Origin of the sequence: Marixanthomonas ophiurae (assembly GCF_003413745.1) — a bacterium.
In the GTDB taxonomy this organism is placed as follows: Bacteria; Bacteroidota; Bacteroidia; order Flavobacteriales; family Flavobacteriaceae; genus Marixanthomonas; species Marixanthomonas ophiurae.
Genome location: NZ_QVID01000002.1, coordinates 865,072 through 922,742 on the forward strand (window position 1 = coordinate 865,072; position 57,671 = coordinate 922,742).

The window sequence follows — 57,671 nt, forward strand, 5'->3', positions numbered from 1 at the left end:
TTCAATGTTTTGATTCGCTAACGTTTCAGTCATGTCCGAAATAATAGAAAGCGGCTTCTTCTCTGTGTTCTTTTGCGCAAAACTAAGAGTGCTTATAAGTATGGTAAGCAGTAATAAACATGGTTTCATAACAAATTGATTTACTTGGTTCGTAATATCTAAAGTTATAAAAATAGGCTGAATTAATTTCCGCTTGCCGACTTAAATCCTATTTTTGTTTTTTTGAATGAAATTATAAACAAAACAAACCGAAACACAATATGATTACGAACGATCAAATCCAAGACCTTAAGGATCGCCTAGATGCTTTAAGGCAGTATCTTTGACGTAGCTGGAAAACGAATAGAAATACAAAATGACGAAGAAAAAACCTTCAATCCTCACTTTTGGGACAACCCACAAGAAGCCGAAGTGTTTATGCGACAACTTCGGAATAAAAAAAAGTGGGTAGATGATTATGAAGAAGCCGTAAACTTTACAGAAGATACTGAAGTAATTTTCGAATTCTTTAAAGAAGGTGAAGGCGAAGCTGAAAACGTTGAAAAGCGATTTATTAAAGCCCTCAAAGCTGTTGAAGCACTTGAGTTTAAAAATATGTTGAGTGAAGAAGGTGACGATTTAAGTGCCGTATTACAAATAACAGCAGGTGCCGGTGGTACTGAAAGTTGCGATTGGGCTAGTATGCTCATGCGTATGTATATGATGTGGGCCGAAAAGAATGGTTTTAAAATAAAAGAACTGAATTATCAAGAAGGTGATGTTGCTGGTATAAAAACCGTAACACTCGAAATTGATGGAGACTATGCTTTTGGTTGGCTTAAAAGTGAAAATGGAGTACACAGATTGGTGCGCATCTCCCCTTTTGACAGCAATGCCAAACGCCACACTAGTTTTGCCAGTGTATATGTCTACCCGTTAGCAGATGATTCTATTGAAATTGATGTAAGCCCGGGTGATGTTTCGTGGGATTTTGCACGAAGTAGCGGTGCTGGAGGACAAAATGTAAATAAAGTGGAAACCAAAGCTATTTTAACACACAAACCCTCTGGGATTGTGATTCATAATTCTGAAACGCGCTCCCAATTGGAAAACCGGCAGAAAGCCATGCAAATGTTGAAATCCCAGTTATACGAAATAGAACTTCGGAAACAACAAGCCCAGCGTGCTGAGATAGAAGACAACAAAATGGCAATTGAGTGGGGATCGCAAATACGAAACTATGTGCTACATCCTTATAGGTTAATTAAAGATGTTCGTACTGGACATGAAACTGGGAATACTGATGCTGTTTTAGATGGTGACTTAGATGACTTTTTAAAAGCCTATTTAATGAAAACTGGGCAAAAGGAAAAGAGTGATGAATTATAATTTTGGCTTATAAATCCAGCTGTAAAATTCATGTAAAAATGAAGCTCAAAAAAAGAAGGAAACTTGTAAAGTATGTCAATATACTCGATAGACCTATCTCTTTCAACCCATTTCTCTTTAGCCGAAACTTTTTATTATGGGCTCTGTTAGGGTTGTTTGGCGGGGTTATTGCCGGTGTGTACTGGATTGTTTTAGAGTTTTTAACCCATCAAATTGCTTTTTTTGAAGGTTGGTTGGTAATACCAGCGATGGCAATTTCTGGGTTATTGGCTGGTATTGTTATTCACCTTATTGGTGATCCTGGAGAAATACAATTAATCGTTAACAACATTCGCTTTAATAAAGGAAAACTGGACCCAAAGAATAATCCATCGATGATTCTTTCCTCCTTACTTTGCGTGGCTTCTGGAGGTAGTTTAGGTCCTGAAGCACCACTGGTACAGGTTACAGGATCTACCGGAACGTGGCTAGGAAAAGTATTCCGGTTAAAAGGGGAAGATCGTCGTTCGCTAAGTATTGCTGGTATGGCTTCCGGTTTTACCGCTTTATTTGGCGCTCCATTAGGCGGAAGCTTGTTTTCATTAGAAATACTTCACCATAAACACGCTGTAGAGTATTACAAGGCCATTATCCCTGCTTTTGTAGCGAGTTGCTTTAGCTATGTAGTTTTTGCTCTTATTATTCATCTAGGCCTCGGTCCTACTTGGGAGCTACCCGCTTATGAAATGGAATCAACTTATGACTTCCTATTTGCTGTCTTGTTTGCTTGTTCAGCTGCAGTACTGGCATGGTCATTTATTTTCTGCACTAAGTTTTTAAAAAATATTTTTGGAAAACTACACGTCCCCATCTATATAAAAACATTAATTGGGGGTATTGTATTAGGGATAATTGCTTTTTACCTACCTATAACAAGATATTTTGGACATCACGAAATTAACGAGTTATTATCTAATGAATACTCTATTACATTATTAATTGCTATACTTATATTTAAAATTATAGCTATTTCAGTAACCGTTACTTCGGGGTGGCGTGGTGGTTTTATAATTCCTTTATTTTTTGTCGGGGCAACATTAGGGTTATTAATACATCAAATATTTCCTTCCGTAGATGTATCGTTGGCGGTTATTTGCTGTATGGCGTCGGTTAATGCCTGTGTTACCAGAACACCGATGAGTACCACCATTCTTTTAGCCACGTTAACAGGGTTTACTTATTTTATACCAATTCTTTTTGCTAGTTTAACTGGTTATTTCTTAGCACCAAAAATACCGTTTATCGGTTCGCAGATGGATAAGAAAGTAAAGGAGTAACTTGTTTGTGAGTAGTAAAAAAAAACAAAGAGAACAAAATGTAAATTCACATTTTAATTCTCTTTGCTATCATAATTCTTTAGTGAGTATTACCTCTCTAAGTTCAATGGGTATATTCTCAGCTGTTTTAACTTTAGCACCCCTATTATGATATTATAAATATAGTAATAAAATTTGAAAAACACACCATATTTTTATTTTTTTAACATAATCACTTTACGGTAAATGTTTCTTTTAAGAATATTGGCTGTCCTTTTTCAGTGAAACCTTCTACTATAAATTCATAAATACCTGAAATATCTGAAGTATAGCATGTAATATTTCTGCTAGATTCATTTAATTCTAGCTCTGGCAACCAAAGTAACTGTCTTCTATAATCAGGTACACGTTTGGATGCTTCTGAGTTATCGGTGTTGGAATATACTTGTTTAAAATATTGCTTTTTTTGTTGAATGGGTACTATTTCAACTTGCTTAACATAATCCTTTAAAGGGTTTTCGTAAAAATCACCTTCAATGGTTTCCACAACCATTACTCCTTGAAAAGTTTGCGAACCATAATAATATTTATCTTGCATTATCGCTATGCTTTCTACTTTATTGGCACTATAGTCTATTAGTTTCTGATGATCTTGGACAAAAAAACCATCTACCAATAGCAATAAAGGGGCATTGCTACGTAGGCTATTTTCTTTTTCTCTGATTGCAAACGTACCTTTACCATTTTGCCAGTCTATCCATGCATCATTCACAATTTCTACCATGGTTTCTCCCATCGTTGGAAAACGAGTGTATTCATCTAAATTATAAGTCTTACTCCTCTTTGTATAGATAGAAGTATGTGGAGGTATCGTTTTTACGGTATCTGGTTTTACGCTGTAATATGCATTTTCAACCTGATTGTAAACACTGCGTTCTACAATTAGATTTTTCATTTCTGGTGTAATGTAAAAATGATTAAAATCTAATGCATCAAAACTTATGGAAACTTCGTTATCTACTTTAATTTCAAAAGTATTATCAAAGTTATTAAGTACCTGTAACGCTACGGTGTTATTTGTATAAGGTCTATCGATATTAAAATAGAAGTTCCCTTTAGAATCCACGTTAGATATTTCAAAAATAAAATTATCGCCTGGGATTGATAAGGCTATCTTTTGTTTCCCAATTTTTTGGCTTTTGTTATTAGCACTTATTTTTCCCGTAAGAATTTCTCCTCTTAACTCTGGCACTATAAACTTGTTTTGAGATTTTAAGTTTTCGGAAACTGGGTTTGTATAATCTGTAGCATGTTTTAACGAAGCATGCTTAACAGTATCTACTTTTCTAACCGATAGTGAGTAGTCTCCTTGAGGAAACTTTCCGGTTTCACTTTTAAAATGTAGTGTTACGGGGCTTCTCTTTGAATAGCTTTTTTTATCAGTAGTAATACTAAAGCTTAAAAGACTACTTCTATTATCAATAATATCGTCTGACTCAGTTTTTACGGAAGGGTTTTGAACGTTATTTAAAACACTATCATTCTTTTTTGTTATTGCATCTTGATTGCCTCTATATGGGTTTATAATGGTAATATCCTGTTGAAAATAATTATCTGCACCTTTTGAAAGCATATTCATAGTATAGGAGACAACTTTATAATTTCCTGACGGAATTGTAGTAGGAATAAAAAAGTCGCCCTGTCCAGTTCCTGAAGCCAACGGTATTTTATGTTTAAAGACCGATTCTTTGTTTTCATTAATCAATTCAAGATATGCAACCTTACTGATAGCACTTAAATTTTCGGTTTTTGAATTGATAACATATAGATTGTAGTACAAATACTCACCTACAAAAAATAAAGACGTATTTAGATGCGTAAAAACTTGCTCATTAGGTATTTCTGATGTGTCGAAACGCTGACTTTTAACACGATTACTAATCTGTGCTTGCATAAAAGCAACTGAGCCAATTGCGAAAAACAAAATTAAAATATGTAAAATCTTTTTATTCATATGTAAAAAATAAATTACTCCTCCCAAAATTCTGGAACTACGTTAGAACCAAATACAGTACAATCAACACACGGTTTTTGAGCTATGAAATATGGGCCAAAACCTATATCTGGGTTTCCTGGTCCTGTTGCCTCTAAAACAAATTTTATAAGTCCACTCTCCACTTGATTTACTAAAAGTGGTAACTCTGGTCTTGTAAGGCGACAATCATCTACAAAAGTTCCCGGAGATTCATCTTCGGCAAATAAATCTGAATAATTAAAAAACATTCTTTGTGAAGACACAGAAGCTACATTGAAAATTCCGATCACCTTTTCCGTATCACTTTCTAAAGAAAAAATATTTCCTTCAATAAACCCTGGTTGAACTTGAGAAAAGAGACTTTCTGATTCTGAAAAACTCTTTAATTTTTCATAAAACCGATATGTATCTCTTGAAATAGAATTTTGTTTTACCAAAATACTATAACGCTGTGAAATAATTGGATTTATACGTTTAATGAACCGTACTTCATATCGAGATAAACGGTCTTGAGCTAGTAAGTTAGTCGATGCTAATAAAATTGATTTTGACTGTTGAGTAGCATAACATACTTCTTCTTCTCGTGTTTTAGGCACAAGTTCAACTTCTGGAGGATTAAAACTAATAACCTCTATATCTTTTGAACCTCTAAGAGGTGATACTATTTTATAGGTTTCTTCATACTCAAAACGATAATAAGTTTCTTGTTCATTTGGGTTGTAACTATCAACAAAAATTGAAACACCAACTTCACCACTTTCGTTGGTTTCCCGTTCAACATATAAATCATCTATTTGAGTAGTACTTTCTAAAGCCACAGGGCTTGAACTATAGCTTCTGCCATTGGCTGTTATTATGGACAGCTGATAGTCACGATCGGGCTGAGCAGAAAAGGTAGTGCTTGATTGGTAAACACCTGGTATATCGGTTTCTTCAAAAGAATATTGATTTCCCATAGAATCGGTTACCGATACTGTAGCATTGGCTTCGGCCGAAGGCCCATCTTCTTCAAACTGAAATGTACGGCTCAAAGTAATTGTCTGTAGTTTTGTTTCATTGGTAATGGTAGCTTCTACAACAAGAGCACTTTCAAAAGTTTCGGTTTCAAAATCTATTTCTTCTACACATCCATAGAGAAAAACAGCCGTTAGAAACACTAAAACCATTGTAATACTCTTCAACTTCAAATTTTTATCTCGTAATCCTGTCTTCATCATAAATTAAAAATTAAAACTTAAAGTTATATGTTATTGTGGGTACCGGAATGGAAAAAATAGAGCTTTGATACGCTTTTATTTCTCCATTATCTGTTACAAAAAAGACAGAATATGGATTGTTACGCCCTAATACATTATAAACCGAAATATTCCAAAAACTATGTGCTAGTTTATCTAATTTATGGTTTCCTTCAAAATTAATGCTTAAATCTAACCGATAATAATCTGGTATTCTAAATTCATTTCGGTCACTATACAGTACAAATTCAGAGTTATTTATCACATAACTACCTACGGGATACGTAATAGGACGTCCCGTTTGATATACAAAGTTGGCAGAAAGACTAAAACGCTCCGTTAATTTATAATTGGCAACTACGCTTATATCGTGTGGTTTGTCATAATTTGAAGGGAAAAAATCACCATTATTTATTCGTTCTTCCTTAAACTCGCTATCTAATTTAAGAAAAGAACGGGAGTAACTATAACTTAACCAACCATTTAACTTCCCTGTTTTTTTTTTGACCAAGAATTCGAGTCCGTAGGCTTTTCCATCACCTTGTAATAACTCTGTTTCTACATTTTCGTTTAGTAAAAGCTGGGCACCTGTTTTAAAGTCTAAAATATTTTTAGACGTTTTATAGTATCCTTCTAGGCTTACTTCGTATTTATTGGAGTCAAAATTATGATAAAAACCTAAACCATATTGGTTGGCTCTTTGTGGTTCAATATTTAAATCAGAAAGCTTCCAAGTATCCGTAGGTGATATGGTTGTATTATTTGACAAGGTATGAATATACTGTATGGTATTATTAAAACTCGCTTTTACCGAAAACTCTGGATTAAAAGAATACCGTGCAGAAACACGTCCCTCCAGCCCTCCATAAGTTTCAATGGTTTCATTATTATTGTAACTAAGTGTATCGGTTACCGTGGCATCACTTAACGGAACACCTTCCAAATAACTTCGTTGTGTAGCCTCCCCAAGTGCCGCAAAAGTTGAATACCTAATACCAGCATTAAGCTCTATTTTTTCATTTACTGTAAAGTTATCTGACAAAAAAACAGCGCTCTCCAACCCTCTTTCCTTAGGTATTTTTAAGGGATCTACAATAGAACTATTTTGTGAAGGTTGTATCTCGCCGGGTTGTACATTGTATAGTTTTGTAGAAATACCATAATCTAATGTGTGTTTATTGTTCAATTTTGAATCAAATCTTAATTTTAATTGGGTTTCGTTAATGCTGTAGCCTAGATCAAAATCGGTATCTGTTGGGCCGTCGTATTCAATATCGTATTTATACTCACTATTTAACAATAATAAACTTCCCTTGTTCTCCTCATTAAACCTATGATTCCATTGTAAAGAAACCAAGCGGTTGCTATATCCAAACAGCGAATCTGAAGTAATGCTATATCGATCCTTACTGTAATATCCTGTAGCTTTTATTTCGTTATTTTCATTTATTTGATGGTTGTATTTTATAATGGCATCATAAAAAGAAGCTTCGCTATTCTTTAAAGATTCTTCATCGAGCGATTTTAAAATCCAATCTGAATAGGTTGCCCGAACTCCAGCCATAATTCCAGCTTTATCTTTAACAATAGGAGTTTCTAGTGTTAAGTTAGCTGTAACTGGACCAATGGACCCTTCGCCTGAAAATTTTTCTGTATTGGCATCGCGGGTAGAAATATCAAAAACTGAAGAAAGCCTTCCACCATATTCAGCGGGGATGCTTCCTTTATAGATATCTACATTTCCGGAAGTAAACGGATTTATAGAAGAAAATATTCCGAAAAAATGAGAAGGATTGTAAATAACACCTTCATCTAAAAGAATTAGGTTTTGATCTGCTTTTCCACCTCTAACATTATACCCTGTTGCTCCTTCCCCAGCATTTGATATACCTGGAAGTGTGGTTGCTACTTTTAGAATATCACGTTCGCCTAACACCAATGGAATATTCTTAATTACTTTTACATCGATGGTTTCTGCACCAGTTTCTGCTTTTGTAACATTGTTATCTGCTTCGTTTTCTAAAAAAACTTCCCCAAGCATTTCATAATCTTCATTTAGTGCCATATCGAGTCTACCATCATTATAGATAATCACTCTTTTTTGTACATCTTCAATACCAATTAATTTGGTCTCTAACATATTAACACCCGGACGTAATGAAATAGAATAAAAACCATCATCAGTTGTAGTGGTTCCAGTATTACTTCCTTGCACTAAAATAGCAAGATCTGCAATGGGTTTTCCCGATAATGAATTGGTTACATATCCGCTTAAAGTATACTTATTACGAGAGTCGCCTTGGTTTTCTTTACCAATGCGTACCGTTTCTACTGGTGTACTTTTCTTTGGTTTTTCTTGATTATAAAAAATTGGAGAATAGTCTTCAACTACCTCCTTTTCAACTACAATCGTGTCTTTCTCTTCTTTCGGAAAAAATCCTTCGGGAAGCTTGTCGTAAACCAAACTGTTTTGGGTAAGTATAATTCGCTTGTCGTTTGTGATATAATAGTTTAAAACCGTTTTGTCCAACAGTCCATTCAACAAAGTATCCATTGTTACATTGTCAAAATTTCCACTTACTGTTTTACCATCAAGCCAATTTTCTAGGTAGAAAAAATGATAATCTGTTTGATTCTCGATAGTGCTTAGCGCTTCTTTTAATGAAGTATTATTAAATGAAACTGACACCGTACTAGAATCTTGTGCTACACTAACTTGTACAAAGAAAAGTAGCATTAAAAAGATACTGAATTTAATCTGGACTTTATATATTATTGTTTTGATAGCAATGTATTTATTTGTTTAGCATAAGCAAGAATAACAGCATCTGGGTTATCTCTTTTTACTGAACCATCTATCCCAATGGAGTTGATTTCTTCTTTAAATTCTGGAAACAATTGGATAAAATCCCGTTTATTTTTAACAGAATAATATTTGTCTTGATAATGAAGAAAATAATAGGGCTTTATTGGTTTAAATTGATAACTAAGCTTTTTTCTCTTGATCCGTTTTAGCCTTTTTTTCCTATGTTTTTTTAAAACAGTAAGTTGAGCGGTTTGTAACATCTTTTCATAAAAGCCAGAAAACTCATCACCACTTTCAGTAGTCTTATTTACTATTTTAACAAACGCTCTATTTGTAATACTAAAGGAATTTATCAGTTCTTTAAAGGGCTGTAAAATTGTAGTTCCGTTCTCACCTTTTAATTGTAATAGTACTTCATCATTAAAAACATCATACTTTAAAGTAATGTCGTAGTAAGTTTGCCCATCATATTCAATACTTCCAGACTGAAAACCATTATTATATAAGAATTTTTTAAATGTACCCTTAGCTTTTTCTACATCAATATATGCTACGCCATTGTATAGTCCTGTGTTCTCTAAACCTATGGTTTTATCAAACCAATTATATTGTTTTTCAGTGTCTAAATCTTGTGCAGTGACATATAGGTTGGGTATTAAAATTAATACTAAAAGCCACAGTTTGTAACAATTCATAGGCACTAAATTACCCAAAGTTTTATTAAATAGAAGGTTAATTTTTATAAAATATATGATGAAAATGTTTAAAATGATATAAGGTTCTGAAAAACAATTAGGTTTACATATTATATAGTTACTAATTCAAAAAAGAGTTGAAAAGTAAAACAACCCGTTTTTTCTTTTTTATACATTGTACTTTATTTTAGTTTTTCCATCTATGAAAAAATCTAGATTATTTGATGTAGTAATAGTAGGTGCTGGTCCTTCCGGATGCACTTGTGCCTATCAGTTAGCAGAGAGCGGCTTGAGTGTTGCTGTTATTGAAAAAGACGTTTTTCCACGTGATAAAGTTTGTGGTGATGCTTTAAGTGCCGATGTAATAAACCAGTTTTACCGGATGGATAATACTATAGCTGAAGCATTTTTGAAACGAAACCCAAAGAAAGTGTCAAACGGAGTTCGGTTTTTTGCTCCAAATTATAAAAGTTTAGATATTCCCTTTACAAACCCAAAACATAAAGACGCTGCAGGTTTTGTGATGAAACGGTTAGACTTTGATTCTTTTTTTGCTGAACAGATTAAGGGTTTGTCCAACATCGAATTTATTGAAAATCAAAAGGTCAAAGCCATTGATACTAAAGAAGATTCGGTTTTTATTGAAACCTCCCTATCAACTTTTCAAACAAAACTAATTATTGGTGCAGATGGTGCAAACTCTATTGTTAACAGGAAGCTTAATAACAACAAATTAAATAAAAAGCACCATAGCGGAGGCTTACGTCAATATTTTGAAAATGTAACAGGGCTAGATGATACTGGGTTTATCGAACTTCATTTTTATAAAGAAATTCTTCCTGGCTATTTTTGGGTGTTCCCTTTGCCCGGTAACAAAGCCAACGTTGGCTTGGGAATACTTTCTAGCGAAATAAGCAAGCAAAATATAAACTTAAAAGAAAAATTCACTCACCTAATAAACAATCATCCCAACTTAAAAGACCGTTTTAAAAAAGCTAAACCCTTGGAAACCATTAAGGGTTTTGGCCTCCCATTAGGCTCCAAAAAGAAACCACTTTCCGGCAATCGTTTTTTGTTGTTAGGTGATGCCGCAAATCTGATTGATCCATTTACGGGCGAAGGAATTGGCAACGCCATTCGCAGTGGCCGTTTTGCTGCTACTCATATTAAAGAGGCTTTTAAAACAAATCGTTTTGATGCTGATTTCAACAAAAAATACGACATCAAAATATACCAAGCTATGTGGAACGAACTTCGGGTGAGCAAATCACTCCAAAATCTTTTAAAATATCCTTGGCTTTTCAATTTCTTGGTAAAAAAAGCCAATAAAAATAAATCGGTGCAACTTTTATTAACTTCGATGCTTGACGATGTGGATCTTAAAAAAGAACTGGTAAAACCAAGTTTTTATGTGAAGCTCCTTTTCAATTTTTAATATGTATATTCCCCTTATATGAAACCAGCAACCGTAGCTCAACTTAAAAAAGAACTGAAATTCCGCTCTTCAGATGAATTAGAAGAACTCTGCCTTCGTTTGGCTAAATTCAAAAAAGAAAATAAAGAGCTCCTCACCTATTTACTGTTTCAATCTCACGATGAAGAGGCTTATATTAAAAGTGTAAAACAAGTTATTAACGACGGTTTTTCAACTATAAACACAAATAGCTATTATTACATGAAGAAAACCGTTCGGAAAGTGTTAAGGATGGTCAAAAAATACATTCGGTATTCAAAGAAAAAAGAAACCGAAGTAGAACTGCTTTTGTATTTTTGTGAACAGTTGAAAGATTTGAGGCCTTCAATAAAAAGAAATAAAACATTGACAAATTTATATGAACGGCAATTAACATTGGCCAAAAAACGAATAGCAGAGCTGCACGAAGACCTGCAGCACGATTTTACTTTGGAAATTGAAGAATTAAACTTATAAAAAAATACTATGACAACCATTTACCACAATCCCAGATGCAGCAAATCCCGCCAGACGCTTCAGTTATTAGAGGATAAAAAAGAAGAGCTGGATATTGTAAAGTATTTGGAACAACCACCTACAAAAGCAGAATTAAAAAGGATTCTGGAGTTATTGAACATCAAACCCATTGCATTGGTTCGTAAAAACGAACAAATTTGGAAAGACAATTTTAAAGGAAAGGAAGTGTCTCAAGATGAAATTATCGATGCGATGATAAAAAACCCCAAATTAATAGAACGCCCTATAGTCGTAAAAGGCAACAAAGCCACTATTGGCAGACCTCCAGAGAATGTTTTAACTATATTATAATTGAAGGTTTTTTATTTAACAGAATTTTAGGAAAAAGAGACTAAACCCACACGTATTTTCGCAGTCAAACCCCGTAAAACCGACTATGAAACTATACTCTCTTGTACTTGCGCTACTTTGCAGTACATTTTTATTAGCCCAAAACAAAAAACCTGAATCTGTAACCGTTAGTGGAAAAATTATAGAAGAAGGTTCTAATATCCCTTTAGAATATGCAACCGTTTCTTTTACTGATGCACAGGGAAAAGTTGCCAATGGAGGAATTACAGACACGAAAGGTATGTACTCCCTTAAAGTTCCGCCAGGGGTTTATACAGTTAAATATGAATTTATTTCCTATGAAACTAAAGAAGTCCCAAATAAACAACTAACAAAAGACACTACACTTCCAACTGTTGCCTTAGCATTAGATACTGAAAGCTTAGACGAAGTCGTTATCCGTGCCGAAACGACCGAGGTACAAGTAAGGTTAGATAAAAAAATATATAATATAGGTAAAGACCTTACCACAAGTGGAGCAACCGTAAGTGATGCCTTAAACAATGTTCCATCCGTAAATGTTGATGTGGAAGGTGCCATTAGCTTACGAGGAAATGAAAATGTTCGTATTTTAATAAACGGAAAACCCTCTGCTATTGCAGGTTTTGGCTCAACTGATGCGTTACGTCAACTTCCTGCCGAAGCTATTGAACGTGTAGAGGTTATTACATCACCATCTGCTAGGTATGACGCCGAAGGTACCGCAGGGATTCTAAATATTATTCTGAAGAAAGAAAAAACACTTGGTCTAAACGGTTCTATTACTGCAAATATAGGTGTTCCAACAAGTAGTGGTATCTCTGGAAATATAAATCTTAGAACAGACAATTTTAATATCTTTAATACAACTAGTGTTCGATATCGCGATGCGCCTGGTAATGCCTTTTTTGACAACCAGTACTTTCCCACTACGTTTACAGATCCAGAAACAGGAGAAGAAATAACAACAGATCCAACTTTCGATCGTGTTATTGAAGATAGAGACTATGATCGTTTAAACAGAGGATTTAATACCAACTTAGGTATAGAATATTTTTTAACAGATCGTTCCTCAATAACAGCTAGCGGGTTTCTTCGTTTGGGTGATGATGAAGATCTAACTACTAATAATGCAAGGAAATTTAGTGATGGTACCCTTCAAGAAACCACCATTCGCGAAGAGCTGGAAACTGAAGAAGATGTAAGTTACCAACTTTCATTAAACTATGTTAACGATTTTAATGATGAAGGTCACAAACTTACTGCAGATTTTCAATATGAAAACGATGAAGAAGAAGAGCGTTCTTTTATTACAGAAAGACGCTTGTTACCATCTGCACTTGATTTTCCTTCCGAAGATATTTTAAATAAAGAAACGCAGAACGAATATCTTATCCAGGCAGACTATGTGTTGCCAATTGGCGAAAATGCGCAATTTGAAGCCGGATATCGTGGTAATTTTGAAAATGAAGTAACTGATTACACTTTAAATCAAGAAAATGTGAATGGCGTTTTTGTTCGTAATGATACCCTTTCAAATATTTTTGATTATAGTGAAAATGTCAACGCGGTTTATACACAGTACGGAAACAAGTTTGGGAAGTTTTCTTTCCTGTTGGGGTTACGTCTTGAAAACACACAACTAAAAGGTGAAATACAATCAAGCCTTGATGAAGATGCCTTTTCTGAAGCCTTGGGAGTTGATATTGACACTAACTTCGATAAAAACTATTTAGGCCTCTTCCCTACCGTAAATTTAATTTACGAATTGGCTGAACGCGAAAATATTACTTTAGGATACAATAGAAGGATTAACCGTCCACGAGGATGGTTTATCAATCCATTCCCCTCACGTTCTAGTGTTACCAATGTATTTCAAGGAAATCCAGATCTAGATCCTGCCTACGCAAGCGCGTTCGATTTAGGATATTTAAAACGATGGGATAAATTAACGCTTACTTCTTCCATTTACTATCAACATGAAACGGATTCGTTTGAACGCATTCAAGAACAAACTGGACAGGTTATAAATGGTGTAAACGTAGTGCGGACTATCCCAATTAACCTTTCAACTAATGAGCGCTACGGTTTTGAAGCTGGTATACTTTACAACCCCTTAAAATGGTTACGCCTTAACGGAAGTTTTAACTATTTTACTTTTAAAAGCGATGGTAGCTTTAATGGTGTGGAATATGGAACTGAAAACAACAGCTGGTTTGCCCGAGCAAGCGCAAAAGTAAGTCTTCCTTGGAAAATTGATTGGCAGACTAATGGTTTTTATCGAGGACCAAGAAACAATGCACAAACAGAATCTGAAGGAATTTTATCTATAAATTTAGCCTTCAGTAAAGATATAATGGACGATAACGGAACTATTGGTTTAAATGTTAGTGATTTATTGAACTCTCGTAAACGAAATTCATTGACCGTTACCGATTCTTTTATTAGTGAGAGTGAGTTTCAATGGCGTCAACGCAGTGTAAACCTATCGTTCACCTATCGATTCAATCAGAAAAAACAGCGTCAACGTTCAGATCGTGGTGGTAATGGTGATGATGAAGGCGGTGACTTTGAAGGATAAAATATTTAGTATATATAGAAAAAAAAAGGAAGCCAAATGGCTTCCTTTTTTAATATTGTACGTATAAAACTTAAGCTTCTTCTCTTTCGTTCTTTTTTGCTTCGCGCTTTAGTTTCCAGTTTTCATATAATGAACCCCCAATCCAATACGGAAGGATAGCCATTAAAAAAATCATTAACCAAAACCCGATAGTTAATATAGTTAGAAAAGCTAAAAAGCCTAAATATTGATTGAAGTCGAACATGATAAATCGTGATTTTTATTTAATGCATCAAAGATAGTAGGATTTTTTCAAAAAAAACAATAAAAAGAAGCTATTTATTCACACATAATTAACGACCTATCCTTGAGTAAAGCCCTTGATTTAACTAACTTTGCGTAGTTTCTTAAAAAATTAAATTTCAACCTATTATGGATTACAGAATAGAAAAAGATACGATGGGAGAAGTAAAAGTCCCTGTCGATAAATTGTGGGGTGCCCAAACAGAACGCTCTCGAAACAACTTTAAAATTGGCAAACCAGCCTCTATGCCACTTGAAATTGTATATGGATTTGCATACTTGAAGAAAGCAGCAGCTTATACCAATTCTGAATTAGGTGTTCTTTCTGAAGAAAAAAGAGATTTGATAGCCAAAGTTTGTGATGAAATTTTAGCTGGTAAGCATGATGATCAATTTCCATTAGTAATCTGGCAAACAGGAAGTGGTACCCAAAGCAATATGAATGTAAATGAGGTGATTGCAAATCGCGCGCATCAAATTGCAGGAAATAAAATTGGAGAAGGTGACAAAACCTTACAACCCAATGACGATGTAAATAAATCGCAATCGTCAAACGACACATTCCCAACCGGAATGCACATTGCTGCTTATAAAAAACTAATTGATGTTACCATCCCTGGCATAGAACAGCTATATAAAACACTTCAATATAAATCGAAAGAATTTAAAGATGTTGTAAAAATTGGTCGTACCCATTTAATGGATGCCACTCCCCTAACCTTGGGGCAAGAATTTAGTGGATATGCTTCTCAATTGGAACACGGCTTAAAAGCGTTAAAAAACACATTACCACACCTTTCTGAACTAGCGTTAGGAGGAACCGCTGTAGGTACTGGATTAAACACGCCTGATGGTTATGCAGGAAAAGTGGCAGATTATATTGCAAAATTCACCGAACTTCCATTTATAACTGCTGAAAACAAATTTGAAGCATTAGCAGCACATGATGCCCTTGTAGAATCACACGGAGCATTAAAGCAACTAGCTGTTTCATTAAATAAAATAGCAAATGATATAAGAATGCTTGCAAGTGGTCCTCGAAGTGGTATTGGAGAAATCATTATTCCAGCAAACGAGCCAGGTTCTTCTATAATGCCTGGAAAAGTAAATCCCACTCAATGTGAAGCATTAACCATGGTTTGTGCCCAAGTTATGGGTAACGACGTCGCTGTAACTGTTGGAGGCATGCAAGGTCAATATGAATTGAATGTATTTAAACCTGTAATGGCAGCTAATTTATTACACTCTGCTGAATTGTTAGGTGATGCTTGTGTTTCGTTTGAGGAACATTGCGCTAACGGAATTGAAGCCAATACAGAAGTTATTGAAAGACAATTAAACAATTCCTTAATGTTAGTTACAGCACTTAATACCAAAATAGGTTATTATAAAGCTGCGGAAATAGCTAATACTGCCCACCAAAATGGAACAACTTTAAAAGAAGAAGCCGTTAACTTAGGATATGTTACCGCTGAAGAATTTGATAAGTGGGTACGTCCTGAAGATATGGTTGGAAAAAAATAATAGTGAAAAATCATTTTTTTAAGAGAGCTGTATGTATTTACAGCTCTTTTTTTATTTGTTAAAATATCGATTAAATGCAAAAAATATAGTTTAAATGTAATTTTTACGTATATTTCCCTACCCAAATTATGTAAACCTACTTTAATGAGACAGCAATTTACCCCCCTTATATTGTGTCTTTTTTTATCACTGATTCTAGTTTATCAAGCAAACGGAAACAGTTTTGAAAAAGCTAACTTTAAAGATGAAACCCTTGTAAAAGCAGCGGTTTCACAAAAATATCAGCATCCTGAACACGTAACGGAGTACAACAAAAAAACTATACAAAAACAAACAGATGTCACAACAAAGTCTGATGTAGTTTTTAATGAAGCTCAAGTATCCTTTAAAACAGATAATTCTATAGTTACAGAATTTTCCCACAGTTTTAAAGAGCTTTCTGCAGCTAAATCACATCCCATTTCAGCAAAAATATTGACAAATACTTTTCAGTATTCTGAAAACCCCAAGACCCTATTTTATCAAGGTCTCTTTTATGGTTTTATTTTAGTGCTATTTTTACTCAATGGTACGTGTTACCTTCTTTTTGAAGAGAAGCTTTTTCTTTATTTTACGGGCACTCTTGCATTGATGGCTGCTGTTTTATTCTATAATGATGGGCTATTGAATTTAGCCGGTGTTAATTTGATGGTTGAATCGTGGTTAATCCAATCTACCCTGCTTTTTGGAGCCGTTGGTTTAGCAGCTTTATTTTCATATAAATATTTAGATATCAAAGGTTTTTTTCCAAAGCTAAAAGGATTTACAATTGCACTTTTAGGTGTTTCGTTTGTACTCCTCGTATCGGCTTGGATATCAAAGAACGAATTGCTTTCATCCATTTCAAATACGGTTTTATACACCGTATTAATTGGTTACTTTATTGCCGGAATGTTTCTTTTCAGTAAGAAGAATTATGCAAAATTTTATGTTATTGCTTCTTGTATTCCATTACTGTTTTCAATAGACTTTTTTGTCTTTCAGAGTTTTGATATAACGTTTCTTTACACTGAAACCATCCATATTAAAATAGCAGTTGTTTTGGAAATGCTCCTATTAACCTTTGGTATAACATACAGAATGAAAGCTATAAAAGAAGAAATTGAATTAAGACAAACAGAGATGCGAATTTTTATAAAAAGAAAAGAAATGATGAACAGAGAGAATATTACCAACTTAATGAAGGATGAATATCTTGAAAACTTGATTATGCAATATGATCTTGATGGATTGGAAATTAAGTTGCTTCAATATATTTCAGAAGGAGTAGAAAACCCAAAAATAGCCCGAAAATTAAAAATGACCGAGGCAAATGTGGAAGAACTCACAAATGATCTGTATATGAAGTTAGAAATTAGAGAACAAATTAAAGAAGACCACAGAATGGTAGATGAACAGCCAGATTATATCTACAATTAAACTCCCAAACTATATAATTAAGTTATAAAAAAGGATAGGTTTAAAAACCTATCCTTTTTTTATTTTATAATGTTTTTTATAACTAAAATAAGAAACAACGCTTAGTATTACGAAAAATGCAATTACATAATAAATAAACGTAGGAGTTACAGGAACATCACCACTAGCGTAAGAATGTAACCCTGTAAGGTAAAAGTTCACTCCAAAATACGTCATCATAATTGTGGCATACGAGAAAATAGCTAACACATTAAACAACCAACGCCCCCGTAGCCCAGGTACCAAACGGGCGTGAATTACAAAAGCATAGACCATAATACTAATTAATGCCCATGTTTCTTTAGGGTCCCAACCCCAATAACGACCCCAACTTTCATTGGCCCATTGTCCTCCTAAAAAGTTGCCAATGGTTAACAGCACTAAACCAACAGTTAAAGCCATTTCAGTAATTACTGTAATTTCTTTGATGTTGATATCCATTTTCTTTTTATTCTTTTTGTTGGTCAAGATCATAAGCAGCAAGGCTGTAGCCCCTAAGATCATCCCCAACGTAAAAGGTCCATAACTCGCTACAATAACCGCAACGTGTATCATTAGCCAATAACTGTCTAATACAGGTACTAAGGTAGAAATAGCTGGATCTAACCAGTTTTGGTGTGCCACCCACAAAATAATAGAAGCTACAAAAGCTGTAGAGGCAATGGTAAGGTCACTTTTTCTACCAAAAGCTAATCCAAAGAAAACAGTTGCCCAAGCAATGTATATAATCGACTCGTAGGCATCACTCCAAGGCGCATGACCACTAATATACCAACGGCCTATTAACCCTAAGGTCATAAATATAAAGAACGCCCAAATAATATATTTACAAATTTTAATAAGCGAATTGATAGTCTTTCCTTCCCTGAAAATTTGTACAATGATAAAGACAAACATAAAAGCTCCCATCAACAAGAAGTACTTATACAGTCTGTTGAATATATCAACCTTGTTGTACGCAATTTCAGCAGTAATCTTGGTGTCAGTTGGCATTACTTCGCTTCCGTATTTATGCTGAAATTTATTAATACCGTCTAACACCTGCTCGGCTTGTGAATAGTCTCCAGTTTTTCTAGCTTGTTTTAGCGTTTTAAAATAAACAGGTAATATACTTTTTGTAATTACAGAGTCGGTGCCTGTAAAGTTTGCTTCCTGAAGTTCTGGATAGGAAACCCATTTGTTATTTTCATCATTTGGTAGTGGAAATATCTTTAAAATGGTTCCGCTCAATGCACGGTTCAGTAAAAACGTTTTTTCATATATTTTTATGAAATCTTTTTCAAACTGATTCGGATTAGTTTTACTGGTTGCCTCTTCTATATATGGCGCTATTTTACTGTTTCCGTTTTCGTCAAATAAATCTATTAAAGAAACTTCACTCGTTTCTTCTGAAACACCAATCACTCTTTTAATACTATCGTTTCGCCAGTCTAATTTCAGTAAAGGTGTTTCTAACCATAATCTAGGAAACTCTGTCATGGATAAAAATACCTGATTGGCATCTAAACCATGATAACCATCATCTTTACTTATTTTACGTAATAATTGGCTGGCAAAGGTTTGTACGGGCTTCATCCGGCCATTATCTTGTATAACCAATCTCGCAAATTTAGCTGCGTGCTCTTTACTTACCGCATTCGTTTTAATCACTGAATCTAATTGCTCAACCGAGGATTCTTGGTGTAAGTGAGTAGTTGCATTAGGAGATTGTTGTGCAAGTCCTGATACCGAAACAAGTAACATAGCCAACATGGTCATATTGGCTTTCTTCTTCTTAATTTTATTAAGCGTACGCTCTAAAGCTCCAAAGCGTGTGTTCTTATCAAATAGTATTGCCATTAAACCTAGGTATAATAAAAAGTAACCGATATAAGTAACCCAAGTTCCCCAGAAATCATGATTTACCGATAAAATGGTTCCACCTTCGTCGGGGTCGAAACCAGATTGGAAAAAACGATATCCTTTATGATCAAGCACGTGATTCATATAAATTCTATAATCCATGGTAGTACCATCCTCTTTGTTTACCGTTACTTTACTTTCAAAAGATTTATAGCTTTTTTCGGTACCAGGATACTTATCAGCAATAAAGTCGTTTAAAGTAATACTAAATGGAAGTTCATATGTTTTCGCACCATATGTAAGGTATACTTTTAAGCCTCCTACTTCAACTAGTTTAGGGTTTGGTGCATTTCCTTTTCCTCCTAATAACTCAACTGTTTTGGTTTCTCCATTTGAGGTAACATCAAGAATTAATGCGTCTTTATTTGTTTGTTCTTCATTTCCAGCATTAACCACTCCTTGACGGCCTGTCGTCATAGGGTCTGGAATTACAAATGACATTCCTGCCATTTGGTATAACGAGCGTAGCATAAGTGGTTGTACACTATCTTTTGCAACAGCACCTTGTTTTTGGTCTGCCATACGCATATAGGTACCTTCAAAAGGAGATGAAATATCATAACTTCCATCTTCGTTATAGGTGATATTAATAGCACCTTCAGTAGGTTTATTAACAGCAAAAAGGACATTGTGAATATTCTCCACCTCGCCTACTTCTAACCAATGGTCATGGCGATTACCGTCTCCAGCTTCAACTATTTTTAAAAATTGACTACCATCTTCAGTTTCTATTAGTCCTTCTTTGGCATTTTTAATGAAGTTTTTGTATTCAATTGTTACCGGCTGATTGTTGTAGTCGGTTTCAATAGTAAAATCATTATCTAAGCGTTCTGATAATCGAAGTTTTTCAGGCGTTAATTTTCTACGTTGTACAACCCCATCAATTTCATAATCACCGTCAATAAATGTGTTTAGATAGGTGTGTTCTGAAAGTAATACGTTTTCGGTTTCTCCCTCCCGAATATGAAGCACACCTTCATACCCAATATATCGTGTTATAAACGCACCAATAATGATCAATATAAAAGAGAGGTGTAAAACTAGAGTTGCCCACATTTTTTTGGTGTTTAGCCTATAACGAGCCATATTACCAAGAAAGTTAATTACAAAAATCCCCATAATAGCCTCAAACCACCAGGCGTTGTAGATTAACTCCCTACTATACGGTGTTGGTGACGTTTCCATAGATGCATCTAAAAAAGTGCCAATTCCCATGGCAACAGCAAAAACAATAAATAATACGGCGGTGAGTCTGGTAGAAAAAAGGACTGAAGCTATTCTTTTAATCATTATAGCGAATTTTGGCGCAAAAATAAGTATTTCAAGCCATATTTTCTACTGAAATCTGTTAATGAATTTCAGTTTATTTTCCCTTTGTTGTTCGGGCTTCAAATATTTTTAGATGAATAAAGGTTCCCATATTTCGGGCTCTGTTTTTTGCCAATTGGGCCACTTCCCCAACAAACAGATTGTCAATGGTTTGAAACCATAAATTTAGCCAAACACCAAAATGCATTCCATTTATGGTTCCTTTTTGCTGCTTATCTACCTCCACGTGTTTAGTTAAGGGGTTTCCTGTGTACTTCTTTTTAAAAAACAAGTTGCTCTCCCAAAAATCGGTCAGTTTTTCCAAATGCTCGTCCCAATCGGTAATCACCGAGTTGAAGATAGGTCCTAATAATTCATCTGCACGTACAGAATCATAAAAGGTAATTACCAATTTATTTACGTCTTCTCTATTTTTTATTTCGGTTTTTGTCATAGTTAATCCTCTGCGGGGTCTATTTATCAATTATAATAGTCTTTTAAGGCTTTATTAATTCGGTCTTGAAATTCAATTTTATCATCAACATATAACGCTAAAACCTTATATTTTCTTTGAACTCCGTATAGTCCAATTAACATGTTTTCTTCTTTTAATCGAATTATGACATTGTGAGATTCCAATGCTCCTAAAACCGATAACTTACGTGTTTCTTTATTTGTCTCAATATCTTTTGATGAAAGTGTAACCGAATCAATGTTTTTTAAATCAATAGTTGTCTCGGTCATAATTCCATATCGAAGAAAAAGTTTGTTGTTTTCAATAGATATTGGCCTTTTCAACATTGATTTCAAAAATCCAAAAATCTGAATACCTGAATAAATACTTAAAATAGTAAAAATTAAAGCGGCTGTATTACTCCATTTAGCTAGTAAAACATGAACCGTAACAGTTTCGATTGCCACGATGCCAACAATCGCTATTAATAATGGTATTGTGCCACTGTTTTTGTGGTACGAAAATTCATTGTTTTTTAATTTTCTTTTCTTCCAATAAATGAATCCGTAATAGAACACTGCAATTTCAGTAACTACGGGAATTACAACAGCTTTAGGAAGTATTTCATAACAAGTATTCTTTAAAGTTGAGTAAAAGTCAAATGTTTTGGTTTTCTTTAATTTATAGTGTTTTATTCCTTTTCTAACTTTATAGATTACAAATAATAATACTGATAGCTCTACCACTGGAAACACCCAAGTTTTAAATAGATTGAGATAGTGTTGATTTTCAGCAGGAAGTATCAAGAAGCTAATTACAACACCAACAATCAAAAAAGGAAGAACCGTTGTTTTTGGAATACTTGTTTTCCGGATAAGTAAGAAATAGATTAGTGGAACAGTCAATAATAAGTCAAATGTAATTCCTATAGATAAACTACTGGAGTTTGCATTAAAAACCGATGATTTAGCAAGAAGAACCATCATCCCAATGATGCATAATGGTATTCCAAATATAATTACAAGTTTCCTTAGGTTTAATGCTTTATCCATTGGTTTTACTTTAGCGAATTACAACAAGTTTATAAAGATAAGCAACGTATTTACAACTAAACTAATACCAAGTAGTCTAAATGAAAGCTTATATGAAGCTTGAGCCAACAACGCAGCGTTATATCCCATACATAGCGATACACAAAGCAATAACTCTATAAATGAAAGCATAGAAGTTCCTTGGGCTAAGATGAGCATGGCAGCAATAGAGCCTATACAGCTTTGAAGGATAATGGTCAACGGAACACACGCATAGTAGTTCTCTTTAAACTCGGCCAACAAACTTTTTTCTGAAATGGTTTTCATAACTTTGGGTTTTAAGTTCACAAACAAAAGTACCTCAGCAGATATCCACCATTTTATGAGCCAAATCATAAACCCATGATCAACGAAACAATTTTATTGGATTATGAAGCAGAGGTCATCGAGTACATAACGGGCGACGTCATTTTTTCTGAAAACCAACGAGCTTTATTCTATTTTCAAGTGCAACACGGAGAAGTAAAAATGTACAACCTCAACGAGGATGGTAAAGAGTTTGTACAAGGCATGTTTAAAGATGGGGAAAGTTTTGGCGAGCCACCTTTGTTTGGCGATTTCAAGTATCCTGCCTCCGCAATTGCTATTAGTGATGTGAGTATTATAAAGCTGGGTAAAACAGCTTTTTTTGCATTACTGAAAGAACATTTTGATGTTCACTCGCAGATGACAGCCACACTCTCACGCAGATTGAGCTACAAGGCCATGATGATGAAAGAAATATCGGTCTACCCACCAGAGCATCGAGTATTGACGATAATCGATTTTTTAAAACAAAGAGATGGCAACCCTGTTGATTACCAAGTGGAACTAACCCGCCAACAAATAGCAGATCTTACTGGACTTCGAGTAGAAACAGTCATTAGAGCTGTCAAGCAGTTAGAAGAAGATGAAAAAATTAAAATAATCAACCGAAAAATCCATCGGTAAAAAATCAAAAAGTTAGTACCTTCGGCAGTATGTTACACGTAGTTATTTTAGGATTTGGCAACATTGGAAGTAATTTATGCAATGCTTTACATGAAGAATCACAAGTTTCAGTAGTTCAAGTGTTTAATAGGAATTTGATTAAACTACCTAATAATTTGAAGTCTATTCCATTCACTTCAAATATTTCAGAAATTAAAAAGGCAGATATTTATATTATTGCCATCCCAGATGATGCGATAGCCGACTTCTCTGCTACGCTACCTTTTAATGATAAATTGGTAGTGCACACCTCAGGAAGCGTCCCCATGCAGGCACTAGATGGAAAAAATAAACAAGGGGTCTTTTATCCGTTGCAAACCTTCACTAAAAATAATCTGGTCGATTTTTCTGAAATCCCAGTTTGTATTGAAGCTGAAGAAGAAACAGATTTAAAGTTACTTAGAACGTTAGGCGAACATATTTCAAAGCATGTAACGGTAGTTTCTTCTGAAGAAAGGAAAACATTGCATTTGGCTGCAGTATTTGTAAATAACTTCGTGAATTATATGTATCACATTTCCGAAGACATTTTAAAAGAAAACAATTTAGATTTTGAATTATTAAAACCTCTTATCGCCGAAACAGCAAATAAAATAAAAAGACTATCACCAAAACAAGCCCAGACCGGCCCCGCTAAGCGGAATGACGTAAAAACAATAGAAAATCATTTACATTTGTTGAAAGACAGTCCGTATAAAAAGGTTTACCAACAATTAACAAAGGCTATACAAGATACCTATGGAAAAAAGCTATAAAGAATACCTTAACCAGATTACTACTTTTATTTTTGATGTGGACGGCGTCCTTACCGATGGCTCCATTAGCATCACTACCGAAGGCGAAATGTACCGTACCATGCACACCAAAGATGGTTTTGCACTAAAAACAGCATTAGATAAAGGGTTTAATGTATGTATTATAAGCGGCGGCACTAACGAAGGCGTGCGTGCTAGATTACGCGGACTCGGTATTACTGATATATACTTAGGAGCACATCATAAAACCGATACGATGGATGAATACCTAGACGTGTACAATATTAAACACGAAAACGTACTCTATATGGGTGATGATATCCCAGATTTGTATGTAATGCAAGAGATTGGCTTGCCGTGTTGTCCGCAAGATGCTGTACCAGAAGTAAAAAGCATCTCTAAATATGTATCCCACAAAAAGGGAGGAAAAGGGTGTGTGCGTGATGTTATAGAGCAAGTATTAAAAGTGCAAGGCAAATGGATTGAAAAAGAAAATACGAGTGCCAAGTATGATTAATGCTTTATTTTTATAAATAGAAATTATATAATATTCTTTTAAAATACCATAACATCCCCCTACCCCCTTCAAAGGGGGAATTAAAAAAGATTAAAATTCTTTGAAGTACCTTAAACTCACCCGCCCTATAAACTTACTGTTAATCGCACTGGTACAAGTGCTGATTAAGTATGGTCTTTTTGAGCCCTTTCATGCAGTCACTGCGTTATCAAACTTTCACTTTTTACTATTAGTAATTGCCACGGTCTGTATTGCCGCTGGGGGTAATATCATCAACGATGTGTACGATGTAGATATTGACCGTATCAACAAACCCAAGAAAGTTATAATTGGCAACGGTGTTTCAGAAAAAGCTGGTAGTACTTTTTATATGGTCATAACCGCTTTGGGAGTGGGCATCGGATTTTTTTTAGCTAATAGCATTGGCAAGCCTGCTTTTGCTACACTTTTTATCGGTATTGCTGCCTTACTATACCTCTATGCAACGTATCTTAAAACGATGCTACTTATAGGTACTTTCTTAGTATCTATATTGGTTTCTATGAGTATTATTATTGTAGGTTTTTTTGACCTCGTACCCGTTACCAATCCTATAAACCAGGCATCACAATGGGAGGTGTTTAAAATAAGTTTAGCGTACGCTTTGTTTGCTTTCTTTTTAAACTTTATACGCGAATTGGTAAAAGATTTACAAGACATTCATGGTGATAAAAATGGTGGTAAAAACACCTTACCCATTGCAATTGGTAGAAGCCGCGCCACTACGGTTGTATTTGCTTTAGGAGCTATCACAACACTCTCTATAATTGCTTATATGTATATGTATTTATACGCATACACCTCAGCCGTTTTATATTTTCTATTTTTAGTAATAGCACCGCTCCTATTCTTCTGCATTAAAGCTTTTGAAGCTAAAAAAATCAAACATTACGGGCTTTTATCCCGCTTATTAAAATTTGTCATGTTAACCGGAATGTGCTCTATGCTATTGTATCCTTTTGTAATTTTATAGCTTTATTAAAAGAAATGAGAAGCTAGAAGTTAAATACTAGACATTTGATACTAAATTTATACAACAAGTAAATTTCACCTATTTCATTAATTACTTAATAACTAATAAAACTCATTTCTCAAATCTCAATACTGATTACTAAAATCTATGCTACAACAAAAACTAATCAACCACAACATTATACTTGCTTCTGGGTCGCCTAGACGACAAAACTTTTTTAAGGAGCTAGGTATTCCCTTTACCATCGATGTGCGTAAAATAATTGAAACGTACCCCAAAGAGTTAAAAGGAACCGAGATCACCGACTACCTATCAGAACGTAAAGCTGCTGTATTTAAAGAGCTTTCTGAATCTGATATTCTCATTACTAGTGACACCATTGTCTGGAAGGAAGGTAAAGCAATGGAAAAACCCAAAGATGCCAAACACGCCAAAACTATGTTGTCCGACTTAAGCGGTAAGTTTCACGAGGTGATTACTTCGGTTTGCTTTACAGGAACTGACTTTCAAAAAACGGTTAATGAAACGACTCAAGTATGGTTCTCAGAGCTTTCAGAAGAAGAAATTAATTATTACGTCGACACCTACCAACCATTCGATAAAGCAGGTGCTTATGGTATTCAAGAATGGATTGGGTATATTGGTATTGATAAGATTGAAGGTTCTTTCTTTAATGTAATGGGGTTACCAACAAGACTAGTTTATAAAATCTTATTGGAGCTTACTACTAAATAATCAAAATTCTGCCGGATTTCCATATCTTTAATAGCAAATTAAAACGATGAATAAAACATCCAAAAACACCCTATATAAAGCAATATTAATTATAAGTATTACTTTTTTTAGTCATTCTTGTAAAGACTCTGAGCATAACTTAATCCCTAATAGTAATGCAGAAGATACCGATACTGTAGCCAATAACCGCCAATTACCAGAGCAATTTAAAGCGTATTGGTACGCGGGTAAAGCAGAGTTGACTTCCTATAAACTCATGCAAGAGCGCTATGGTGAAATTCGTGAAGGGACAGCCGTTACAGTGTTTGTTACAGAAGATTTTTTACCCGGTCCTCAAGTAAAGGCCGATGTACAATCTGAGGAGAATGTTTCTGTATTAAAACTCAATAAAACCAAGAAGTTTACCACCGGTATTTATCCGTATTCTATTATGACGAGTACGTTTAATCCCATACAAAAACAACAACACGCCTTAAAAATAAGCAATTCGGTACAGGAATGGTGCGGGCAAGTATATATGCAACTTAATAATAGAGAACGTTTCAATATTACGTCACATTCCTATTTTGAAGGGGAAGCAGATCAAGAACTAACTATTGATAAAACTTGGTTAGAAGACGAATTGTGGAACTTAGTTAGAATTAATCCAGAAGAGTTACCTATTGGAGATATGCAAGTAATCCCTTCGTTCGAGTTTAGCAGAATGCGACATAAAGAAGTTAAGGCCTATCGTGCTCATGCAAATATTAAACAAGGCGAAGCACTTTCTGTATATTCCTTACATTATCCTAAGTTAGAACGAGAACTCATTCTGTATTTTAATAGTTCTTTTCCGTATGAAATTGAGAAATGGGAAGAAACAAATGGCATCCATCCTAGTGACAGCACCCGTTTAAAAACTACTGCACACAAAATAAAACGTATCCGTAACGATTATTGGAATTTGAAGCAAAATAAAGATGCCAGGCTTCGAGATACCTTAGGACTTAAATAAGAATATTATGTTTATTGAAATCTATTTTCCTCAATTACTAAAGTCTATTTTTATCGTATTGCTTTTTTTAGCACTGCGCTATATGACCATTCGTTTAATAAAACGGTATGCCAATAAATTTGAACGTATGGAGCACCGCACGGGCTTAATTATGAAGCACGTAGACTTATCAACCATCTTTTTAATCGTATTATGCTTAATACTAATTTGGGGTGTAGAGATTAAAGATCTCGGGTTGGTTATGTCCTCTGTCTTTGCAGTAATCGGCGTTGGTTTTTTTGCCCAATGGTCCATTTTAAGCAATATTACTAGCGGCGTAATTATGTTCTTTACCTTTCCATATAAAATTGGTGATTTTATTAAGATTCACGATAAGGAGTTCCCGTATGAGGGAATGATTGAAGATATTAAAAGTTTTCACGTGATGGTACGTACTAAAGATAATGAGCTAATTACTTACCCGAATAGTATGATGCTTCAAAAAGGGGTGACGGTAATTAAAGCAGAAGATTACTATGAAATGTCTCAACAAGTTGAAGAACATGATAAAAACCTCACCGAACACGGTACTGATTGATCGCCTAGATTCCTTGTAAGCAGTAGGTTTTTAGTGAATTGACACTACATAAACAGTACAGGGGTATCACCTCATTGTACTATATCATCTATTTTCTTTTTTTATTCAGAAAAACGATCTTTCTTCTTTATAAATACACTGTTTTTTTCACTATATATTTTGGTATCTTTGGTTCTTTCAGAAAAAAACACACCAAATACTATGCGCAATCTTTTTACTGTACTGCTTCTGTTAAGCATCAGTACAACCGCCTGCTTCGCTCAACAACCTCAAAAACCAACTGCTTCTGAAATTTACCACGACCTCCAACAACTCAATTTCCTTGGGTCGGCTATGTACATTGCAGCACATCCAGATGATGAAAATACGCGTCTGATCTCTTACTTGGCGAATGACGTTCATGCACGTACAGCCTATTTATCTTTAACACGTGGTGATGGCGGACAAAACTTGGTAGGGCCTGAGATTCGTGAATTACTTGGCGTAATTCGAACACAAGAGCTATTAGCAGCGCGTCGTACCGATGGCGGACAACAGTTTTTTACCCGTGCCAACGACTTTGGGTATTCTAAAACCCCAGATGAAACATTAGACATCTGGAATAAAGATGAAGTATTAAACGATGTGGTACGTGCCATTCGAAAGTTTAAGCCAGATGTTATTATTAATCGGTTTGATCATCGTAGCCCAGGTTCTACACACGGGCACCACACGGCGTCTGCTATGTTGAGCGTAGAGGCGTTCGATTTAGTAAACAATCCTAACAGCTACCCTGAAACAGCTAATACGTTTGGTACGTGGCAACCTAAACGGTTGTTCTTCAACACGAGCTGGTGGTTTTACGGAAGTCAAGAAAAATTTGAACAAGCAGACAAAACTAACTTAGTAGAAGTACAAACCGGAAATTACTACCCCTCCTTAGGTCTTTCTAACGGAGAAATTGCTTCTTTAAGCCGAAGCATGCACAAATCGCAAGGTTTTGGAGCAACAGGTACCCGCGGAAACCAGAATGAATGGCTTGAATTTTTAAAAGGTGATTTTTCTGAAGGAAACAGTAACTTGTTTGAAGGTATAGACACCTCTTGGTCTCGTATTGAAGGCGGCGAAACCATTGGGGGAATTTTGTATCCGCTAGAAGATAATTTCGATTTTAAAGATCCTTCCAGAATGCTTCGCCCCTTATTGCAAGCGTATGAATTGGTTAAAAATATTGAGGACGACCATTGGTGTGCTATAAAAACAAAACAACTGGAACAGTTGATTATCGATTGCGGTGGAATTTTTGTAGAAGCAATTGCTCAAAGCAATTCCATTATGCCGCGTGAAAAATACAATGTTACTTTTGAAGCTATAAGCCGAAATAACTTCCCGATAGCGTTAGAGTCCATTACCTATCCTTCCGGGAAAACTATTGTGACCGAGAACAAAACCTTGGCTCCAAATGAGAAGTATACCCTTGAAGCTACATTATATTCTGAAAACACGACTACCTCTGGTCCGTATTGGTTGCGTGAAAAAGGTAGTTTAGGAATGTATAAGGCACCTAATAACCGTATCGGTGAGCCAGAAACCATGGCCCCCGAACAAGTAGTATTTAATTTAACTCTAAGCGGTGTAAAGTTTCCAATAAAACGAAATATAGTCTATAAATACAACGACCCTGTTAAAGGGGAAGTCTATCAACCTTTAGAGGTTTTACCAGAAGCTACTTCCAGTATTCCTGAAAAAGTTATTATTTTTTCTTCAAAAGACGAACAAAACATCCCTGTCACTATAAAAGCAGGGCGTGATAATGCAAATGGAACGGTGCAATTAAACCATCCGAAGGGTTGGGAAGTCAAACCTGCACAACCTAGCTTTAACATTGCAAAAAAAGGAGATGAACAAACGATTATGTTTACTGTAACCCCTCCTAAAGAACAAAGCGAAGGATATCTAAGACCGTTAGTATCTATGGGCGATCAATTTTTTGATAAAGAACTCGTTACAATCGATTATGAGCACATTCCCTATCAACGGGTATTGCTTCCTTCCGAAGCTAAGGTAGTGCGTATTGATATTGAAAAGGAAGGCGAATCTATTGGGTACATTGAAGGTGCTGGAGATGCTATTCCGGAGAGTTTACGCCAAATAGGGTACCGAGTAACAACCATTCCACCGTCTAACATTACCTACCAAAACCTGAAGGATTTTGATGCTGTTGTCGTAGGAATTAGAGCGTATAACACCGTACCAGAGTTGGCTTTTAAGCAACCTGTTTTCAATAAATATGTACAAGAAGGCGGCACCTTGCTATTGCAATATAACACTAGTCATAGGCTGGTTACTGAAGACATCGCGCCCTACTCACTTTCATTATCAAGAGATCGTGTAACTGATGAGTTTAGCGACGTTACCTTTTTAGCACCTGAACATCCCGTTTTAAATGAACCCAACGAAATTACCCAAGCCGACTTTACAGGTTGGGTGCAAGAACGAGGCTTATATTTCCCAAATCAATGGGCGCCTAAGTTTGTACCTATATTGGGAATGCACGACAAAGACGCTCCCGAAACCAAAGGCTCACTATTAGTTGCCGAATACGGCAAGGGAAATTATATCTATACCGGGCTGAGTTTCTTTAGAGAGTTACCCGCTGGAGTAGCAGGTGCCTACCGTTTATTTGCAAATATATTATCCTTAGGCAATTAATTATGAATGATTCAACCAACAAACCGGTAAAAAAGTGGAGTTACGTAGCTGTGATTTTGCTTAATGCCGTGTACATTATTTTGTTTTATTTTCTAATGCAAAACTTCTCCTAATGCAGCATATCGATTGGATTGTCCTTATTGGAACCTTAGCTTTTATTGTGCTGTACGGTACATGGAAAACTCGTAAAAACAAAAATGTAGACGATTACCTTAAAGGAGGTAACGATGCCAATTGGTGGACCATCGGGTTAAGTGTCATGGCTACACAAGCCAGTGCTATCACCTTTTTGTCCACACCAGGACAGGCTTTTCATGATGGAATGGGATTTGTGCAGTTCTACTTCGGTCTACCTATAGCGATGGTAATTATTTGTTTGGTATTTATTCCTATCTATCATCGCTTAAAGGTCTATACCGCCTATGAATACTTAGAGACTAGATTCGACTTAAAAACACGTACCCTTACGGCTATTCTCTTTTTAATTCAGCGAGGATTAGCTGCTGGGATTACCATCTTTGCCCCTGCCATTATCTTATCAGCCGTATTGGGGTGGAACTTAACCTACCTTACCATCGGTATTGGTGCGTTAGTAATTATTTACACCGTAAGTGGCGGCACCAAAGCGGTAAATGTTACTCAAAAACAACAAATGGCAATCATCTTTGCTGGGATGTTCATTGCTTTCTTGTTAATACTAAACTATCTCCCGTTAGATATTTCATTTACCAATGCCTTAGAGATTGCCGGTGCCAATGGAAAACTTGATGTGCTCGACTTTTCCTTCGATTTTGATAACCGCTACACCTTTTGGAGTGGTATTATTGGCGGTACCTTCTTGGCGCTCTCTTATTTTGGTACCGACCAAAGCCAAGTGCAACGTTACCTATCTGGTAGGTCGGTCAAGCAAAGTCAGATGGGATTGATTATGAACGGACTTTTAAAAGTACCGATGCAGTTTTTTATCCTCTTGGTGGGTGTTATGGTATTTGTATTTTATCAATTTAACGCTTCTCCCCTACATTTTAACCCTGCTGCGGTAGCCGATGTAATGCAATCGGAATACGCAGGAGAATACCAAGTTTTACAAGCTGAAAAACAAAGTTTGGATAAACAATTGAACAGCAAACAACTTACTTATTCTGCAACCGAAGATGCTACGGAGAAAGAGATACTCTTAGAAGAAATACAAATCATTAACATTACCGAAGATGAGCTACGCCAACAATCGCGCGATCTTATAAAACAAGCCAACCCAGATGCCGAAACCAACGATAAAGATTATGTGTTTATTCACTTTATTTTAAACAACCTACCCCGTGGATTAATTGGGCTGTTATTGGCCGTTATTTTAAGTGCAGCCATGTCCTCTACCGCATCCGAATTAAATGCGTTGGGTTCTACTACTACAATTGACTTGTACAAGCGGAATACCCCAGGTAAAGAAGAGAAACACTATATGCACGCTTCCAAGTGGTTTACACTACTTTGGGGTATCATTGCTATTGGGGTGGCCAGCGTGGCAAACTTATTTGAAAACTTGATAGAATTGGTCAATATCATCGGTTCTATTTTCTACGGAAATGTATTGGGTATTTTCTTGCTGGCTTTCTTTGTCAAATTTGTACACAGCAGAGCTACCTTTATCGCCGCACTTATTACACAAGCCATCATTGTTTATATCTGGTGGATTGACTTAATGCCGTATTTATGGCTTAACTTAGTAGGTTGTGCCCTAGTGATGGGGATTGCGGTGTTGTTGCAGGTAATACTCCCTAAAAAGAAAGAAAAACCTACCGCTTAAACGGAATTGCCATTATTCTAAACGTTGGCAATAATTACCTAACAAAACTTTAAATGAAAAAAATTAGGCTCACAATTCTTTTATTTATCATCTCAAATTTACTATCAGCCCAAAATAAATCTGATATTATCCAATTTGATAAATCACTAAATCAGTTTCATAATGTGCGAGATTTCACTATTTCAAAAGATGGAAATGAAGCATATTTCACTATACAAAGCCCAAATCAAGAAATCTCACAACTAGCCTACATTAAAAGAAAAAAGAATAAGTGGTCTAAACCAGAATTATTGCCCTTTTGTGATTCATATATGTACTTAGAGCCTTTTTTGTCATTTAGTAATAACCGTTTGTTTTTTGTTTCTGATAGACCCTTACATGATTCTATTAAATCTAAAAAAGATTTTGATATTTGGTATGTAGACCGAAATAAAAAAAATGGTGAATGGTCTAAACCCAAAAATATAGGGAAACCTATTAATTCAGAATTAGACGAGTTTTATCCTTCTGTCAGTAAAAATAACAACCTATATTTTACAATGGTATCTCCTGACGGTTTTGGAAAGGATGATATTTATTATTGCGAATGGAAAAATAACAAATATTCAAAGCCAGTTTTATTAAGTGAAAATATAAATAGCGATGGTTATGAATTTAATGCTTTTATATCAGAGAAAGAAGATTTTATAATATTCTCTAAATACAACCAAAAAGATGGGCAAGGAAGTGGTGATTTATATATTTCAAAAAAAGATACAAATGGTAAGTGGAAAAAGGCGAAAAATTTAGGTGTTCCACTTAACACAAAATATATGGAATATTGTCCATTCTATGATGAAAAAAATCAAATATTGTATTTTACAAGTAAGAGAAATAACATAAAATCAAAAAAATTTAATACTATTTCAGATTTCAAAAAATACATTAACGAAAGCAATAACGGTCTAAGTAAAATATATATGACCTCTCTTCAAATTGAATAAAACTAGTGTCAACCAAGTGTCCTATGAAAAGTACTAGCATTTTTAATTAGTTTATTTTATAGCTTCTAACTCATTATACTATATAACCTTCAACCCCTCTTATAAAATCGTATCTTTGGGTAGGTTTTATGGATACTCATGCCTTAAATCTACTAACAAGCATAAACTCAATAGTCATAATCAACACGACCACTATGAAAAAACTACTACTCTTTTGCACCGCTTTACTGCTTACCGTATCTGTACAGGCACAACAATTTGATGTTTCTTTCTCTAAAGACGTACTTTCCGAACCCTTTACCGGAGACGTACTGCTCTTCCTTTCGCAAGAAAACAAAAACCCGAAGAATGCTTTTGTTCCCTTAGAGTTACCGCCGGTGTATCGTGTACAGGTTACCAATTTAAAACCTAACGAAGGCGTGGTGCTTGACGATTCGGCTATTTCATATCCCAACACCCTTACAAATATTGAACGTGGTTCGTATTATGTACAAGTGGTGTTCGACCGTAATTTAGGCGGACAAGACATGGGAAAAAGTCCGGGGAATCTTTTTTCTGAACCCCAACAACTAACCTTCGATAAAAATTTTGACACTACCCATACCCTACAAGCCAATCAAATGGTACCTGAAATTCCATTTAAAGAAACCAAGCAACTAAAAGAACTGGCTTTAAAATCGGAAGTATTGAGTGAGTTTCATAACAAAGAAGTCACCATAGCAGGAGCTGTAAGCTTACCAAAAGAATATCATGAAAACCCAGATGCTACGTATCCCGTGTTGTTTTCGGTATTTGGATTTGGTGCGAACTATAAAACCCATTCTGGATCTAAAAAATATGCCTTTACCCACCTGGCCGATACGCCTGTGATAGTGGTATACTTAGACGGTAACAGTCCCGAAGGGCATTCTACCTATGCCAATAGCGATATAAACGGCCCTTGGGGCGATGCCTTGGTAAAAGAATTTATACCCGCTCTAGAAGCGCAATACCGTACCAACGGTGCCAAATTTGTGTTTGGTCACAGTAGCGGGGGTTGGACGTCTTTATGGCTTCAGTTAAACTATCCTGAAACTTTTTCAGGAGCTTGGGCCAGCGCACCCGATCAGGTGGATTTCAGAAACTGGCAAGGCGAAGACATCTATGAAGTTGATAATCTATATTACGATGCCAACGGAAATATTTTAGCCGATATCACCATGGGCGGTGGCTACCCTATTATTGCCGCCAAAGATATTTACCAAGTAGAGGCCGTAGTTTCCCGTGGTGGTCAAATACGTTCGTTCGATGCGGTATTCAGCAGTCGCGATGCCGATGGAAACATCATCCGCCTGGTAGATGCGGAAACTGGAGACATTAACAAAGAAGCGGTACCGCTTTTTAAACGCTACGACCTTTCGTATCAAATTAGAAACAATTGGGAAACCTATAAAGAGGTGGTTAATAATGACATTCGCATTTCCATAGGCGAACAAGATAACTTTCACCTTCACAAAGCAGTACATTTGTTTGATGAAGAAATGAAAAAGCTAGAATCTACTATTGAGATTGACTACTACCCTGGCGATCATTTTACCGTCTTTACCCCAGCATATAAAGAAGACGGGCAACGTTTTCTAGACAAGCAATACCGTACGTGGCAACAAGAAAACAACTAACTGGTTTTAAACTTTTCGTTTTTAGGCGTACACAAGCAATTTTATAGCGCTATATAACCGTTATACTCCCTACATAATCACTAGTAGCGTACTGTTGTGATGCTTTATTTTTAAAGGTTGCCCATACTTCTAAGGTAAGATCTTGCAGTTCTTCCGGGAATTGTAATACCACTTCCCCCATATGGCGTTGGGCGGCGGCTTCAAAGAAAATAAAATCTTGCGTAGCGGGTACATATGCGATAACCGATAGTGCATCCTCAGCATATGCCAAGCCCAGTGCGCTATTGTCTGTCCATTGTAGTTTTGCTTTTTGCTTGGCTTGCACTGTGATAGATGCATCTAGCAACCCTCGAATGGGGCCTTTGCTAATCAGCACTTTTGGATAATCAATAAGGAAACTATCGGCTGTGGGAATCATAACCTCTGTTAAAAGATAGGACTTCGCAAAGTCAAATCGGCTTGTTGTTCCCTTGGGTTGACCAAAGCTGTCGCTTAAAAAAGGCTTTACCGGATTTAAAAACACGTTCGCTAGTCTAAACTTCAATTGATTGCGCAGTTGCGCTGGACTCGGCTTTTTGGTCGACTTTCTCGGTTTACTTCGCATCACGGGAACCCCGCGCCACGTAGTACCTACCACAGTACCCACCGTACCCGAAAAACCACCTAAAATACCGTTGTTAAATGTTGCCATAACAAGTAGAATTTGGTTAAGAATATGAAAAGGGAGCCCCTAAATATAAAACGTATTCCCTTAAAAAACAAGCGCGTACCCAAAAAAAGCAAGGTGCACTCCCCTAGTTTCATCCGAGTTTTCTTCGAGAATACTTCGACACTAGCCCGTAAAAGCAGGTGGTTCTCGAACAATCCTCGAAGGAATATCGAACCAATCTCATACCAGTCTCGAACCAAACCTGAGTAAAACCTTAATATCTCTAAATATTTCTTTTGGGATGCGTGGAACGTTGGTTAAATAGGTTTTTTACAATTTTTAAGTATATTTGAAGGACTCCCCTTTATATTATATAAAAATAAGAACATATAAAAAGCACAAAACCTGCTCATAGCATGCCAAATTGGATTAATAAGAGCATAAAAGGTGCTCATATAAACAAGTTGTAGCACATTTGAAAAAACAATGAATAAAACCTTAACCTTACTTCTTTTATTGGTCTTTACCATTCCATTATTTGGGCAAACTGACACTACGAAAATTGCGTTTATAGCATACTGGTCAAAAGGTGATAGTTACGACTTCAAAGTGACTAAAATAAAAAAACGATGGACAAATGATAAACTGACAAAAAATGATTCCACACAATATATTGCAAATTTTAAAGTAATAGACTCGACGGAGAAATCATATACTTTACAATGGACATTCAAAAATTTTCTTACTAATAGCTACCGAGAAAATTTGAACAAACTTTATGAAAACAAACAGGCAGTAAATAATATTGTAAAAAAATACGATGTTACTAAAGTCATCTACAAAACGGATGAATATGGTGAATTCTTGGAAATAATAAACTGGAAAGATATAAGTGCACTAATGAGCAATATGCTTGGAGAATTAGAAAAAAGCATTAAAATTCGTAAGCCAGATAAGATAAATGAAGTCAAACAAGCAATGGCACCTCTTGCAGAAATTTATAGCTCTAAAGAAGGAATTGAACAGTTGATTGTTTACGAATTACAATATTTTCATTTCCCTTTTGGTACTGAATATGATATTAATGACCCTTTTGAATATGAATCAGAATTGCCAAATATGGTCGGAGGAGAACAACCTATTAAGGCAGATGCAAAACTCTCAATTATAGAAACGGATTTTGAAAACTTTTACTGTGTTCTAAAAGAAGAGTCTACTATTAACCCAGATGACACCAAACGACAAGTCATCTCTTTATTTAAAAAAATGGGCATAGAAGGAAAAAAGGCAGAAGAAATGATGAAAACTGCAATTTTCGACATAACTGACCTAAATTATTATCAATACTATTTTGACCCAGGTGTTCCTCATAGAATTTATGGGAGTCGAAAAACTCTTTTAAATATGGATAAAACCAAAGTTGAAAATATTGAGGAATTGGAAATTGAACTAATTTATGAAGAATAAAAAACGTGCTACAACACCGTGTATAATTCATTGCTAGTACTCGCCTACTTACGAAAATCCTCGCGGATTTTCTATTCGGTTTGTATTTGCTAATTTAGTTGCTGAAAAACGCAACGAAATCATACACAAAAACGTTGTAAAACATTTGAAAAATGAGCGTATTTATAAGTTATTCAACAAAGGACAGAAAATTCGTTAATGAATTATCAGCTGAACTTATAAAAAATCGAATTAACGTTTGGCTCGACAAATGGGAAATGCAACCAGGAGATTCTTTAATTGACAAAATTCAAGATGGATTAACCGATTCTTCCTTTTTATTAGTTGTACTATCCGAAAATTCTGTGCAAAGTGAATGGTGTAAAAAAGAATTGAATTCTGGATTAATGCGAGAAATAAAAGAAAAACAAGTTGTTGTAATTCCAATCTTATTGGATGATTGCGAAGTACCTGTCTTTCTTCAGGAAAAAGTGTATGCTGATTTTAGAGATAAATTTGAGACTGGATTTCAAGAACTAATTAGACCATTAGCAAAACTTTCCTCTGACAAAATGGGTCGACATTCCAAAAATGAAATCATTACGGATTATTCGATAAACTGGGGAATAAATGATAGAGATTTATTTTATTCAAATTTTGACATTGTAAGCTGGCATCAAAAAGACCATAAAACTATTCTTCTACAAATTATGGTAGAAGGTAACAAAAGTGCAACCCAACGTTTTAAAATGCATTTGGAAATGGGAATGGACTCTCTAATGAAAGATACCATTATTTCAATGTTTGCAATGAATGAGGATTATAAAAGCCTGAATATTTATATAGAAAAAGACAAAACCTATAACTTTCATTCTACTGTAAAAGATTTAAAAACAGATGTTGAATTTGATATTAGAATTCGAGGTGTTTTAATGGGTGTTGATACAGGAAATGATATAGTTTTAAATTTTATTGATTTTATAGAAATGCTTGACCAAACAATTACAAATCGAAAATAAAAACGTTTTACAACAATGGCTATAAGTAATTGCTCGTTCTCGCCTACTTCTGAAAATCCTCGCGGATTTTCAGTTTGGTGTGTACTTGCAAAGTTAAGTGCTAAACCACGCAACTACTCATAGCCAACCCGTTGTGCGTAATGCAAAAAAACATAGTAACCAACCTCAAAACTGAATTAAATTAATGGCAATATTACTTAAAAGACAGATTTCAGACGATGAAAAAAAGATAGTTTTAGAGAGATTTGGAAAAACGTGTTTTGCAACTGGACATCCAATTGATACTGACGAAAATATTCAATTTGACCACATAAAAGCATATGCGCAAAAAGGAGCATCCGAAATTGACAACATTGCACCAATGTGTGGAAAACACAATAAGCAAAAAGGTCAATTATCACTTTACGATTTCAAAGTAAAATTAAAAATTGATGAATTTTTCGATAACGGAGAAAATCTAACTCTGAAAGATGAATTAGAATATCTCAAATCAAAAAAGGATTTGAACGGTTACGGAGAAACAATATCGATTATCGAACAAGAAGAAAATTCTATCAAAGTAGAGATTCAGAATAAAAATCAAAACTTTACCCTTTATACTTGTCCAACTACTGATTGGAATTATTTCTATGCAACACTACCAATAGAAATTTTAGATAGTGATGATGATGCTGACAACGAAATTGGGTTGCAACCAAGATATTTGATAAAAGAAAAAGTATTTAATCTTTTCAGACATTTTCAAAGGCATCCAGTTCTTCAACCTTCAATTTGTAGAATTCATAAAAATAAAATTTTAGTCTTTGACGGGCAACACAAGATAGCAGGACTTTTATGGGGAGGAAGGAAAAAATTTGAATGTAAAGTTTATCTCAACCCTGAACCGAATTTACTAAATAAGACTAATATTTCAGCTCACGACAAATTTGCACAAACAAGATTCTTTTCAAGTATTATGGTTGCGAAATTAGGAGCGCAGTTTGGAAGAGAATTTGAAGAATATAAGAGCTTAGAAGACAATAAAACAAAATCTGAATTAGGTTTTTTAAATTACATAAAAGAAAAAGAACAATTAACAAAAGCTGAATTAAATAAAAGATTTAGGAGTTTTTTATATAATTCAATCCTTGATGATAGTAATAATAAACTAGCAAATTATGTTTCTAAGGGTAATCGAAGTTCAGTAGAAACACCTATAACAATGGATATGTTAGAAAAATCCATTTTTTCTAATTTCCTATTTCGACAACCTGTTGAAACCGATATGACTACGGATAAATATATTCGCGAAACTGAATTTAACAACCTTGTTAAGCTATTGAATATCATTTATGAAGAAAGCCTTTTGAATTGGGATAGTGAAAAAACAAATTCTGACCCAGAACAATTAAAATTATCAAGAATTTTTCGCTCAAAATCAATTATATCGTGGGCAGAAATTTTATTTGATTCTATCTGTGCTAGTTTAAAACTTTTCGATTCAGATGATAAGTTGACCTTAATGCACAGAAATCTTTCGGACAAAAATTTTGAGGAAATTAAGTTTAATATTAGAAGGCTCGTAAATTGGAATGTTTGGGATAGTCCATTAAATTCTGATATTGACAGAATTCTATCTGATAATAAGAGCGAAATTAAAAAATGGTTTAAGGAAAAAGGACTGACAACTGGTTATTTAATGGGAGCAAGTGAATAAAGCACTACGCACAACAAAGTATATAAAAAATAGCTAGTTAGTGTTAAACCGAAAGGTTTGTGCTTATTTACGAAGCCACCAAATTTTTAAATTTGGCTTTTAAGACAAAAAATAAAAACAAAACATAAAAATTCGGCTCTGTATTTATCCGAGAGGTTTGCGTTATTTTACACGCTACTTTTCATATACAAACCGTTGTACACAAGCTAAAAAAAATGAAGGAACTATTAAAGCAATTATATAGTGGCGAAGGAAGATTGAGCCTATTACTGTTGCAAGCTAAAGAATTTGCGGAGCAGTTTGATGACGAAGATTTAATCAGATTTATTGATAAAGAGCTAAATGGATATGATGCTGGCGAATTACCTGAATATCGAATAATAAAAGCCGAAATAATTGGAACCATAAAGAATGCTTACGGTCAAATTGTTAAAAAAGACGTAACTATTAACTTTTCTGTATTATCAAAACACGTAGGTATTGACCTTTCAGATACTCATATTCCCGACGGAATTGGATTTATAGAAGACGGACTTGTAGAATTAACAGGTCAACTTGTCCAAAGATCAATTCCGCCAGGAGCAGTTGAAATGCTAAACAAAACATTCAAGCATAATAACCCTCAATTTCATCTATCATCTGCAAGCCACAGTTTTGGTAAAGCAGCATTGCAATTCATTTTAACTAAAGTACGTCAAGATTTAATTACTAAAATGCAAAAACTTAATAAGGAAAATGAAATAAATATGGACGAAGTTGCTGACGATATTAAGAGTGACGTGATTAATGTCTTTGTCACTTATGCTTGGGAAGATAACGAACATAATGATAAAGTAATTTCCTTTGTAAATTTTTTACGTGAAAGTGGATATAATGCCACAATGGACCGAAAAGAAAGTCAAGAAGATACAGCTACTGATTTTAATCAAATGATGATAACTGGAATTTCTAATTCAGATAAGGTTATTGTGGTTTTATCAGAAAAATATAAAGAAAAAGCAGACAATTTTATTGGTGGAGTTGGAACAGAATTCAGAATAATATTTGAACAACTTAAAACATATACTAATAAATTTGTTTTTGTTTCATTTGGCAAAAACCCTAACGAAGTTATAGTACCGACTGCTATTGGTGGTAGAGATATTCTTAATCTAAAGAAAGACCAAGACGAAACCAAATTTAATCAGTTGTTTGCAAAATTAAATAGCGAAAATACAATCGTTTTTAGTGAAGTAAATGAAACAAGAGTTGAAGTTAAAGTTCAAGAGATTAAACCATTCAAACTCTGATAAGTACTTTGCCTAACAACGTATAAAAATAATAGGGCAATGAGTGCTTAACCCAATGGACAAAGCACTTTTGCGAAGTCGCCAAATTTTTAAATTTGGCTTATTGAACAAAAAAGATAATAAGAAAAATTTAAAAATTCGGCTTGTGTTTAACCGAATAATAACTGTCTATTTTCAGCCCTACTATTCTTATACAAAACCGTTACCCACCATTTGAAAAAAACAACGTACATACAATTCAAAATACCGAAAAGCGTGCAAATAGGGCAAGCTGACGGAATAGTAAAACGGAATTTAAAAAAAGCAATAACTGGAATTTTAAGTTCGATAATTCCAAAAGCAAATCCTGATTTCGAAAATAAAATTGACCTCGTGGAAAAGTGGATTGTTGAATTGGACAACGAAACCGGAATTCCAGAACGTGAAATCGGAATGGATAAAAACGGAAGAATAATTATAAAAATGCCATTTAAAAATAACTATGGTTATTGGACTGACAACAATTTATTATTGACAGATTTTAAAAATCATTTTGAGACTTCAGAAATCAGTCAAGATAGTTTTGAAAATTATTGGAGTTTATTTGAAAAGACAGAAGACTTTGAGACTACATTAACGGACTTTAAAATTCAAACAACTGGATCTGACGGTGGACATCATTACTTAATGGCGAAAGTTAATTACAATGGACAGAAACGAGATTTAATTGCTTATTTTACTAACAAATCGGACGAGCATAAAATTAAGGAATTGGATAAAGTGAAAATATGTGGAAAAATAGTTGATAATGGAATTGAACAATCATTGTCACTATTAGAAACTAAATTACTGAACGAATAAAAAACGGTGGGTAACAATGTATAAAAATAATTGCTCAATTTTGGGCTTAACCAAAGATCGTTGCAAGTTCACTACGTCTGATTTTCCTGCGGAAAATCCTCGCACGTAAACCCGCAACTATTCTTATACGAGACCGTTGTAACACATTTGAACAAACCATTAAAAATTGAGTGAATTAAGAAAATTAATAGACCAAATAACCGAATTCGGAATTAATCCAAAAGTGGAACTCACCGATAAAACCGATGTCTTAAAAAAACTATTAGTTGGAATTTACTTTGAATATCTGAATGCGGAATTTGAATTTGATGAAACCGATTATGAAGAAGAACCTGAATTTGATTACAAGAAAATAAGAGAGGTTGTTAAATTGAATTTCCCTGATTTCGATTGGTACAGTATGGTTTTGGACTCTAACAAAATGGAACCGAATATCGAAACAGGTTGTGGAGATGAATTAGATGATTTAACAGATATTATAAAAGACCTACTCGCTGTGAAATGGAGAATGGAAAACACAAGTATGAATGATGCACTTTGGCATTTCGACTTTTCTATGAGAACTCATTCGGAACAGCATTTAGTGGACTTATTAAAAAGACTGAAAGATAGGAATGGATAAAAAATTAAAATGGACTTTTAGAATGGCATTAACAAGTTTTATATTATTGACTTTAGCTCTTCTTATTAATTTTTTTCGAGAACCATTACTTGGAATTAAAGAAGGATATGCGCCTCATAACTTTAGCTTCAATTTTTTGTTCTTTCTTCCCGCAATTTTAACATCACTTGGACTTGGAATTGCAGTAATAGCACGAACAATAAAGCATTGGAAAGATTGGAACAGTTTGAATAGAAAACTTATGTTTATCGGACTTTCAAGTCCAATAATTTTATTATTTATTTTTCAAACAATTAGAATACTAACAATTGAATAAAAAACGTGTTACAACAATGTATAACCGCAATTACGGCGGATTCGACTACGTCCGAATCCGCTCGAAATTGCTAAAGCCTGTGCTAAACCGAAAATTAACGCATATTAACACGTAACTGACGGTTATACGAGACCGTTGTGCATAATACCCAAATGACGAACCACGAACTGACATTTAGTAAAATAAAAGAGCTTTTGGAAAATCATTTTCCTGATAGGATTTCGGAATTTGAAGATGGAACTCATCTGGTTCTGAATTCGGAAAACGAAGAGGAATCGTCTATTTGGATTGAACTTGATGAAGGCGGAATGTTGACAGTTGGATACGGAATAGCACACAAGCATTTTTATCCGAAAATTGATAATTTAAACGAAGGATTTAATGAGTTTTTGCGATTTCTGATCTGTAAAAAAAGGAGAATCGATTATTTCAAAGGAAAATTCCCATTCAAAAACGAGTATGAATTTGAGAATGAAAACGGAACTTGGGAAAATTATGGAACTTCCTTAACTTGGGCTTTTCCTTTTTGGAAAAAAACGATAAAAAAAACAACCAATCAAAACGGATTTATAGACTTTACGGAAATTGAATCTGAAATTGAAAAAATAAAAAGTACTATGCACAACACCGTATAAAAATAATTGCGGTTTAGTACTAAAACAAAGGTAGTTGCGTATTTGTTACATCTGATTTTCCTTCGGAAAATCCTCGCACGCAAACCCGCAACTATTCTTATACAAACACGTTGTAAAACATTTTGAAGAAAAATCCGTAATGAAATCAAAATTTGTAAGAATAATATTATTGTTTATTGTTTCACTTACAATTTCCAGTTGTTCAAGTTGGATTGAGTTTGACTTAAAACGATACGCATTTGGTTTTATCATTACATTGGTAATTGGCGTTATTGGATTAATCATAATGGCAATTAGTGGTGGAAATAAAAACAAATAAATTTAGGTAATGAATTTTAACAAGCTATCCATAATCGGTCTTTTAATTTTATTTGTTTCTTGTCAAGAAAAAAAAGCAAGCAAAACGACAGCAGAAAATTATTTCAAAGAACAGAAATATGAACAAGCGTTGAATGAACTTGATAAACTAATTGAGCAAGAGCCTGATAGCGTAAGCCATTATGGTTTGAGGGTTTTAACCTATAGCAACCTTGGTATGTTTCGTGAAGAAATTAAAGACCTTAATAAAATTATAGAGCTAAATGACAACAAATCTATAACAGCCCATAATGAAAGAGCAATAGCGTATATAAGACTTGGTGAAAACGAAAAAGCATTAGAAGATATTAATTATGTGATAGATAATAAGGAAGACACGGAAGGTATTAGCCAAGTTTATATACAAAAGGCTTCTATCTTGTTTACCTTAAATGATTTTGAGAACTCGAAAATATTCTACAATAAAGCTTTAGAAATAAATGATAATAATGATAAAACCATCACATCACAAGCATTAATTGGTTTAGCAAACATATCGGACAATCCTAAAGATGCGTTGAATTTCTTAAATCGTGCAATTGAAATTGATACAGTAAGCGGATTGGCATATGGAGCTCGCGGAGCAATATTTTTAGAGCAAGAAAATATTGAAAATGCGTTCAAGGATTTTCAAAAAGCAAAAAAATACGATTCCTATAATCCTGATATTCATTTTAATATTGGTCAACTTTATGCCAATTATTCTAACGAAATTGATTCTGCCACTTATTACTTTGAGAAAGCAATTAAATTGGCGCCACAAGCGCAGAATAATGATATGATTAATACAAATCTTGGAGTACTTAAACATCGTTCTGGAAAACTTGATGAAGCATTGGAACATTTTAAAACCGCTGAAAAATTAAATTCAAAAAACGACTTATTACTTTTTAATTACTCAATGCTATTGTCTGATATGGGAAAAAATAGCGAAGCATTAGACAAAATAAATAAGGCGATTACAATTAATCCAAAAGACCCAGAATATTACAATTTAAAAGGCTCAATATTAATTGGACAATCTAATTATGAAGATGCAGAACAAACATTTTTAAAAGCTATTGAAATCAATCCTAATTATGGCGCACCATATTATAATTTGGGATATTTGAATAGCGAACAAAATAATATTAGGAAGGCTATTAAATATTACAATAAGGCAGTCCAATTGGATTTTGACCTACCAGCTACATTAGTTAATAGAGCATTGCTCTTATTTAAAATAAATCAATCTCAAGAAGCTTGCGCAGATTTAAATCGTGCTTTGCAATTGGGAAGAACTGATATAAAATCGTTAATTGAAAGAAAATGCGGATAAAAAAACGTTTTACAACACCGTATATAAGGTATGGCTTGGTCAGTCCTCACTTGGAAAATCCTGCGGATTTCCCAAAGCCGGTTTCAATTTGGAGAGGTTCGTGCCGAGACACGCCACAGCTCATATACATCAACGTTAGCAACAATTTAAATGAACTCATCGCTTAAATTTATATTACTGATTTTTATTCCACTTTTTTCATTTGGACAAGAGAAAGATTTTTATGATTTAGATAATTCTTACCACGAAATATACAGTAACCTAAAAGTAAAATCCTTAACGGTATCAACGAAGGAATTTGAAAATGGAAAATTAAAAGAAGAATATATTGAGCTAATCCAAGATTTTGCTATAAATGGAGATATTATTAGAGAACGTGAGTTTTATGATTCAGATTCTACTGATGGTTGGGATGTGAAATACAAGTACAATGACAATCACCAAACCATAAGAACAGAATGGACTTGGTTAGATGATAAAGACCAAGATTTAACTGAATATGAATACGATTCGGACAACAAACTAATTAAGAGTTGTGATTATTATAAAAGCACAAATGCAACTGAATTTCTTCTTGAAGAATGTCTAATTTATATTTATCGTAAAAATCGAATATTTAAGGTCAAAACCGCAGAAAATGAACTTAAAAATTATTACAAGAAAAAAGGAGATTTTATTTTTGGTTATACCGCAAATAAAAAATTAAAATATAAATACAAAAACGGAGAATTTGTCTATCAAAATATGGATTCAATTATATTCAGATATGACAGAAATGATATCGGACAAATTATAAAAACTACGAAAACTGATAATAGTGGCAATTTAACATTTAGTACTGTTTATGAATATTCAAACGGACTATTAACGAAAGTAGTTTCTAAAGACAAAAATGGAATTTTAAGACGAGAAGAAGATTATCGATACGAATATTACGAATAAAAACTGTTGCTAACACCGTATATAATTTATTGCTAGTTCTAGCCTACTTACGAAAATCCTCGCGGATTTTCTATTCGGTTTGTATTTGCTAAATTGGGTACTTAAAACACGCAACAAACCATATACAAACACGTTGCCACACATTTGAAAAAAATCGTACTCATATTAATAATTGCCAATTTGTTTTGTAATTGCGAAACGAAAAAGCAGAAAGCGGAATTAAAAAAAACGGAATTCTATTATCCTCGAATTTCTAACTTTAAAACTGACTCTTCTCTGGTTAAAATATATTTGGATTCTATAAAAAATTATGGCGAATTAATAAAAATAGCCGATCAAATCGCTTGTGACGGAAAAGAACCTTTATTGAAGTTTGAAAACGAACAAACGGATTTTAATCTGATTATTTATAAAGAGTGTTCCGAATTAAATGATATTGTAGATTTCTCTGACAGAAACGTAATTTCAATCGAAAATGAGACTATTATAATAAATGATGATACTGAAAAAACATTAGATAGTTTAAAGTCAATTTTAGAAAACCATATATTAAATCCTAAAAAAGTATTTGATTATTCGCAAAATATTGAGAAAGCTTTGATTCTTTACTACCAAAAAAGTTCTTACAGTTCGAAAAACATTAAAAGTCAACTAATTCAAATTGCTACTGAATTTAACGATTTGAATGCAAAACATTCTGATAGTTTGCCGCTGAAAATAAAATTAAGTGATTATCCCTATATTCGGATTCAAATTCCACCATTACCTACGAACTAAAAAAAACGTGTGGCAACAATGTATAACCGCAATTACGGCGGATTCGACTGCGTCCGAATCCACTCGAAATTGCTAAGGTCCGTGCCAAACCGAAAATAATCGCTAATTTAACCCGTAACTGACGGTTATACGAAACCGTCCGTAGGCAACATTTAGGAAATACCATAGAATGAAAGAAAACACATTGAAAATATTTATGTTTTTACTTCTGACAATCTCATTTACAAGTTGTCATTCACAAAACAAAATCAAAAACCTTGTTGGAATTGAAGTTTCAACTGACTCAATTAACACCTTTCTCAAATCGAGAATGGATTCTTTGAATATTCCCGGACTTTCAATTGCAGTCATAAATGACAGTAAAGTAGTTTATCACAAAACTTTTGGATTTGCCAACGTTGAAAAAAAGTTGCCAATTACCAACAAAACAATTTTCGAAGCTGCATCAATATCGAAATCAGTATTTGCCTTTTTTGTAATGCAATTTGTTGAAGATGGCAAATTGGATTTGGATAAACCCTTATATGAATATTTACCATATCAAGACATCGCCAATGACGAAAGATACAAGAAAATAACAGCAAGAATGGTTTTGAGCCATAGGTCAGGATTTCCAAATTGGAGAGAAAACGAAGACGATAAAAAACTAAAAATAAAGTTTGACCCAGGAACAGCCTATGAATATTCTGGAGAAGGGTATCAATATCTCGCTATGGTTTTGAAAGAGATAGAGAATACGGATTGGAATGGTTTAGAAGCTCTTTTTCAAGAGAAAGTCGCAAAACCGTTGAAAATGGAACATACCGTATTTATACCAACATCTTACACAGAAAAAAACAAAGCAGAACCTTATAACAATCAAGGCGAATGGATTGATTTAAAAAATGATTATTGGTATAAAAAAGATAAAGGAAAATTCGTTGCTCCTTCATCTATGCAAACAGAACCAATAGATTTTTCAAAATGGATGATTGGACTAATGAACAACAAAATATTATCTGAAGAAAGTTATTCCGAATTGCTAAAACATCATTCAAAAATATCTACATCTTCAACGGGAATTAGTGTTTATTATGCTTTAGGTTTTTTAACAGCTGATAAAGTTTATAGTAACACCTTTTTTCACGGAGGAAACAACGCTGGATTTACGTGCTCTTATCTTATGGAAACAGAAAAAAAATGGGGTTATATTCTTTTCACCAATTCAGAATATGGAGAAAAACTCGGAGATGAAGTATGGAGTTATTTTGAAAAAGAGAATGAATAAAAAACGTTGCCTAACCCGTGTATAATTAATTGCTTTATTGAGCTTACTTGCTAAAATTCCTTCGGAATTTTCACGGGTTCGTAAATGTTTACTAAATTAGTTGCTTAAACCACGCAAAAAACCATATACAAACACTTTGGCAATAATTCAATCCAAAAAACATGCAGAAATTATTGTTTCTATTTTTAGTATTAATAAGTACGTATTCTAGTATATATAGCCAACAGAAAGCCCTTACTAATAACCAAACAGCGTTTGATGTTTTATTTATTGGTAACAGTCTTACTTATACCAATAATTTGCCTGAGCTTGTAAAGGAGTACGCTATTTCAAAAAACATCGCTATTACTACTAACATGATAGCCTTCCCTAACTATTCCATTCAAGATCACTGGAATGATGGGCAGGTTCAAAAACTAATTTCAAGTAAAACATATGACTTTGTTATTATACAACAAGGGCCTTCCTCACAACCTGATGGTAGAAACATGCTAATTAATTACGGTAAAAAATATACTCGTTTATGTAAATTAATCGAAGCGAAACTTTGTTATTTTATGGTTTGGCCCTCTTTACACTACTACTATACGTTTGATGGTGTTATAAAAAACCATACCGATGCTGCCGCCATCAATAACTCAATATTGCTGCCTGTGGGTACCGCATGGAAAGCATATAGTGATACAGCAAAAAATAATGAATATTATGGTGATGATGGGTTCCACCCTTCACTAAAAGGCAGTGAAATTGCTGCAAAAGTAATCGTTGATCATTTACTTAAGCAGTAGAACTATTACCAATAACGTATCCCACGAAAAGCACTTATTTTTTTAATTATTTTATATGAAATAATATATATACTTTTAAAAAACTAACCATATTTTAAAAGCACATGAAAATTTTCATTTTTTCACTTCTATTTATTTCACTCTCTTTTCACTCTTTAGCACAACAAGCGTTTTTCCCATATACTGTTATAGATAATACATTTGGAGTTGAAAATCCAAACCAAACCAAACTCGCCGATATCGATTCTGACGGTGATCTGGACATTTTTTTACAATCAAACTCCTTCAGCAATCTTACCTGGTTACCAAATATTGACGGAGAAGGGAACTATGGAACTGGAAACGTAGTTGCACAAGAAAATGTGGGTTCAGTTCAATCTTCAGATATTGGAGATATAAATGGAGATGGCCATGTTGACATTCTTCGAGGGTCAACAACAGTTGACCGTATTGACTGGGATGCAAATGATGGTACTGGAGTTTTTAGTACACTCACTACTGTTGATGAAGACATTACCAATCCTAGAATTCTAATATTAACCGATATAGATGGGGATTCAGATCTGGATATCTTGGTATATTATTACGAAGGCGCCAATCGTTTTGGCTGGTTTGAAAATCTCGATGGCCTCGGTAATTTTGGAGAGGTTAATGAAATAGGTTTTGATGGAGGATCAAGCAATAGAATTAGAATGGTGACGGCTGATATTGATGGAGACAGCGATATGGATCTTTTGGTTTCCAATTCAAGTACCAGCACAGTGTTTTGGTATGAAAATTTGGATGGTATGGGCTCATTCAGTAATTTAAAACTTATCGACGACACCCAAACTTCAAGTATGAGTTCAGTATTACTAAGTGATATAGACGGTGATTCTGATTTGGATCTGCTTATTTCTGTTGATCTTTTAACATCTCAGGATGAAGATTTGATTGTTGCCTATGAGAATTTAGATGGGAATGGAAATTTTGGCGCATCTACTATAGTTTCAAATATCTTCAATTCACCGAAACATATGAATGCAGTTGACCTAGATACAGATGGAGATCAAGATTTAGTGATTGCGAATACAGAAGGTAAAAATACTATTTGGCTTCCAAATGACGGAAACGGAAATTTTGGGCCCGCTATTATATTTGAGGAATATGTTTTTTCACCAAGCCATATTTCTATTGCTGATATTGACAGTAACGGCACTCCTGATATTATTTCTACAGCATACAGCGAAGATACGGTGACCACCTATAAAAACCTGGACGGACAAGGCACTTTAGAACCGGGTGTTATCGTAAACTCCACAATACAGGATCCTACAAAAGTGGTATTGGCAGATCTGGATGGCGATGGAGATAATGATATAGCAAACATTTCACACAATAAAGTCTCGTGGTACGAGAATTTAGATGGTTTAGGCACATACGGACAGCAAAATGTACTGGTTGGCAATGTATTTGTTGGTAGATTTCTTGAAGCTGTAGATTTCGATAATGATGGTGATCTCGATCTAATGTATGGTTATGATGAAGTGGTTAGTTGGGTAGAAAATCTTGATGGAGCAGGCAATTTTAGTGAAAGACAGGCCCTTCATATTGCAGGCGGTACAAATTCAGATATAACGTTTATGGATGTTGACAATGATTTAGATTTGGATTACGTTAGGTTATCTTCTTTAAGCCTAATTTGGCACGAAAATATCAATTCCGCCCTAGAAAACTTAGGTAATACAATACTTTCGAATATTTCATTGGACTTAGGACAAATTAATAAAATCGATGTGAATGGAGATGGCTTTATTGACCTTGTTGGCTCCACTTCCGGCGACAATCAATTAATCTGGATTCCAAATCAAGGAGACGGCACATTTGGAGCTTTTCAGGTAATTGATACAGACCAGCCAAATATACGTCGAGCCGGAATTAAAGCAGCCGATATTGATGGAGATAGCGACCTTGATATCGTTTCGGGGTCACCAGATAACAATACGGTGCTATGGTATGAAAATTTAGATGGTCTAGGAGCATTTGGAGACGCCAATGAAATTTCTACAACTATCAGCATGAATAAAGTCTTAGAGGTATTTGATTCAGATTCAGATGGCGATCCGGATATTATTGTTTCAGATTTACTAACTAATACTGTTCAATTTATAGAAAATATAGACTGGGGAAGTTCTTTTGCAGAGCCAATTGAGTTATTTGGCACCGACTTAACTTTTACTTCTTCTCTTGCCTTTGGTGAACTAAATGGTGATTTTAAACAAGACTTGGCCATTTCCAATACACAGGATGGAAGTATTTTGTGGTATGAAAACCTCGGTGTTTTGTCGAATGTTATATCTGGGAATGTCGCTATCGACCTAGATTCAAATGGCTGTGATCCTGGAGATCCAGATATGCAAAATCTTCTTATTAAAACCGAGAATGAAACACATAGCTTTTCAACTGTTACAAATGCTAATGGCGACTATTCTATTAGTGTAACGGAAGGAACTTTTACTACTCAAATCAATTCTTCATTGCCAACCCATTTTAGCTCTGAACCAGAGTCGCATGTGTCTGAATTTGTAGGCATAAACAATGCTGAGGTCAAAGATTTTTGCGTAGTTGCCACAGAAACTATTGAAGACATTAGTATTGGTTTTTTCCCTATAACAGATGCACGCCCCGGTTTTGAAGCAGTTTATGAATTAGTATACAGCAACATTGGCACAGTCATCGTGGATGGGGATATTGAGCTTAACTTTGATGATGTTCGTCTTGAATATTCAGAAAGTAGTGAACCTGTGGCTAGTTCAAGTACTGGCCAAATAACTTTCGATTATACCAACCTACAACCATTTGAAACTCGTACGATTCAAATCACTTTTTCAGTGGCACCACCTCCCACTACTCAAATTGACGATCCGCTGATTTTTAGCGGGCAAATTAATCCGGTATCGAACGATATTAACCCTGAAGATAATTCATTTAACTATACTCAAATTGTTATTGGCTCCTTCGATCCCAATGATATTCTAGTACTTGAAGGGCCTCAGGTTCATATTGATGATGCAGATGACTATTTACACTATATTATTCGCTTTCAAAATACAGGAACAGCCTCGGCAATTAACGTGAGGGTTCTCAACGAACTAGACATGAATTTAGACTGGGATAGTTTTCAACTGTTAAACACAAGTCATGAATCTAGAGTCGAAATCACTGAAGGCAACACGATGCAGTTTATTTTTGATGATATCAACTTACCCGATGCAAAGACTGATGAGGAAGGATCTAAAGGGCATATTCAATACAAAATAAAACCTATGTCACCCGTGAGTGTTGGAGATCAAGTATCTAATAATGCACAGATATACTTTGATTTTAATGAGTTTATCCTCACTAATACGGTAACTACCACTTATGTTGAACAACTGGGCGTAGAAAGCTTTAGAGAAGAGATAATTTATATTTATCCTAATCCTGTTGAAAATAAGCTCTTCATCATAGGCGTATCAAATTATTCAAAAATTTCAATTTATGATCTACCGGGCCATAAAATCATGGAACAGAAAATTGTTCAAGATTCAGTAAGTCTGAATGTTGAACATATTTCACGAGGTGTCTACTTCTTGAAGTTTGAAAATAATAATGGCAATTTCGAAATAAGGCGATTAATAAAAAAATAAAAGAAAAAGACTAGTCATCAACACCGTGTCCTAGTAAAGAACTCGCTCAGGCTTTCAAAATTACTATTTTTATTACCTCATAATAATTGTTTTGGTATGCCCACCAAAGTGTTATATTTATTATCTGGAATAGCTTTTTGTTTTTTCCTATATTCAATTATTAGTTATTCAGTAATTAGGGAAAATTGGAAGCCATTTTTAACGGCAATAATTATAAGTAATACAATTTACGTATTGCTGTCTATCGGGTTTATAATTACTCACTCTGATAAAGTCACAGAAATTGGATTTATATATTTTGCGCTCGAATTAATTGTTATCGTAATAGTCATAATATTAGAGTATAAAACATGCTTAAATATTACTCAAAATAAAAAAGATAGCCATTAGCATGATAGAAGAAAACTACTGTTACAAATATGCATTGGCAGAGTGTGTGACAGTATTTTAAAAGATTAAATTTATCTTGATCAGACCTTTAAAAATGTGGAGCACACCAAAAAAGTCACAAAAAATGCAATCAAATTATAGTATGAAATAAGATTACACTTATCTTTAAATTTCATCATACCAAATATCGTAAACAAATTAACAACGTAAAACCATTAGAGGATGAAACATATTATTGCAGTATTTATTTTTACAGGAGTTTTGATTTCCTGTAATACTTCAGATAAAAATAAAAACACGACAGAAGTTACAACCACACAAAAAACAGTTACGGACAGTACATCAAATGCTACCAACAACAAATTAGTTGCTATTGATACGGACGAAGCTTTAATTGCAACCGCATTAATGGCGGCTCCAAAAGCAAGCCGAGATAGTTGTAAAGTGATTGGTTATAATATGGCTGGAGAGTTTGTTACACTTAAAGAAGGCAATAATGAATTTATTGTGTTAGCAGATGACCCTAAAAAATCTGGATTTAGTGCAGCCTGCTACCATAAAGACTTAGAACCTTTTATGGCAAGAGGTCGAGAACTAAAAGCCGAAGGAAAGTCAGCAGGTGAAATCTTTGATATTAGAGAAAAGGAAGCAAAAGCAGGTACGTTAGATATGGGAAAACAAGGGTCTGCCCTACATATTTATTTTGGAGAGAGTGAACGCTATAACCCTGAAACGTCTAAAGTGGAAGGAGCGCAATACCGTTATGTAGTTTATATGCCATTTGCTACTGCTCAATCTACTGGACTTCCTGAAAAGCCTATAAGTTCAAACCACCCTTGGATTATGAATCCTGGAACCCATAGAGCCCACATTATGATATCTCCTATAGCAGAAGACAAGGAGTAATAACGTGTGTAAGTAAACGCCTAGTAACATTAGAACTAGCACCTCCCCTATTTAAATTATATAAAAGGGATAGCTATAGCGGCATCAATAGCCACGACAAATTAGATATCTTGCCAAAAAGAAATAGTAGGTTGTGGCTAAAACTGCGTTGGAGATACAGGACCTGCTAAATCAGCCATTTTCATATTAAAAACACGTGAACTGTTGTAAGCGTCTATATCTGAATGGATACGCTCTAAAAAATTGTCGGTATAATCAGCAAAACCCTCTGCATCTGGATGATACTTTACATTGAATTTAGTAGAGGTAAAATCGTAAATAGGCATTTTAGTCGAGGGCACTCCTCGGTGAAAACTATTCGTATCCCAAATAACAGAATTAATGCCGTTAAACTTAATTTGTAAACCAATCCTTAAGTCGTAATAAAACCCTGGATAAAAATCTAGATATAACATAAACTCTTCAACCTCTCCTGGCATTAATGAAATGTAATCAATGCTATTTACATACTTTCCTTTCGTAGCATTAATCATTGGGGCAACTTGAATACCTTCTTTAGGAAAAATATTGGCTTTAAATTCTCTAAGAATTGCACCACCACCTCGCTCTCCAAAGTAGAATCCGGCTAAATCTTCATTAATGGACGTTACCTTCGTGACATCTATTAAGAGATAAGGAGCAATTTGAACAAAGCCTTTATTAGATATAGAACTTACTGAGAATCCATAAAAAGGATCATAGGTGGAATAGTTTTGACTGTAAATAATGTTATGCATTAAGGACTTAGCTTCACTCAATGTAAGTTCTTTCATTATAACATTTTGAGAGTCTGGAAATACAATATTGTCTATATATTTATTGTCATGATCTCCTCTTAAATCTAATTTAATAGGGTTTTTTAAGGTCCTATCTCTTGTTACGGGATTAGATTCTACAATTTTTTGACTAATAGAGTCTACAACCAAGTCTATTTGTTTGGTGGTGCTTATTGATTCAGATCTATCAACTAAAAAACCATATATAGAAAATATAAGGCCTATTAATCCAAGAATAGCAAATAATCCTGTTGCAAATGGATGTCGGCCACACATTTCTATAAAGCTTTTAATAATAGGAGATTTACCTTGCGTATGATGAGACTCCATTTTATCTTGTTCAGCTATTTCTGAGTCATTCCCTTTATTTATTAAATCGCTTTCCTTTTTATCTTTGGGTTTTTCTGCTTCCATATAAATAAGATTATAGCTTATAAATATAAACCTTTTCTCAATATTTTATAATATAATTTAATGAACAACAGTAGTTTACAATAAACTATAATCATAACTATGATGAATACCTTTAATTTATGATCCCCTTTCCCTTGCTGTCACAAAAAAAGGAAAGGTTTCTGTATATTTAACCCATATAAACATGTAAACTCGACTGCTTTGTTCTGAAAAACATGAAAAAGAAACAAACAAAACGAATACTCAAAATAGTATTTATTATTGCTAGCATAGGTTCTCTATTCTTAGTACCATGGACCTTAGTAAAAGCTTGGATATTACCACTACCCGTTACGGTTCAAGAACAAGTAGATGACGCAATTGATTATGATTTTGAAGGAGTAATTGTGTATATAGATCAAGCTGGCAAAGCACCTCAATATCTTGCTTCCGGTTGGCACGATCGGGAAGCAAAAACTCCTGCCTACCCACAAGCACTCTTTAAATTGGCTAGCATCAACAAACTTTACGATGCGGTGGCAGTCACCAAATTGGTGCACAACGAACGGCTTTCGTTAGACAAGACCCTTGCTGAATACTTACCAGAACTGCTAGGAAGGATTGAAAATTCAAATGAAATTACCTTGCGAATGCTCGTACAGCATAGAAGTGGTATCCCTAATTTTACAGATACTCCAAACTTTTGGGGAAACCCTACAGCTACTTATAAAGAAAGCCTTGCCTTAATTTTGGACAAACCAGCTAACTTTGAGCCTGGGGAAGATTATGAATACTGCAACACAAACTATTTGTTAATTAATAAAATAATGGATAATGAATTGGGGTATGATAATTTCCAGTTTATTAAGAAAGAAATACTACTACCCCTTCAGCTAAATCATACCTTCGGTTCGCTACAAGAAGTGAATATAGATAATGTGATGAGTGGTTATCACGTAGGGCATCCCCTAGATTTAAAAACAGACGATCACGGTATGCTAGCCACTGCAGAAGACGTGGGTAAGTTTGTAAGAGCCCTAAACGATGGATCGGTATTTGAAGCGGGAGAACAGGAACTATATTCCTCTATTTATAAGTATGAGCATGCTGGGTGGGTTCCAGGTTACCAAAGTTTTGCAACCTATCACAAAGACCTGGATGCCGTTGTTGTTGCCTTTTACAGCACCACCGACCCGAAGCTATATTTGTGGAATTTGTCAGAAATCATAAACAATAGAATTGTCAAAATACTAGAAAAGCAAAAAGGCTGATAACACCGCATTCAATGCAAAGTATTAGTTCAACCCTTAACTACACAGTACCACACTTTTAATGAAAAATTATCTTAATTTAATTAATTCAAAAGTATACGCTATTAGCGGCCTTAAGTTTTCTAACTTTAAAAATGAAACTGAAGGCAACCAATATGCTGCGTGCCGCTTTCAGCTAAACGGATGGAATATTATCTACAGAAGTGCAAAAATAACTCCTAAAAAAGCCGGACAGTTTGTTACGTTTTGGAAACGAAATAAAAAAGGAGTTACAGCCCCCTTATCAGATAAAGACTTGTTTAATTTTTATGTCATCACGGTTAGAGGTAAAGACACCTTGGGGCAGTTTGTTTTTCCAAAGGCTATACTTATAGACAAAGGAATAATTACGACTTCTATGAAAGAAGGAAAAAGAGGTTTTCGGGTGTATCCCCCTTGGGACACAACAACTAATAAACAAGCCGCAAAAACCCAACAATGGCAATTAGGTTACTTTTATGAAATCACACCAACAACTGACTTTAAAAAGGTAAAAGAATTATTTAATATGCATTGAACCTTCAATAAAAAATGATGTTTAAACTAAAAAAATGATCATTCCTAATAAATAGAAATGACCATTTTTTTATTGTTAATCTCGAAGTACTACCCTTGTTGTGGCAACTCTCTTGTAAGCCAACCACTTCTGCTTGCAGTAGCAATTGCATATGGTGTAATCCAGAACAAACTAAACGTATATAAAATACTGTAGGTGTATGCCCAGAATGATTCAGAAAATTTATATCTATTGGCGTAGAAAATCGCCTGAAAGCTTGATAACACTAATATACTAGCCAATGTTGATGTAACAAATAATACCGGGTGTACCAATATAAAGTACAACATAAATAGTAAAAATGGGTAGCACATAATTAATTTACTAGCTTGACTAAAGAACAGTAATCGTGATCCTGCTTTCGAGCCTTCTCTAAAGTCGGTAAATACATATTTAGCCATCGCAATATTTTCACGTACATTACTTCTACCCCATCTAATAAACATTTTATACAAGCCTTTGTATTTTTCAGGTACATTGGTATACGCATAAGCGTTACGTTGAAACAATACGTGGTATCCTTGTTTTAAGATCATATTGGTCATCGCTCTGTCTTCACCAATATCCGATGGTTTTCCCATAAACGTTTGATTTATCCACTCTGG

50 protein-coding genes (2 of these 50 only partly in view) are annotated in these 57,671 nt (G+C 34.5%); 37 read left to right on the forward strand and 13 right to left on the reverse strand.

The features are described from left to right. A protein-coding gene (locus tag DZ858_RS14235; protein WP_117160323.1) for a hypothetical protein crosses the window boundary here: on the reverse strand, positions 1 to 129 show its 5' end (the start). 492 nt of this gene lie to the left of the window's left edge; 129 of the gene's 621 nt are visible here — the first part of the coding sequence; it begins with the start codon at positions 127 to 129; its stop codon lies beyond the left edge, outside the window. 131 nt (positions 130 to 260) lie between these two features. Here DZ858_RS14235 and prfB point away from each other — a divergent pair. Next, positions 261 to 1,368 (forward strand): peptide chain release factor 2 gene (gene prfB / locus DZ858_RS14240; protein WP_117160324.1). Its coding sequence is split into 2 segments (ribosomal slippage): positions 261 to 323 and positions 325 to 1,368, totalling 1,107 coding nucleotides; the frame shifts between segments, so codons are not numbered across the junction. Between the two features lie 38 nt (positions 1,369 to 1,406). Then, a complete protein-coding gene (locus DZ858_RS14245; protein ID WP_117160325.1) occupies positions 1,407 to 2,684 on the forward strand; it encodes a chloride channel protein in 1,278 nt (425 codons plus the stop codon). Between the two features lie 211 nt (positions 2,685 to 2,895). On the opposite strand, the gene DZ858_RS14250 is transcribed toward DZ858_RS14245, so the two are convergent. The 4 genes from DZ858_RS14250 to DZ858_RS14265 are packed head-to-tail and all read right to left on the reverse strand — an operon-like array spanning position 2,896 to position 9,434. Next, positions 2,896 to 4,677, reverse strand: a complete 1,782-nt coding sequence (locus tag DZ858_RS14250) for a hypothetical protein (RefSeq protein ID WP_117160326.1) — start codon at positions 4,675 to 4,677, stop codon at positions 2,896 to 2,898. A 14-nt stretch (positions 4,678 to 4,691) separates the two neighbouring features. Next, on the reverse strand, positions 4,692 to 5,915 hold the full coding sequence (locus DZ858_RS14255; RefSeq protein WP_117160327.1) for a DUF4249 domain-containing protein: 1,224 nt from the start codon (positions 5,913 to 5,915) through the stop codon (positions 4,692 to 4,694). 10 nt (positions 5,916 to 5,925) lie between these two features. Then, positions 5,926 to 8,670, reverse strand: a complete 2,745-nt coding sequence (locus tag DZ858_RS14260; protein ID WP_117160328.1) for a TonB-dependent receptor domain-containing protein — start codon at positions 8,668 to 8,670, stop codon at positions 5,926 to 5,928. Between the two features lie 35 nt (positions 8,671 to 8,705). Next, complete coding sequence (locus tag DZ858_RS14265) at positions 8,706 to 9,434, reverse strand: hypothetical protein (RefSeq protein ID WP_117160329.1); 729 nt, start codon at positions 9,432 to 9,434, stop codon at positions 8,706 to 8,708. 202 nt (positions 9,435 to 9,636) lie between these two features. On the opposite strand from DZ858_RS14265, the gene DZ858_RS14270 reads away from it, so the two are divergent. The 4 genes from DZ858_RS14270 (at position 9,637) to DZ858_RS14285 (ending at position 14,314) form a co-directional block, all read left to right on the forward strand. Further along, positions 9,637 to 10,869, forward strand: a complete 1,233-nt coding sequence (locus DZ858_RS14270; protein WP_117160330.1) for a geranylgeranyl reductase family protein — start codon at positions 9,637 to 9,639, stop codon at positions 10,867 to 10,869. Between the two features lie 18 nt (positions 10,870 to 10,887). After that, on the forward strand, positions 10,888 to 11,364 hold the full coding sequence (locus DZ858_RS14275; RefSeq protein ID WP_117160331.1) for a hypothetical protein: 477 nt from the start codon (positions 10,888 to 10,890) through the stop codon (positions 11,362 to 11,364). Positions 11,365 to 11,373: 9 nt separating this feature from the next. Then, positions 11,374 to 11,715: an arsenate reductase (glutaredoxin) gene (arsC, locus tag DZ858_RS14280; protein ID WP_117160332.1), complete on the forward strand. Its 342-nt coding sequence runs from the start codon at positions 11,374 to 11,376 to the stop codon at positions 11,713 to 11,715. Between the two features lie 85 nt (positions 11,716 to 11,800). Beyond that, positions 11,801 to 14,314 carry an outer membrane beta-barrel protein gene (locus DZ858_RS14285; RefSeq protein ID WP_117160333.1) on the forward strand — a complete coding sequence of 838 codons (2,514 nt, stop codon included), beginning with the start codon at positions 11,801 to 11,803 and terminating at the stop codon, positions 14,312 to 14,314. A gap of 70 nt (positions 14,315 to 14,384) precedes the next feature. Here the strand turns inward: DZ858_RS14285 and DZ858_RS15220 are convergent, their stop codons facing one another. Further along, a complete protein-coding gene (locus DZ858_RS15220; RefSeq protein WP_168926326.1) occupies positions 14,385 to 14,558 on the reverse strand; it encodes a hypothetical protein in 174 nt (57 codons plus the stop codon). A 167-nt stretch (positions 14,559 to 14,725) separates the two neighbouring features. Here DZ858_RS15220 and fumC point away from each other — a divergent pair, with 167 nt between their 5' ends. Next, complete coding sequence (gene fumC / locus DZ858_RS14290; RefSeq protein ID WP_117160334.1) at positions 14,726 to 16,120, forward strand: class II fumarate hydratase; 1,395 nt, start codon at positions 14,726 to 14,728, stop codon at positions 16,118 to 16,120. Positions 16,121 to 16,264: 144 nt separating this feature from the next. Continuing rightward, the gene (locus DZ858_RS14295; RefSeq protein WP_117160335.1) at positions 16,265 to 17,578 is read left to right on the forward strand and encodes a 7TM-DISM domain-containing protein; all 1,314 of its coding nucleotides are present in this window, start codon (positions 16,265 to 16,267) and stop codon (positions 17,576 to 17,578) included. A 48-nt stretch (positions 17,579 to 17,626) separates the two neighbouring features. On the opposite strand, the gene ccsA is transcribed toward DZ858_RS14295, so the two are convergent. From ccsA to DZ858_RS14315, 4 genes are all read right to left on the reverse strand, one after another. Next, a complete protein-coding gene (ccsA, locus tag DZ858_RS14300; RefSeq protein ID WP_117160336.1) occupies positions 17,627 to 20,809 on the reverse strand; it encodes a cytochrome c biogenesis protein CcsA in 3,183 nt (1,060 codons plus the stop codon). 73 nt (positions 20,810 to 20,882) lie between these two features. Beyond that, positions 20,883 to 21,281, reverse strand: a complete 399-nt coding sequence (locus DZ858_RS14305) for a group III truncated hemoglobin (RefSeq protein WP_117160337.1) — start codon at positions 21,279 to 21,281, stop codon at positions 20,883 to 20,885. Positions 21,282 to 21,307: 26 nt separating this feature from the next. Next, a complete protein-coding gene (locus tag DZ858_RS14310) occupies positions 21,308 to 22,333 on the reverse strand; it encodes a hypothetical protein (RefSeq protein WP_117160338.1) in 1,026 nt (341 codons plus the stop codon). 18 nt (positions 22,334 to 22,351) lie between these two features. Beyond that, entirely contained in the window at positions 22,352 to 22,639 is a 288-nt protein-coding gene (locus DZ858_RS14315; protein ID WP_117160453.1) for a hypothetical protein, read from the reverse strand. 75 nt (positions 22,640 to 22,714) lie between these two features. Here DZ858_RS14315 and DZ858_RS14320 point away from each other — a divergent pair, with 75 nt between their 5' ends. From DZ858_RS14320 to DZ858_RS14370, 11 genes are all read left to right on the forward strand, one after another. Further along, on the forward strand, positions 22,715 to 23,302 hold the full coding sequence (locus tag DZ858_RS14320; protein WP_117160339.1) for a Crp/Fnr family transcriptional regulator: 588 nt from the start codon (positions 22,715 to 22,717) through the stop codon (positions 23,300 to 23,302). Between the two features lie 29 nt (positions 23,303 to 23,331). Then, complete coding sequence (locus DZ858_RS14325; RefSeq protein ID WP_117160340.1) at positions 23,332 to 24,096, forward strand: Rossmann-like and DUF2520 domain-containing protein; 765 nt, start codon at positions 23,332 to 23,334, stop codon at positions 24,094 to 24,096. Next, a complete protein-coding gene (locus DZ858_RS14330) occupies positions 24,080 to 24,613 on the forward strand; it encodes a KdsC family phosphatase (protein ID WP_117160341.1) in 534 nt (177 codons plus the stop codon). The genes DZ858_RS14325 and DZ858_RS14330 overlap by 17 nt, the downstream gene beginning before the upstream one ends. Before the next feature lie 100 nt (positions 24,614 to 24,713). Next, positions 24,714 to 25,625, forward strand: a complete 912-nt coding sequence (locus DZ858_RS14335) for a geranylgeranylglycerol-phosphate geranylgeranyltransferase (protein ID WP_117160342.1) — start codon at positions 24,714 to 24,716, stop codon at positions 25,623 to 25,625. A 147-nt stretch (positions 25,626 to 25,772) separates the two neighbouring features. Next, complete coding sequence (locus DZ858_RS14340; RefSeq protein WP_117160343.1) at positions 25,773 to 26,360, forward strand: Maf family nucleotide pyrophosphatase; 588 nt, start codon at positions 25,773 to 25,775, stop codon at positions 26,358 to 26,360. A 46-nt stretch (positions 26,361 to 26,406) separates the two neighbouring features. Beyond that, a complete protein-coding gene (locus DZ858_RS14345) occupies positions 26,407 to 27,354 on the forward strand; it encodes a septum formation inhibitor Maf (protein ID WP_117160344.1) in 948 nt (315 codons plus the stop codon). A 7-nt stretch (positions 27,355 to 27,361) separates the two neighbouring features. Next, entirely contained in the window at positions 27,362 to 27,931 is a 570-nt protein-coding gene (locus DZ858_RS14350) for a mechanosensitive ion channel family protein (RefSeq protein ID WP_117160345.1), read from the forward strand. A 201-nt stretch (positions 27,932 to 28,132) separates the two neighbouring features. Then, on the forward strand, positions 28,133 to 30,622 hold the full coding sequence (locus DZ858_RS14355) for a PIG-L family deacetylase (protein ID WP_117160454.1): 2,490 nt from the start codon (positions 28,133 to 28,135) through the stop codon (positions 30,620 to 30,622). 112 nt (positions 30,623 to 30,734) lie between these two features. Further along, positions 30,735 to 32,426: a sodium:solute symporter gene (locus DZ858_RS14360; protein ID WP_117160346.1), complete on the forward strand. Its 1,692-nt coding sequence runs from the start codon at positions 30,735 to 30,737 to the stop codon at positions 32,424 to 32,426. A gap of 53 nt (positions 32,427 to 32,479) precedes the next feature. Continuing rightward, the gene (locus DZ858_RS14365; RefSeq protein WP_117160347.1) at positions 32,480 to 33,409 is read left to right on the forward strand and encodes a PD40 domain-containing protein; all 930 of its coding nucleotides are present in this window, start codon (positions 32,480 to 32,482) and stop codon (positions 33,407 to 33,409) included. 194 nt (positions 33,410 to 33,603) lie between these two features. After that, positions 33,604 to 35,067, forward strand: a complete 1,464-nt coding sequence (locus DZ858_RS14370; RefSeq protein ID WP_158548377.1) for an alpha/beta hydrolase-fold protein — start codon at positions 33,604 to 33,606, stop codon at positions 35,065 to 35,067. Between the two features lie 49 nt (positions 35,068 to 35,116). On the opposite strand, the gene DZ858_RS14375 is transcribed toward DZ858_RS14370, so the two are convergent. Beyond that, positions 35,117 to 35,758, reverse strand: a complete 642-nt coding sequence (locus DZ858_RS14375) for a DUF6266 family protein (RefSeq protein ID WP_117160349.1) — start codon at positions 35,756 to 35,758, stop codon at positions 35,117 to 35,119. Between the two features lie 444 nt (positions 35,759 to 36,202). Here DZ858_RS14375 and DZ858_RS14380 point away from each other — a divergent pair, with 444 nt between their 5' ends. From DZ858_RS14380 to DZ858_RS14455, 16 genes are all read left to right on the forward strand, one after another. Continuing rightward, positions 36,203 to 37,183: a hypothetical protein gene (locus DZ858_RS14380; protein ID WP_117160350.1), complete on the forward strand. Its 981-nt coding sequence runs from the start codon at positions 36,203 to 36,205 to the stop codon at positions 37,181 to 37,183. 152 nt (positions 37,184 to 37,335) lie between these two features. Next, the gene (locus DZ858_RS14385) at positions 37,336 to 38,181 is read left to right on the forward strand and encodes a toll/interleukin-1 receptor domain-containing protein (protein WP_117160351.1); all 846 of its coding nucleotides are present in this window, start codon (positions 37,336 to 37,338) and stop codon (positions 38,179 to 38,181) included. 184 nt (positions 38,182 to 38,365) lie between these two features. Beyond that, positions 38,366 to 39,877: an HNH endonuclease signature motif containing protein gene (locus DZ858_RS14390; RefSeq protein ID WP_117160352.1), complete on the forward strand. Its 1,512-nt coding sequence runs from the start codon at positions 38,366 to 38,368 to the stop codon at positions 39,875 to 39,877. Between the two features lie 215 nt (positions 39,878 to 40,092). Then, positions 40,093 to 41,166, forward strand: a complete 1,074-nt coding sequence (locus DZ858_RS14395; protein WP_117160353.1) for an AbiTii domain-containing protein — start codon at positions 40,093 to 40,095, stop codon at positions 41,164 to 41,166. 213 nt (positions 41,167 to 41,379) lie between these two features. Next, a complete protein-coding gene (locus DZ858_RS14400) occupies positions 41,380 to 42,006 on the forward strand; it encodes a hypothetical protein (RefSeq protein WP_117160354.1) in 627 nt (208 codons plus the stop codon). Positions 42,007 to 42,172: 166 nt separating this feature from the next. Beyond that, a complete protein-coding gene (locus DZ858_RS14405; RefSeq protein WP_117160355.1) occupies positions 42,173 to 42,628 on the forward strand; it encodes a DUF5063 domain-containing protein in 456 nt (151 codons plus the stop codon). Continuing rightward, entirely contained in the window at positions 42,621 to 42,944 is a 324-nt protein-coding gene (locus tag DZ858_RS14410; protein WP_117160356.1) for a hypothetical protein, read from the forward strand. Before DZ858_RS14405 ends, DZ858_RS14410 begins: the two co-directional genes overlap by 8 nt. Before the next feature lie 152 nt (positions 42,945 to 43,096). Further along, complete coding sequence (locus DZ858_RS14415) at positions 43,097 to 43,579, forward strand: hypothetical protein (protein ID WP_117160357.1); 483 nt, start codon at positions 43,097 to 43,099, stop codon at positions 43,577 to 43,579. Between the two features lie 139 nt (positions 43,580 to 43,718). After that, positions 43,719 to 43,898: a hypothetical protein gene (locus DZ858_RS14420; RefSeq protein ID WP_117160358.1), complete on the forward strand. Its 180-nt coding sequence runs from the start codon at positions 43,719 to 43,721 to the stop codon at positions 43,896 to 43,898. 9 nt (positions 43,899 to 43,907) lie between these two features. Continuing rightward, entirely contained in the window at positions 43,908 to 45,254 is a 1,347-nt protein-coding gene (locus DZ858_RS14425; RefSeq protein ID WP_117160359.1) for a tetratricopeptide repeat protein, read from the forward strand. Between the two features lie 150 nt (positions 45,255 to 45,404). Beyond that, positions 45,405 to 46,196 (forward strand): hypothetical protein, encoded by a 792-nt coding sequence (locus tag DZ858_RS14430; RefSeq protein WP_117160360.1) that lies wholly within the window; start codon positions 45,405 to 45,407, stop codon positions 46,194 to 46,196. A 144-nt stretch (positions 46,197 to 46,340) separates the two neighbouring features. Further along, positions 46,341 to 46,973 (forward strand): hypothetical protein, encoded by a 633-nt coding sequence (locus DZ858_RS14435; RefSeq protein ID WP_147309608.1) that lies wholly within the window; start codon positions 46,341 to 46,343, stop codon positions 46,971 to 46,973. Positions 46,974 to 47,169: 196 nt separating this feature from the next. Further along, complete coding sequence (locus DZ858_RS14440; RefSeq protein ID WP_239990793.1) at positions 47,170 to 48,240, forward strand: serine hydrolase domain-containing protein; 1,071 nt, start codon at positions 47,170 to 47,172, stop codon at positions 48,238 to 48,240. 161 nt (positions 48,241 to 48,401) lie between these two features. Beyond that, positions 48,402 to 49,028 (forward strand): SGNH/GDSL hydrolase family protein, encoded by a 627-nt coding sequence (locus DZ858_RS14445; protein WP_117160363.1) that lies wholly within the window; start codon positions 48,402 to 48,404, stop codon positions 49,026 to 49,028. Positions 49,029 to 49,132: 104 nt separating this feature from the next. Then, positions 49,133 to 52,696, forward strand: coding sequence for a T9SS type A sorting domain-containing protein (locus DZ858_RS14450; protein WP_117160364.1), 3,564 nt, complete (start codon positions 49,133 to 49,135; stop codon positions 52,694 to 52,696). 612 nt (positions 52,697 to 53,308) lie between these two features. Beyond that, entirely contained in the window at positions 53,309 to 53,992 is a 684-nt protein-coding gene (locus DZ858_RS14455; RefSeq protein ID WP_117160365.1) for a hypothetical protein, read from the forward strand. Between the two features lie 137 nt (positions 53,993 to 54,129). On the opposite strand, the gene DZ858_RS14460 is transcribed toward DZ858_RS14455, so the two are convergent. After that, on the reverse strand, positions 54,130 to 55,221 hold the full coding sequence (locus DZ858_RS14460; protein WP_117160366.1) for a hypothetical protein: 1,092 nt from the start codon (positions 55,219 to 55,221) through the stop codon (positions 54,130 to 54,132). Between the two features lie 215 nt (positions 55,222 to 55,436). Between DZ858_RS14460 and DZ858_RS14465 the strand changes: the two genes are divergently transcribed. Both DZ858_RS14465 and DZ858_RS14470 read left to right on the forward strand, forming a co-directional pair. Beyond that, positions 55,437 to 56,471 (forward strand): serine hydrolase domain-containing protein, encoded by a 1,035-nt coding sequence (locus DZ858_RS14465; protein ID WP_117160367.1) that lies wholly within the window; start codon positions 55,437 to 55,439, stop codon positions 56,469 to 56,471. A gap of 61 nt (positions 56,472 to 56,532) precedes the next feature. Beyond that, positions 56,533 to 57,027 carry a MepB family protein gene (locus tag DZ858_RS14470; protein ID WP_117160368.1) on the forward strand — a complete coding sequence of 165 codons (495 nt, stop codon included), beginning with the start codon at positions 56,533 to 56,535 and terminating at the stop codon, positions 57,025 to 57,027. A gap of 89 nt (positions 57,028 to 57,116) precedes the next feature. On the opposite strand, the gene DZ858_RS14475 is transcribed toward DZ858_RS14470, so the two are convergent. Continuing rightward, positions 57,117 to 57,671, reverse strand: the end of a protein-coding gene (locus DZ858_RS14475) for a glycosyltransferase (protein WP_117160369.1). It continues 873 nt past the right edge of the window; the window shows 555 of its 1,428 coding nt (coding positions 874-1,428); its start codon lies beyond the right edge, outside the window; the stop codon is at positions 57,117 to 57,119.

What these genes read in the sequence shown, in the direction of transcription:
- DZ858_RS14445 (WP_117160363.1), top strand. Translation starts at nt 48,402, where the DNA reads ATGCAGAAATTATTGTTTCTATTTTTAGTATTAATAAGTACGTATTCT.
- fumC (WP_117160334.1), top strand. Translation starts at nt 14,726, where the DNA reads ATGGATTACAGAATAGAAAAAGATACGATGGGAGAAGTAAAAGTCCCT.
- DZ858_RS14430 (WP_117160360.1), top strand. Translation starts at nt 45,405, where the DNA reads ATGAACTCATCGCTTAAATTTATATTACTGATTTTTATTCCACTTTTT.
- DZ858_RS14360 (WP_117160346.1), top strand. Translation starts at nt 30,735, where the DNA reads ATGCAGCATATCGATTGGATTGTCCTTATTGGAACCTTAGCTTTTATT.
- DZ858_RS14420 (WP_117160358.1), top strand. Translation starts at nt 43,719, where the DNA reads ATGAAATCAAAATTTGTAAGAATAATATTATTGTTTATTGTTTCACTT.
- DZ858_RS15220 (WP_168926326.1), bottom strand. Translation starts at nt 14,558, where the DNA reads ATGTTCGACTTCAATCAATATTTAGGCTTTTTAGCTTTTCTAACTATA.
- DZ858_RS14365 (WP_117160347.1), top strand. Translation starts at nt 32,480, where the DNA reads ATGAAAAAAATTAGGCTCACAATTCTTTTATTTATCATCTCAAATTTA.
- DZ858_RS14395 (WP_117160353.1), top strand. Translation starts at nt 40,093, where the DNA reads ATGAAGGAACTATTAAAGCAATTATATAGTGGCGAAGGAAGATTGAGC.
- DZ858_RS14315 (WP_117160453.1), bottom strand. Translation starts at nt 22,639, where the DNA reads ATGAAAACCATTTCAGAAAAAAGTTTGTTGGCCGAGTTTAAAGAGAAC.
- DZ858_RS14450 (WP_117160364.1), top strand. Translation starts at nt 49,133, where the DNA reads ATGAAAATTTTCATTTTTTCACTTCTATTTATTTCACTCTCTTTTCAC.
- DZ858_RS14425 (WP_117160359.1), top strand. Translation starts at nt 43,908, where the DNA reads ATGAATTTTAACAAGCTATCCATAATCGGTCTTTTAATTTTATTTGTT.
- DZ858_RS14325 (WP_117160340.1), top strand. Translation starts at nt 23,332, where the DNA reads ATGTTACACGTAGTTATTTTAGGATTTGGCAACATTGGAAGTAATTTA.
- DZ858_RS14410 (WP_117160356.1), top strand. Translation starts at nt 42,621, where the DNA reads ATGGATAAAAAATTAAAATGGACTTTTAGAATGGCATTAACAAGTTTT.
- DZ858_RS14340 (WP_117160343.1), top strand. Translation starts at nt 25,773, where the DNA reads ATGCTACAACAAAAACTAATCAACCACAACATTATACTTGCTTCTGGG.
- DZ858_RS14310 (WP_117160338.1), bottom strand. Translation starts at nt 22,333, where the DNA reads ATGGATAAAGCATTAAACCTAAGGAAACTTGTAATTATATTTGGAATA.
- DZ858_RS14270 (WP_117160330.1), top strand. Translation starts at nt 9,637, where the DNA reads ATGAAAAAATCTAGATTATTTGATGTAGTAATAGTAGGTGCTGGTCCT.
- DZ858_RS14330 (WP_117160341.1), top strand. Translation starts at nt 24,080, where the DNA reads ATGGAAAAAAGCTATAAAGAATACCTTAACCAGATTACTACTTTTATT.
- DZ858_RS14465 (WP_117160367.1), top strand. Translation starts at nt 55,437, where the DNA reads ATGAAAAAGAAACAAACAAAACGAATACTCAAAATAGTATTTATTATT.
- DZ858_RS14295 (WP_117160335.1), top strand. Translation starts at nt 16,265, where the DNA reads ATGAGACAGCAATTTACCCCCCTTATATTGTGTCTTTTTTTATCACTG.
- DZ858_RS14345 (WP_117160344.1), top strand. Translation starts at nt 26,407, where the DNA reads ATGAATAAAACATCCAAAAACACCCTATATAAAGCAATATTAATTATA.
- arsC (WP_117160332.1), top strand. Translation starts at nt 11,374, where the DNA reads ATGACAACCATTTACCACAATCCCAGATGCAGCAAATCCCGCCAGACG.
- DZ858_RS14355 (WP_117160454.1), top strand. Translation starts at nt 28,133, where the DNA reads ATGCGCAATCTTTTTACTGTACTGCTTCTGTTAAGCATCAGTACAACC.
- DZ858_RS14470 (WP_117160368.1), top strand. Translation starts at nt 56,533, where the DNA reads ATGAAAAATTATCTTAATTTAATTAATTCAAAAGTATACGCTATTAGC.
- DZ858_RS14350 (WP_117160345.1), top strand. Translation starts at nt 27,362, where the DNA reads ATGTTTATTGAAATCTATTTTCCTCAATTACTAAAGTCTATTTTTATC.
- DZ858_RS14250 (WP_117160326.1), bottom strand. Translation starts at nt 4,677, where the DNA reads ATGAATAAAAAGATTTTACATATTTTAATTTTGTTTTTCGCAATTGGC.
- DZ858_RS14440 (WP_239990793.1), top strand. Translation starts at nt 47,170, where the DNA reads ATGTTTTTACTTCTGACAATCTCATTTACAAGTTGTCATTCACAAAAC.
- DZ858_RS14255 (WP_117160327.1), bottom strand. Translation starts at nt 5,915, where the DNA reads ATGATGAAGACAGGATTACGAGATAAAAATTTGAAGTTGAAGAGTATT.
- DZ858_RS14260 (WP_117160328.1), bottom strand. Translation starts at nt 8,670, where the DNA reads ATGCTACTTTTCTTTGTACAAGTTAGTGTAGCACAAGATTCTAGTACG.
- DZ858_RS14385 (WP_117160351.1), top strand. Translation starts at nt 37,336, where the DNA reads ATGAGCGTATTTATAAGTTATTCAACAAAGGACAGAAAATTCGTTAAT.
- DZ858_RS14380 (WP_117160350.1), top strand. Translation starts at nt 36,203, where the DNA reads ATGAATAAAACCTTAACCTTACTTCTTTTATTGGTCTTTACCATTCCA.
- DZ858_RS14245 (WP_117160325.1), top strand. Translation starts at nt 1,407, where the DNA reads ATGAAGCTCAAAAAAAGAAGGAAACTTGTAAAGTATGTCAATATACTC.
- DZ858_RS14375 (WP_117160349.1), bottom strand. Translation starts at nt 35,758, where the DNA reads ATGGCAACATTTAACAACGGTATTTTAGGTGGTTTTTCGGGTACGGTG.
- DZ858_RS14370 (WP_158548377.1), top strand. Translation starts at nt 33,604, where the DNA reads ATGAAAAAACTACTACTCTTTTGCACCGCTTTACTGCTTACCGTATCT.
- DZ858_RS14455 (WP_117160365.1), top strand. Translation starts at nt 53,309, where the DNA reads ATGAAACATATTATTGCAGTATTTATTTTTACAGGAGTTTTGATTTCC.
- DZ858_RS14415 (WP_117160357.1), top strand. Translation starts at nt 43,097, where the DNA reads ATGACGAACCACGAACTGACATTTAGTAAAATAAAAGAGCTTTTGGAA.
- DZ858_RS14285 (WP_117160333.1), top strand. Translation starts at nt 11,801, where the DNA reads ATGAAACTATACTCTCTTGTACTTGCGCTACTTTGCAGTACATTTTTA.
- DZ858_RS14390 (WP_117160352.1), top strand. Translation starts at nt 38,366, where the DNA reads ATGGCAATATTACTTAAAAGACAGATTTCAGACGATGAAAAAAAGATA.
- DZ858_RS14460 (WP_117160366.1), bottom strand. Translation starts at nt 55,221, where the DNA reads ATGGAAGCAGAAAAACCCAAAGATAAAAAGGAAAGCGATTTAATAAAT.
- DZ858_RS14275 (WP_117160331.1), top strand. Translation starts at nt 10,888, where the DNA reads ATGAAACCAGCAACCGTAGCTCAACTTAAAAAAGAACTGAAATTCCGC.
- DZ858_RS14305 (WP_117160337.1), bottom strand. Translation starts at nt 21,281, where the DNA reads ATGACAAAAACCGAAATAAAAAATAGAGAAGACGTAAATAAATTGGTA.
- DZ858_RS14265 (WP_117160329.1), bottom strand. Translation starts at nt 9,434, where the DNA reads ATGAATTGTTACAAACTGTGGCTTTTAGTATTAATTTTAATACCCAAC.
- DZ858_RS14320 (WP_117160339.1), top strand. Translation starts at nt 22,715, where the DNA reads ATGATCAACGAAACAATTTTATTGGATTATGAAGCAGAGGTCATCGAG.
- ccsA (WP_117160336.1), bottom strand. Translation starts at nt 20,809, where the DNA reads ATGATTAAAAGAATAGCTTCAGTCCTTTTTTCTACCAGACTCACCGCC.